This is a genomic window from Pantoea sp. PvP021 (genome assembly GCF_054056055.1).
Map to the genome: position 1 here is coordinate 450,963 of NZ_JBSRXX010000002.1, position 57,671 is coordinate 508,633.

Consider the following 57,671-nt stretch of genomic DNA (forward strand, 5'->3'; position numbering starts at 1 on the left):
TGTAAGCTGGAAGCTCAGACGGCTTGAGGATCAACTTCAATGCCAGCTACTAACGCGAATCGCCGGAAAAGCCGTTCCGACAGAAAAGGGCAGCGTTCTGCTGCAACATGCGGAAAAAATACTCACTGAACACGATCATGCCGTAGCCTATTTTTCGCCTTCGGCGCTGCGTGGCAAGCTGCGAATTGGGGTCACTGAACACATCTCAATGACTGAAATATGCGGGGTGATTTCAACCTTCACTCACCACCATCCAGAGGTGGATATACAACTGGTGGTGGAGCAAAGTCATCTCCTGCGTCAGCATTTTTCTGAAGGAAGTCTGGAGATCATTTTACATCAGGATTTCACGGGCACGGCATCGACGGAAGATAAGGTATTGTGGAGTGAAAATTTATACTGGTACGCAACGCCTGCCTGGCGACATGACTCGGATAAGAGCCTGAAGCTTATTACCTGGGGACCGGATTGCTATTACCGTAACCTGGCTGAGGAGAAACTTCGCCAGGCAAACATTCCATTTGCTGTGATGCTGGAGTGTCCTTCAGTAGCAGGTATGCTTGCGGCGATAAACACGGGGCTGGGTGTGGGAATACTCAATCAATATAGCGTTGATAAAGCGATTTGTAGCGTGCCTGAACTTGAGAAATTGATGCCTCTGCCGTCGGTCGATTGCCTGCTACGCCTGAATAAACACCGCGTTAATCCAGCAAGCGAGGCCTTCTGCGAGATGCTGACCAGGCTGATGCATAAAGATTGAAAGTGAAGTGGCTGCAATTAGTTGATGAAAAGAGGCGTTGTTAATAATGTCCGCTTCCGACCAGGCGGACATTTTCCCCATCTTCAGCTAACAACCTGAAACTGAAGCCTGCACCGTTAAGGTTATTTTAGCGACAGGGAAGTATCATCTGATGTCGTAAACTGGCACTAAGGCTGAACAAGGCTGTTCTGACGGTCAATGTTAAAGCCAAACACACAAAACCCCAGTAAATCTTTTGCCTCATCCTCCACCCGCGTAATCATAACCAAATCGGTGCTACCGCCGGGCAGCTTTACTTCAAACGGAGGGTAAGGAAGACCTTTTGTCCTGAAATCCTGCAACCAAAGCAGCTTCTCAGCTTGAGACGGTATCACTTCAAAAATATGGCGATGGGTAATGTCCTGCATTGGCCAGCCAACCCGCGCTGCAAAGGTATCACTTGCGTCAACAATCATCAGTTCAGGGCTAAGAAAGCAGATAGAGGTGTCAGGCGCAGCAAACATCGATGAAATTTGATGCGCGCGCTGCTCAAGAGACATTCGTGCCACACGACTATGAAATTTACGGCCAGAGCCAGCGGTGAGAAAATTATGTGTTTCTTCAGCCGGGATCGGCCTGCTGAATAAGTAGCCTTGTGCATAAGCGCAGCCGATACCCCGCAACATCTCAGCTTGTTCCTCTGTTTCAACACCCTCAGCAATGACGTCCATATCCAGGCTGCGGCCCAAACCGACTACGCTGGAGATAATTTTCCGGCTATCCTTTTTCTGAAGCATTGAACGAATAAAACTGCCATCAATCTTAATCGTGCTGGCGGGAAGCTGGATAAGCCAGGCAAGGCTTGAACAGCCGGTGCCAAAGTCATCCATAGCAATCATACAACCCATTTCAGACAATGCTTCGAGTTCTGCATGAGCCGTCTCAATATCATCGATCAATGCTGTCTCGGTGATTTCTATCCTGAGCCGCGAAAGGCTGAACTGATAACGTTCAGCCAGTTTTCTTAAAATTTCGGGAAGGTGCTTACCGTTCAGTTGTGAAGGAGAAACGTTTAAAGACAGAAACTGGTGTTCTGGCCAGGTGCTCGCTGTCATGAATCCCTGAGCGGCCAGACTTGTCATCAGCTCATTGAGTAACCCATGATGTTCCATAGCCGGAATGAACTCAGCCGGAGATACGATAAGCCCTTCGGGCAAAATACGCCGTGCCAGCAATTCAAAACCCACTACATGCTGATCCTCAAGTGAGACTATCGGCTGAAAAAAAGGTTTAAACTCGCCCGATTTAATTAGCTGCTGATAAGTTGCACGAGCATCAGCATCTTTCAATTTTTCATTCATTTAAATATCCTGAAACGTATTTCTGTAAGGCATTGATGACCTGAGCGGGAACGGAATAGAAAACCTTTTTTAAAACCCTGTTTTGTTTGCGGCGGGAAATTAATCTTTTGCAAACGTCGTTTTTCCGGAGGCCTTAAATTGTCTACGGTTATTAAGTACGAGATACATAGCTATGATGTCAGTGAGCGGGCAAGTTTCATGAACATAAAATGCCATATTTATTTAACTCACGGGTCTGCATGAGGCTGATGGTATCTGGTATGGTAAACCAGAAACAAATTGAAACCAATTCCATAAAAATATCGCTTAAGTTAAATATTAAACCCTGTTAATGCATTTAATATGATCAGCAGCCAGGCTCTCTTATGCGTTGACGAATTATACTTATGGATATCAATAAGTCATGTCCGGACTTTTGTCTGCAGGCAGAGGTGGCAGCTCAAAGCTAAGCCACTCATTTAATACCTGCGATAGCCGGAAAATATAAACTCACAACCGTATGTCAAAACTCAGCATAACAATTCACTGTGAATCTTCATGGGGGATCGGAGCGTCGGGATTATAAGGCCTGAAATTTTTCAGATATCATAGACCAAAGATAATTTCGCGCCACATGATTTCAAAAAAATAAATTTAGCCCGCTGGCGGTGAGGCTCATCCATCACATCAGCTCCGGTAGTTGTCGCTGGCGAGCTATCTATAGCATCTTGTTACAGTATTAATTCAAACCAGCGACCTTTAACTGAATATCCAGAAGGTTCTGCCGATAACCCTTTCAGGCATATTTTTATGCCTGTATATGCTCACCAGGAGAAATAATGCTGAATTTATTCCGGAAACAGTCCGCCAAAGAGCCGACAACGATGGATATCGCTGAGAAATTTATCGATGAAACGATGGATGTGGATCATAGTGATGCCACGCTGCTGAAATGTATTATGAACCTCAGCCAGAAAGGCTACTGGTATGTTGAGACGACCGATCTTAAAAGTGACGCGCCTGCATTTGTTTCACCTGAAGCACGCCAGCTTATGGGATTGCCTCTGCAGAAGGAGGTCGGGCTCTCTTCGCTGATCCAGATGATCCATGCGGATTTCCGGGAAGCGTTCAAAGGTTTGATAAGTCATACACTCAAACATAGCGGTGATGAAAAGCTGTTACGCTGCCTGATCAAAACTGGCGCAAATACCTTTCAGTGGTTTTGCATCCGTGCATCATACAGTCGTGAATTTACGCCGCCGCGCCTGGTTGCCGTTATAGAGAATACAGAAGAAGAAACGTCACAGTCCCGCAAGTTTGATATTGTCTCCACCCGTTTTGACCTGTCGCGCGAAATGCTTAATGACGGCCTCTGGGATCTGGATATTATTGGCGGAAATCCCCTGAATCCCGACAACGTATTCTGGTGGTCACCGCAGTTCAGGAAGCTGCTGGGTTTTGAAACCATTGAAGAGTTCCCTGATGTGATGGACAGCTGGGCATCACGCCTTCACCCGGATGACAAACAGAATGCGCTCGATGCTTTCGTCAGCCACCTGATGGACTTCAGTGGTAAAACCGGTTTTGATATTGAATATCGTCTTAAACTGCGGAGTGGTGAGTACCGGTGGTTTCAGGCCCGCGGGCAGACTAAACGTGCACCTGATGGTACCCCTTTGCGTGCCGTCGGTGCGCTTATTGATATTCAGGGCCGTAAAGACCGTGGCAGACATGAGGAAAGCGAAGTCAGGCGAAACATTCAGACCGCCGAAACCGCAAAAGAAATTGCCGAACTCGTCTCTGAAAACGGGATTATTGCTGCGCAGATCAAACTCATTTCACTGAACGCCAGTATCGAAGCCGCGAGAGCAGGTGTACATGGCCGTGGGTTTTCTGTCATCGCCAGTGCTATCCGGGGATTAGCAGAAAGAACTGCAGATATCACCGGGCACATTTCTCGTCTTCAGATGCGAATAAGTAATTCTGCTAGCGGCATAGAAAAATCGCCTGAACAATAAACATCACACATTGATGAACACTTACCACAGGTAAATACAGGGATGTACAGCCTGTCTTTGATTTACTGTAACCAGAACATCAGTTCAGTTCGCAGTTTCAACCTATGAAAATTCTTCCGGAGCGAGTACACATTTCCGTATGCAAACTGGCTCTGGGAGTTACTCACCACCTCATTGCAGAGAGTATGGCCTTGTCATCTTTTATCAGCCTGGACTTTAAGAAATCATGTGTCTGATCGAGGTTTGTTATGGGCGTTGAGTCAGATTAAAGTCATTAGGAAATGCCAGCCTGCTGGTGGCTGAGGCTCTGTGTATGTTTTATAAAAATTTTCAATAAGGACTGAAAGCTTATCTGAGCTGGCTTTGTGCAGATCTGTCCCGCATCACGTTTGATAATCATCTCGCCTGAATATTACCTGCTGCTCTTCAGCCTTTGTCATAAAACCATGATCAGCGTCTGGCACTTAGCCGCCAGAAGATCATCTGGCGGCATCAGTCACTTTAGAAACCAGGTGTGCGGGTTTGTTTACTGTCCATCAGTTTAATACGGGCATTTGTCCATGATGGGTCATTCATCTCCAGGGATGTGCCTGATAATTTCAGTACCGGCTGCTCAGGATCCGGGCCGCATGCCATGGTTGCCATTTTTCCGGGCGCTTTACACCAAACCATTGGTGTATAAGGTGCATTTGACTGGACACCATATTTTTCAACGGCGGCTTTGGCCATGGCATTTTTATTCTCAGTGGAGTATGGGAGCTCGTAAGAAATCTGAGACACAGCCAGCGCATGTTTCGGATCTGCAGGAACACGGCCTTCAAAATGTACAAGCAGTTTGACGCCGTTTTTTTCGTAAGCAATATACTGTGGCTGCTTATCTCCTGTTACCACATTTAGAGCCGGGTATTTATCAACGTCTAACGATGATGCTGGCACATGAAAGTGCTCAGTCATGGCTTTTACGGCTTCATCATAATCCATACCGGTTTTTACCCCGGCAACATCAAAGGTGATTACATCGGCAGCCCGCAGGTTAGCAGCCTGGGCCTGGGATATAGCCATCATTGACATTAAAAACAGAGAAGCACGGCGCATAAACATATCAAATCCTTTTTTTGAAAAGTGAGTAGCCCGCAAGCTTTCTCAACTGTGGTTCACATCCGGAAGTGCATAACGATAGCAATATGGTGATGAATAACAATCATTTTTCTGCCAATGTCAGCTCCTGGCACTGAGCAGGCAGCGTTGCGCACAAGGCAACGTTCACTATACGTTCACCACCTCACCAGCCGGCGCCTTAACGGTGGCAAAATCAACCTGTTAGCTGTCCGTTTTTACCGCAAATATCATTTCCCTGTCATTTATGTTCTTTACGCTGTCAGCTTTCTCTCATGGATTTAATATTATGAAAATAAAAACGATTTCTTTGGTTATCAGTTGTGCGCTCTCGTTTTCTGGTCTTGCGGCGCAACCTCAGGCTGAGCACTATATCGTCAGTTTTCCGGAAGGTACGCGCGTGAGCTACAGCGGCGCGTTCGCCAGTGCGTTTCCGGATGGTTTGCCGGTGGGAATCGGCTCCGGTTTGCTGTTTACCGGTAAGCAGGGGGATGCGCTCACCTTCGCGACCGTCACCGATCGTGGGCCGAATGCCGACTCACCCGATGTGGGCAAACATGAGTCAAAAATTTTCGTCACGCCAGACTTCGCTCCGCTGCTGATGAATATTCAGGTGCAGAACGGCAAAGCAGAAGCCACGGATGCCAGACCGCTGCATGACGACAAGGGCAATATCAACGGATTGCCGCTACAGGATGGTGTCATCGGCTCAACCAATGAAGTCGCGTTAAGCGACACACTGAAAGTGCTGAAGGGCGATAACCGTGGTCTGGATACGGAAGGCATTACGCCGGACGGGAAGGGCGGGTACTGGTTGTGCGACGAATATGGCCCGTTTCTGATTAACGTTGATCAACGCGGCAAGATTCTGGCGATTCACGGGCCGCAGGCTATTGAAGGGGAAAAATCCATTGCGGGCGGACTGCCTAATATTCTTAAGTGGCGTCAGCCTAATCGTGGTTTTGAAGGGCTTACCCGTATGCCGGACGGGCGCATCATCGCCGCGGTGCAGAGTACGCTGGATATCAACGGTAAAAGTAAAAAGCAGGCGCGCTTTACCCGCCTGGTGAGCTTCGATCCGGCGACCGGGAAAACCGCGATGTATGGATACCCTATCGACAGCGAGGCTTATAGTAAAAACAGCGACGCCAAAATTGGCGATATCGTGGCGCTCGATAATCAGCATATCCTCTTAATTGAACAAGGTAGCGATAAAAACGACGTGATGCGCAACCTTATCTATAAGGTGGACCTCAGTGCGGCTACCGATCTTGCCGCATTCGACAAGCCTGGTGAGTATCCGGAGTCGGATGACGAGAAAGCGCTGGCGCAGCGAGGCATTATGCTCGCAGCAAAAACGCTGGTGGTCGATTTACGTCAACTCGGCTGGCAGCAGGAGAAGGCCGAAGGACTGGCGCTGATCGACAGTAAAACGCTGGCGGTCGCCAATGACAATGACTTCGGCGTGAAAACGGTCATGCAAAATCCGGTGGAAGGTAAGAAGCGCAAGGATTATCGGCTGAACGAAAAGGGGGAACTTACTGTAGAGGGTAAGCCGGTTGCAACGACGATCGGCGTGAAGCCGCTGAAGAAACCGGAGTCGGACAGCGAGTTGTGGATCGTAACGATGCCGGAACCGCTGAAATAAACGTTCCCCTTGCCCTGGGCTGTCTCCTTAATTTCCTGACTTTCTGTAAAAGAGCAGGATAAAGCCCGGACATACCCGCGAAATATCGGTCTGCGCCGTTTTGTTATAGCGGCCGGCAGCAGACCGATATTCGTTTAAGCAGTTAAACAGCTTTCCACCGCGTTGCGGCATTAAGCGTCACTGGCGAACGTTAAACGTCAGCCTAGCGTTTATTTTTTATTTTCAATGCGATAACCGCTTCCTTCTGCATCCGAGCGCTTTCGATATCGGGCAACCCGGTCAACTACGGCTCAAGTCGCCAGGTTGCAGGGCGTGATTATAACATTGTGTAATAATATGTTATCTGCCTCTTCAACAGATACTCACCACCGTGTAAGTTCTGGGGTCTTATACGCTTGTTGTCCCCATAATCCGCTGAGGAGAAAGAGAGTGAAAGCAACCGCAATGGCCGCTACAAGTCTGTTAATGCTGATGAGCAGTGTTCACGCTGAAGGTCTTACGACGTCGGCAGAGGGTAAAAACCTCACCGTCAGCTTCGGCCAGCCCACCATCAAACAGGTGCTGCACTACCGAAAAATGTATGACAAAAAGCCGTTTCCGGATGCGGAGATTTATTATTACGACAACGGTACCTATAAAATCATTTCTCAGGGCGAAAACCACTACGGCGTTTACGTTATGCAGGGCAAGTTTGATGATGAAACTTTCACCGTGCGTTTTATCTCTCTGCCTTCTGCTGACTGGGGCAATAAAACCGCTTTTCATCAGTTAACCTTTGTCAGGGGGGACGGGCAGAACGTCTTTATTCAGAATGCCATTGTGGACACGGGTGAAGCCATTGCGCAGCAGAACGGCACCTATACTCAGGAAAAAAACACCGTAACCAACCCGGTTTCAACCAGCTGGGAAAACAAATAATTGTCGGGTGGCAGCGGGTCTGCCACTCTGATCCAAACCCGGTACCTGCCACGTTCCTCGCGCAGGATCGTATTAAGTTTTGGCTGGCGCACACCTTCACACATTTATTTTTTTACTCAGAAAATGCATAGCCGCAATTAAATGCCTTATATTTCATAGCCTGATGTACATTTGCCTTGCAGCGCCCACGCCAGCAGTGTGAGTGCGCTGCAACATGCAGTACCGGTAATTTGCCTGTGAAGGGTAACTCCTGCTTTTTTTGATACTGCCAACACTCATTTTGTCAGGTCCTGAGGCGTAAATATGGACAGAGTTTCACCCCTGCTGGATGTGCAGGATGTCGCTTTTTCAGTCGGGGATCGTCAGCTACTGAAACCGGTCTCCCTGCAGTTATATCAGGGTGATTGCGTCTTGCTGACCGGTCCATCCGGAAGCGGAAAAAGTACCTTCCTCAAAATCCTTGCTTCGCTGATTACCCCCACCTCCGGGCAACTTTTCTTCAGGAACAGTGATATCACCACGCTGAGAGCAGAGGCCTATCGACAGCAGGTGTCGTACTGTTTTCAGACGCCGCAACTGTTTGGTCAGACGGTATATGACAACCTGGCGCTGCCATGGCAGATTCGCCGTCAGAAACCTCAGCGGGGCAAACTTGTTGCTGCGCTGGAAAGCGTAAATCTCTCTCCGGATATGCTGAATAAACCTGTTGAACAACTTTCAGGCGGAGAAAAGCAGCGTGTCGGACTACTGCGCAATCTGCAGTTTATGCCTGAGGTACTGTTACTGGATGAAGTCACCAGCGCACTTGATGAAGAGAACAGACTATCAGTACTTTCACTGATTAACCGGATCTCAGCTGAAGAAAAGGTAGCCGTGGTGCGGATTAGCCATGACGTTAACGATATTCAGCAGGCTGAGCAGGTGCTTCGCCTTGAGCCGCCAGAAAAGGAGAATAAGCGTGAATCAGCATAATATCAGTGACACCTCGCTGTTGCTGTCACTGACGCTGGTGGCTATAGCGCTGCTTATCAGCCAGAAAGAAAAGCTCGGCATGAGCAAAGATATTCTCTGGAGTGTATTCCGGGCGATAATTCAGCTGGTGATTGTCGGCTTTGTATTAAAGTCGATATTCGATGTTAATAACAGCTTGCTGACGGTATTGATGGTGCTGTTTATCTGCGTTAATGCCGCGATCAACGCCGGTAAACGCGGTCGAAATATTGATAACGCCTTTACGATATCGTTTGTCGCTATTTTTAGTGGCACCGTCATCACGCTTACGATTCTGGTGCTGAGCGGGGCGATAGCGTTTGTTCCGATGCAGGTCATCCCCATCACGGGCATGATCGCCGGTAATGCCATGGTCGCAGTAGGGCTCTGTTACTGCAACCTGAACAAGCGCTTCAGCGACAACCAGCAGAAAATTATGGAGATGCTGAGCCTTGGCGCATCGGTGAAGCTGGCATCTGGCCGCATCATTGCCGACAGCATTCGTACAGCCATGATGCCGACGGTGGACGCTGCCAAAACTGTCGGACTGGTCAGCCTGCCAGGGATGATGTCCGGACTGATTTTTGCCGGAATAGATCCGCTCAAGGCGATTAAGTATCAGATTATGGTCACGTTTATGCTGATAGGGACCGCCAGTCTGTCAACGATCATTGCTGTCTATTTATCCTATCGTCGTTTTTATAATGCCAGGGCGCAGCTAAAAATATCGGATAGATCGCTGGATTAGTGAAACTGATTTGCGGATCTGAATGTTATAGCTGGTGAGGAAAGTAAGTCTGTTATCAGACGCGCTCGGTTGCTTGCGAGCGCTTAACTGACAGCTGAGTGCTCAGGGGATGCTGCAAAAAACTCCCCGCTGATCTGAAGTATCCCGGCAGGGTTCGTGCTTTGATTATTCATCTGAATGCCTGATACACAACTGGCTTTGGTGTTTAATTCTGCCTGTTCTGATAAAGGTCCCAGCGGTTGCCGTACAGATCTTCAAAAACCACCACGGTTCCGTACTCCTCTTCACGAGGCTCCTGGGAGAATGTAACGCCTTTCGATTTCATGGCTTTATAGTCTCGCCAGAAGTCATCCGTCTGTAGAAAAAGGAATACTCTTCCGCCGCACTGATTGCCGATAAAACCTTCCTGTCTGTCATCTGAAGCGCGAGCCAGAAGAAGATTGCAATCGCTTTCAGGGTCAGGTGTAACTACAACCCAGCGTTTACCTGGCTGCGGTGTATCCTCAACAAGGGTAAAACCCAGCTTTTCGGTGTAATACTCAATTGCCCGATCATAGTCATCAACCACGATGGCCACATATCCCATACATCGCTTCTGCGTTCTCATTTCTGCTCCGTCATGTTTCAGGCCTGGTTGCCTTGAAACATTGTTTTAACACAAACGAGTATCCCTGGTTTAAGTGAATTGATTCAGTCATCACAGTATTCAGCCGTTGCAATAAAGATACATCAGCTGACATCAGCCTATAATTTTTATAAATTCATGGCGCGGGTATAAAAAAAAGTTTGAGGGATTTACTCATACACACTCGATATTCTGCAATCCGTTCCGGTGCTAGGCTAAATCTCTTTTACCGTGACGTTCTTTATTGCGCTGTTTCCTGGACAGGTACTGGGCGTAGAGCTGGCGGCGATCTTCGCATTGTTCACCAGCCAGTCATGGAACATGACCTTTAGCTTCTATCAATCGTTACGCACCGTATCTGCGGATTTGGTGGAGGTTTCCCGCAGTTTCCATCTGACAGCATGGCAATGTTTCTGGAAACTGGACGTGCCTTTTGCCGTTCCGGGGCTGATCTGGAACATGATGATGTCAATGTCTGGTGGCTGGTTCTTTTTCGTGGCCTCCGAAGCGATCACCGTGGGCAATAACGCTTATACGCTGCCCGGCGTAGGCGGCTATCTGGCTCAGGCTATCATGCATAAAGATATTCACGCCATAGGCTGGGTATTGCTCACGATGGTGATTATGATTCTGGCATAATTTTTTCCTACAATGATCAGACTGAAATCTTCAGCCTGGAAGATATCGAGTTCTGAGTTTTAACAAAAGAATGACGGCTGTTGTATAAAGAAATCATGCTGTTTATGTGTGGGCCTGAAGGTACTCAGGCCCCGAGCTGCGTAATGACGTTTACTCTTTGATTTTAGCGTTAACAATGCTCATGCCTGCCGCATTGCTTCGTTTAGTCACGCGAACCGTTCCGCCGGCAAAATAATTGCCCACGGGTTCACAGACCTTTATCCGTCTTTGCAGGTCCGGGTCGTTAACCTCAACACCCGAACAGTCGTGACGCCCGCCGCCCGAAAACTCGCTATAAGCGGTATACTTGCTGAGGGTGCCCGGAAGAAGCCAGATAACCGTGGTCAGCAGCATATAGCTAAAAAAGGCCATCAGCAGAACGGACCCTGCGAAAAGTTTGATGTTATTCATTATGCCGTTGACAGCCTCACCTTTACCCCATTTTTTAATAATAAAAAAAAGAGCCAGTCCCAGCGGCAGGACGGCACACCATAATGCGTCGAGCACAGGTTGAGTCAGAAAGGTATTACGGTCAATTTCATTGCGCCACACAAAAAAAGTAAATAAGCAGCCAAGCACTCCGGTAATTAACAGCGCGAAACGGCGGGTTGAATAGGTATTCATTGGCAGCTCTCTCCCTGAGTCTTAAGTATTTGGCGCTGATAAGCGGCAGTTCCCTGAACCGGTTAGTTCTCATGGTAAACCAAACGTCAGGCGAAATTATCGTATGTTCGAAGGTTATCACGTCGGTCTTTCTTAAGACAAAAAGCATGAGCTTTATGATGGTCAAAATGGGCGATTGTTTGTATGCCCGACGCTCTGTTTATGGTCAACTAGCCGGTAAGTAATTTATTAATATTCCATCTTACACCCCCAGAAAACGAATCGTTGTTCCTGCATTGTCATGTTATGGTTAAAACTCTTCAACAACATGAGGATAGCAACATGATTGTCAGAACATGGCACGGATGCGTACCGGTCAGGCACGCCGAAGGTTTTGCAACTCACTTGCAGAAGACTGGTGTTGAACATTCAGAAGCGACGCCAGGGAATCTGGGAGCCTATGTACGCAGAGAAACGCAGGGCGAATGGGAACATTTCTTCCTTGCGACGTACTGGGAAGATTTAGAAGCCATCAAAGCCTTTGCAGGCGACCAGTATAAGATTGCCGTTACCTATCCGGATGATGAACAATATGAGTTGTTATCAGATCCCTACGTTTTTCAACATCAGGTCCAGACTGTAATCCCATTATAAGTATTTGCCTGCCGCCGCCAGAAGGCGGCCAATCTCTCACCTGTGTTAGTCCGCTGACTCAGCATTAAATTTTACCAGGCGAAAAGCATGACTTTTAACACAAGGTTTAGATAAAGCCTTTTAATTGTAGATTGATCGATCTACAATCAATCGTCAGCACAAGAGAACCTTATGAAAGCATCAGCAGGCAGACCCAGAGAATTCGATCCAGAGACCTTCCTCAACACCGCACTTGAATGCTTCTGGCAGACGGGATATCAGGCAACATCTATGGCTGACCTAATGAAAGCATCGGGTCTGGCAAGTGCCAGCATCTATAAACTTTATCCCGATAAGCGCGCTATCTACCTGGCTGCTTTGCAGAGATACATGGATGAAGGCATTTCAAGGACAGTGAAACGAAATGCAGAAATGTCGCCAGAAGCTGCCTTGCGAGAAACGCTCGAATTTGTGGCTCAGTTATCATCTGCTCCTGCCGGAGAGAAAGGGTGCTTTACTATTGCGGCAGCCAGCGAGCTTTTACCCGGAGACGAAGAGGTTAAAGGCAAAGTTTCCTTTAAATTTAACCGTTTAATTAACGAGTTAGAGAATATCTTAAAAAGAGGCCAGGATCAGCGGGTATTTCGCCAGGATGAAGATGCGCGAGTAATGGCTCACAGCATTTTCATGATGATGGAAGGTATGCGGATATATGGAAAACTCCAGCCAGAGATTGGAGATCTGAGAAAAAGTAATGACTTCATTGTCAGAACGATACTTTCAGACAACCATGACGTAACCGGCAATAGTGCGGTTAAGGCATCCGCATGATTGAAGTGGGCACAATTGTTCGGCGAAAAAAAAGAAGAAGAATAATGGTGGTAATTGAATATTCAGATGGCATGGCATTGTGCGGCTGGGTCGATAAAGGACGTTTTTTCAAAAGAAGTTTTCCAATGTCTGAATTAAAAATAGGCGTGCCTTATTCAAATTTCTGGTCACTCACCTAAATCACTGCACCTTTAAAGACATCGGGTTCAAATAAATATAATTAGCATAACCGGCTGCCCTTAATTCGCCGTGCTTTTGTGAGTCAACAGACTCAGAATAGTTATCACTCAGCGATCACCGGACATCATCTTTGCCCGGTAATCGGCTGATTTACATCGATGCTACAACCTCAGCTTATTTTTGAGACTGCTGATTTTGCTCAGCCTCTTTCTGTTTTTTCTTCGCCATATGATGACCGACTGCGCAGCCCGCTGCGGCACCGGCCACACCATGATGAGCAACATGACCTGCGACGCCGCCTACTGCGGCTCCCTTAAGACAGCCCTGGGCATTAGCCTGTAAATTCACCGACAAAAACAGTCCGGTAGCAATAACGATAACTGATAATTTTTTCATCACTTAATATCCTGATAGTTAGTTATAGTTGCAGGTTGAACCCGACAGAGCATAGCCGCACTCTGGGGTGTTTCGCTGGCCGGGATACAGGAATCACGACATTAGTTACCTGTCGTTACGCTTTCCAGAGGGAATGTAAGTATTTAATGCCATACCCGTGAGTCAGATACTTTCCGGCTCGTTAAGCGGCAGCCAGAGATCAGCATTGAGAAGATAAAACGGGGAGAGTGTAAACCGGAGGTTAGTCGATGAAGATAAAACAGCGCCTCCACCGGGAAGCGCTGCTGCAGATCAGAAGGACATTGTCAGCCCGGCATAATAAGCGCGTCCCGGTTCGTTATAGGTCGATGCGCCATCAGCCTCGCGATATAGCTGTTTATCCAGCAGGTTATTAATCCCGGCATTGGCACGCAGATTTTTGGTGATGTCATAATTAAAATTGACCCCAAATACTGAATAAGCACCAACTTCGCGATTCGACATTGAATTGTTTTCTGTGCGGGATTCCGCATACTGGCGTGGTTTCTGACGGCCATACATCGTCCAGTTCAGATTAGTGGAGAAATCCTGCGTCACCTGCCAGTCCAGCATTGTATTGATCGTGTATTCAGGAATAATCGACAGCGGATTGCCGGTCTTTTTATCCTTCGACTCGATCATATAAGTTGCGTTAGTCCGCCACTCCAGCTCTTCACTGACCAGCGGGATAGTGAAATTGCCTTCCAGACCTTCCACTACCGCTTTGCCGCCGTTACTCCATTGCAGGATATTGTTACCATTAGAGGCGTAACCCAGCACCTCCGTCCCGGAGACGATTTTGTTTTTATAGTCATTGCGGAACCAGGTGATACCCGCAATATAGCCATCCTGGCTGAACTCAATACCCAGCTCTTTATTAACGCTGACTTCAGGATCGAGATTTTCATTACCCAGCAGATAACAACTGCCACGGGTAACGTTGATCGGACAGCCATTTCCCCGCGTCGCCAGTAAATAGCCTTCGCTGGACTGATAAAGGTTAGGGGCTTTAAACGCACGGGCGATACCCGCTTTCAGGGTAAAACTTTCTCCCAGAGCCTGAGAAATATTGAGCGACGGACTCCAGTTCGCACCAAAGGTGTCGTGATAATCAAAACGCAGACCGGGGATCACTTCAGTGCTATCGGTCGCAGCAATATTATCTTCAAAATAGAGTGAGCTCAGCGTTGCGCTGTTTTTACTGTTGCGGCTGCCCGCATCACCACTGACACCGTCGATGGATACGCCAGGCGCACTGGTGCCGTTCATTGAATTTGGATCGTTCAGCTCATCACGGTTCCACTCGGCTCCCAGCGTAACGGTCTGTTCACGCAGCAGTTCCAGCGGGAAGCTGACTTCGCCTCCTGCCCGGTAACTTTCAAAGCGACTGGTTGAGAACGTGTTGCTGTTGATCCGGCCTTCACCCGCACCCGCCGTGCCTTCATTCAGGCGGGTGTTATTGGTCTTTTCATAGTTAAAGGTGAGCTTAGATTGTCCCCAGTCCCAGATGCCATTATGCGCAAGGCCCCAGGTCTGACGATACAGACGGTTGGTTTCTGAACCATCGAGAGATTCGATCAAGGCATTACCGGCACCGTTGCTGTACTGGGTATCCCCGGTGTAAATGTTGCCCTGACGGCTGTATCCGTAGCTGAAATCCAGCACCTGTAATCGCGTGATCTTCCACGACAGCACGCTGTTGATGTCTTTATTGCGAACGCCTTCGCGACCGGCGGCGCCGGAGCCATTGTGCGACTGGTTAATGTCGAAAGCATCGCTGTCGGTTTTGTTGATGTTGCCATAGAGCCGCATGGTCAGAGCATCGCCCGCCAGCGGACCACTCAGGTTAAAGTTAGCGCGGCGGGTTGCGCCTTCTTTATCATCTTCCGGCTGGTTAGTGTAGAGCGACAGCGATCCGCTCCAGTCATTGGTCGGGCGTTTGGTAATGATATTAACCACGCCACCGGCCGCGCCGGAACCGTAACGCGCTGCCGCCGGTCCACGAATCACTTCAATCCGTTCAACCATTTCTGGTGGTACCCAGTTTGAGTCACCGCGGGAATCGCGCTCGCCGCGCCAGCTATAACGCACCGAATTGCGCGAGGTGGTCGGCACACCATCGATCAGAATCAGCGTATTTTCCGGCCCCATGCCGCGAATATCGATCTGACGATTGTTACCGCGTACGCCGTTGGCGCTGTTGCCGGTAAGGTTAACGCCTGGCATTTTACGGATAATGTCGGAAAGGTCGTTGACCGGCGGGTTTTTCTCAATGTCCTGCGAGGTGATCACCGAAACGCCAGGCTGCTGTTTCAGCTCCTGTTCAGCAGTGACAAGCATCGTCTCATCATCAGCCAGCTTTTCTGTCTCTTCCTGATTAGCGCCGTTAGCAGAGGTACTCAATAAACCGGCCAGCAGTAGCGCAACAGGGCGCTGATGGACACGCATGGTTACATTCACTTAGAAAATCTCCCTGAAGTATTAAGGCATGTAAGCAAATGCGTATGATAATGATAATAGTTATCATTGTATATCGCGGTAAGCCACCTTTACATTCCATAACAATGGGCTATTTATTCCCCATAACCGTGACCAGAAGGGAGAAGTGACGTTAGTTTTACTTGTTGGTCATCACCCGAAAACTTCCTCAGATTTCATCAGAACGCGTCTTTGTGACTCCAGACTTATTAGGTCTGGAGTCATAGATAAACAATGGATAGAATGGCCCGCTCTTCATGTCTAACAGGTATAAATGTGACCCCAGATCTGACACAGATCCCTGCGCGTTCAGCCCACGTAGGCCGCCATGTACTGATCTGGCTGGAGCAGGTTAAAAAGGCTTCACTCAGCGAGCTGGATAATTTTGGCGATGAAGGCACGGTGGAGCAGGTGATGAAGGTCTGGGTAAAACTCTCGCTGCTGATCAGCCGGCGTCGTCCTGAGATCGCCATCTCCTCATTGCTGAAACATGTCCTGCCGAACATCGGTTCGCAGCCACTCAAAACGCTGAACCGCTTACGCCTTAACCGGCTATATAACATTCTGATCGCCGACGGTAAAAAAGAGGAGGCGCGGCGGGTGTTCGCGCTGACCAAACAATTTCTTGCCTGGGCCGAGATGCAGGGCTATCTCGATCATTCACCCATAGCTTCAATGAAAAAGCGTGATGTCGCGGGTCGCGCTACGCCGCCGCGCAGTCGGCAACTTACCGATTCAGAAATCTGGGTGTTCTGGCACGGGCTGGATAACTGGGCGCTTTCGGAACAGGCGCGCTGGGCGCTGCGTTTATGCCTGGTCAGCGCCCGGCGGCCGGATGAAATTGTGCAGGCGCAGAAAGCGGAGTTCGATCTGCAATTAGGATTGTGGATGCAGGGTACGCGCAATAAGTCGCAGCGGGAGCATGTGCTGCCCATTTCACCGCTGATGCGTCAGTGCATCGAAGCGTTGCTGCGCGCCGCCGACCCGGCTTCACCCTGGCTGGTGCCCGCGCCACGCGATCCGCAACAGCCGCTGTCAAAAGGCGCGTTGAATCAGGCACTTCGCCGGATGATCCGCGCTCCCCGTGGGCTGGGACTGGAGGCGTTTACCCCGCGCGATCTGCGCAGAACTGCGCGTTCAAAACTCTCAGCGCTCGACACGCCTAATGACGTCGCCCGAAAAATCATGAACCATGCGCTGGAAGGAATCGATCGGGTCTATGACACCCATGACTATCTGAGCCAGATGCGCAGCGCCATGACTATCTTTTCGGACGCGGTTGAGCAGATTATTGAATGCGAAAGCTACCATCTCCTGCGTCATCGCTATGATGGCGAAACCCTCACGCTGGACGATCTCTCGCTCATGGCGATGTCACGTTAACGCTTATATCGGCAACTGTCAGAAGTGGTAGCGCAGCCAGGCAAAATAGACGTTACCGTTGTTATGGGTGCCGGGAATATAGGTCATCTGGAAATCGAGATCGCCATAGCCGACAGAGGCCAGCGGCAGTATCGCTGGCACCGGAATATAATCCCAGTTGTGCCGTGCGGTAAAGCCCGCCGTGTAACCCGCACCCCAGTGAAAATTCTGGTCGGCCAGCGGACGCCAGGTTGCCACCCAGCCATAGCCACCAAAGGGTTCCCATTTATTAAAGGAGTCCTTAAACGCCATTAAGTAGATGCCGTTCCAGTTCCCTTTTTCATCGTAGCGGGAGATACCTCCGCCCGCGCCCCAGGGTCTTTCATTATATTTATTGATGTGTTCACGATCGTAAGTGGCACGGTTGTGCCAGGTAATCGCGGGCAGATAAAAGTCGTAACCTTCAGGCTGCTGCCAGGTTGTGGCGACTTTATCACTGAAATTATCCCAGCCCGCACTCACGGTCTCCACAAGTGTGGCGGAGTGGGCTGAAAAAACACTGAAAACGGTGGTCGTTATCAGCGCTTTAAGCATTGAAATTTTGCGCACGTACGAATTCCTGCAATATCTGGTGTTAAATAAGGTGATATAAAAATTAAGGCAGATATTGTGGCATCAGGAGTGACAACTACAGTTCAATGAACGGCCATTACAGGATTTTATCTTTATCAAAAATGATGCAGCAGCCCTGCTTCTCTGACAAGTCAGCGGGCGCGCTGACCCCATAAACGCCTCCTTGCCTTTATTACCCTCCAGCCGCCTTTCACGCGCAGACAATTTCCTGAAAAAATTCGTATTGTTTGCTAACAAAATCTTGCAATGATAATCGCAATGCGTATATTTCTCATTTGTTTTAGAAGTTCATCACACCCGCGCGCAGGCGCTCAGGGAAAGGTTTCTGGTTCCTCAAACCATAAGCAGGGCAGCGATGTCCGCAGGAAGCATGGTCGTGACAGTGGCAGCATAAAAACATAAAGATAATTGAGGAATTAATGAACGCTTTCGATCTTCAACACCCCGGGGCGACGGGCACCTCTGCTCTGCAACGTCCATTCCGCTTCTCCTTGCTGGCTGCCATCGTCGCCTCGTTTCTGGCGCATAACGCTGCTCATGCAGCAGAGACCGGCGCACCCGCTGCCAGCGATAACCAGACTATGACGGTCAGCGCGTCAGCCGATGATGCCGTAGCCGCTTCGCCCGCCACCGATTACAGCGTACCGGTTACCCGTGCGGGCACTAAAATGCTGGGCACCGTGCGTGATGTCCCGCAGTCAGTCAGCATTGTCAGTAAACAGCGTATGGCCGATCAGCAACTCCAGTCACTGAATGATGTGCTCGCAAATACCACCGGTATTCGCGGTATCAGTGGTGATATGGATCGCACCAACTACTATGCTCGCGGCTTTATGATCGACAACTACATGGTCGATGGTATCCCTACTGCCTTTGCCGCTCGCTGGAACCTGGGTGATGCGCAGACCGATATGGCAATGTATGAGCGCGTTGAAGTGGTGCGCGGAGCGACCGGTCTGTTAACCGGACCGGGTAATCCATCAGCCGCCATCAATATGGTGCGCAAACACGCCGACAGCAAAGAGTTCGGCGGCACTGTCTCCGCCAGTTACGGCAGCTGGAATAAGCAGCGTTATGTGGCCGATATCTCGGCTCCGCTCAGTGACTCCGGCAATGTTCGTGGCCGGCTGATCGCGGGATGGCAGGATAACAACAGCTTCATAGAGCGCTATGGCGCCAAAAAACAGTTCATCTATGGCGTGGTTGACGCTGACCTGACCGACTCTGCCACGCTTTCGGTCGGCTATGAATTCAGCCAGGTCAATACGGATTCCACCATGTGGGGTGGCGCACCGCGCTGGTACACAGACGGCACGCAGATACATACCCGACGCGGCTACAACACCGCACCTGACTGGGCCTACAACGATAAAGAGAACCGTAAAGTCTTTGTGAACCTGAAACAGGACTTCGACAACGGCTGGAACATCACACTGAACGGCGCGCACAACGAGATGCGCCTCGACAGTAAGCAGATCTATCTTGATGGCTATTTCGATCGTAACACCGGGGCGGGCGTCTCTTCCTATGCCAACTATCCGGTGGTAGGCGGGACTGGTTACAACACCGGTAAACGCAAAGTGGATGCCGTTGATGCCTTCGCCAGCGGTCCTTATGAACTGCTGGGTCGTCAGCATGAGCTGATGGTCGGCGTCAATTACACCCGCCAGGATAACAAGTACTTCAGTACCTTTGAGAATATCTCATCGGAGTCGCTGGGCAACTACAACGAGTTTAACGGTCAGTATCCGGAATCAGCCTGGACGCCGCGTCTGCCAGCCAGCGATACCCAACTGGTTCGCCAGAAATCGACTTATATGGCGACCCGTCTGTCGCTCGCCGATCCGCTGCACCTGATTATCGGTGCCCGTTACACCAACTGGAACCGTGAAACGCCTGGTGGTGAAATGGAAGAAAATAACACCACCCCTTACGGCGGATTGATTTATGACTTCGCTGAAAACTGGTCGGCTTACGCCAGCTATACCTCGGTGTTCCAGCCACAGGACTATCGCGATGCCAGCGGCGCTTTCCTGTCGCCCGTTATCGGCAAAAACTACGAGGCAGGCCTGAAATCTGACTGGATGGATAGTCGCTTCACCACCTCGATTTCGGTGTTCCGCACCGAGCTGAATAATGTCGGTGAAGCAACCACTCAGACGGTTCAGGGGTCAGGTGATGTCGCGTACATTGGCCGTAAAGGCGTGGTGAGTCGTGGCGTGGAGTTTGAAGTCAACGGCGCATTAACCGACAACTGGCAGATGACCCTGGGCGGCACGCGCTACATTGCGGAAAACCGCGATGGCAGCACCTTTAACCCGCAACTGCCGCAGACTAGCTTTAACCTGTTCAGCAGCTACCGCCTGCCGACGCTGCAGCAGCTGACGCTGGGTGGCGGCGTGAACTGGCAGACACATATCTGGAATGATGTCGGTGGCCCGGAAGGCAATGGCACCTGGCGTGCCCGTCAGGGCAGCTATGCGCTGGTTGATCTCTTCGCCCGTTATCAGGTGAACAAAAATTTGTCGCTGCAGGGCAACCTCAATAACCTGTTCGACAAAGAGTATGACACTAACGTGGCCAGCTCCGTAGTCTACGGCGAACCGCGTAATTTCTCAGTGACCGCCAGCTACACTTTCTGATTTGTGTCGTTGTAAAGCCTGTGAAAAACGCCTCACTTGAGGCGTTTTTCATCACCTCCTGAATCTGCACTCAGGTAAAACGCAGTGCCAGGTTAAAACCTTCTGCCGACTCCACCACAATCGCCTCGGGCTGCTCCTGAAAGGCAATTTCACCCTTCACCAGCGCGCGTTTCACCAGGGCGAGATCCTCCGTCTCAAAACCCAGCGCGACCATCCGGGCGCTGCCATCATAGTCTTCCGGCAGCGGGCCAAATCGCTGCTGCGCATAGTCTGCCGAAGCAAAACGAACCGTGGCAGCACTCGCGCGCAGGACAAAGGCGCCTTCGGGACAGGCGAGCACTTTAGCGGCCCCAAACAGGCGGCTATAGACCAGCGCTGAAAGCGCCGGATCCTGCGCGACAATCACAAACTCACTGATATTACGCACGCCATTGGGGTGACGCTGCCATGCCGGCTGCCATACCGCTTCGGGCGTCAGATGCTGGCAAAAAAAGCTGCGGCCATTGGGTACCAGCGAAGGGCGAATCCGTACGGTCCTAAAGTGCGCTTCACTCACCGAACCGTCGGGCAGGGTAACCGGACGATGAAAAGCCGCTGGCGGATCGCCATCCAGATCCTGCCGTTGCAGATGCTGAAACTCACTCTCTGCATCGCTGCTTTTCCACACCAGACCGCTCAATCCCAGCGGCGATTGCCAGAGATCGGCGCGCTGGCTCCCTTTGCCCGTCTCATAGCCCAGCAGTTCCAGGTAGTTCTCACCAAAAATAGCCAGGTGATTACTCGATCCCAGCGAGTGATGACCCCGTTCAGTGAGCTGAAAGCCGAGCCTTCGGAAGCGCGCGCTGGCGCTGTCGAGCTGGTCGGCCACGTTAATCACAGCATGATCAAGAATCGGTTGTGGAACCTGAACTGACATAGCAGCACTCCTTTTTTTCGTCATTGCGCCGCCACAATCTGCAACGCGCGCGGCACCAGCTGCGTGAAGTAGTCCACCGCCGGGCCAATCAACGCTTCATCAGGATCGAAGGCGGCGTGATGCAGACCAAATTCGCTGGCACTGCCGATGCTGACAAACGCCCCCGGCACCTGCTGCAGATAGAAGGCAAAATCTTCTCCGCCCATCTGCGGCGACTCAGCGTGCTCCGCGAGATAGCCACTCTGTTGGGCAACGTCCAGCGCAACATCCACCCAGCCTGGCGTGTTAATCAGGGCCGGCGGTCCTTCAGTCCACTCCAGTTCGGCGGTCGCACCAAACCCGGCGGCAATACCCTGAATCAGGGATCGCATGCGGTGCGGGATCTGCGCCCGGATTTCGCCGTTGTGGGTGCGTACGGTGCCCTCCAGTTCAACGCTTTGCGGCAGCACATTCCAGGTATTACCGGCGGTAAAGCGCGTCACGCTCAGCACCACCGTTTCCAGCGAGCTGAACACCCGGCTCGGCAGGGTCTGCAGAGCCGTTACGATATGGCTGGCTATTACAATCGAATCGATGCCCTCCTGCGGTCGCGCGGCATGGGCGCCTTTGCCCTCAATGCGGATAACAAAGCGGTCTACGTTGGCATAAAACGCACCTGCCCGGCTACGCAGCGTGCCCAGCGGCAGGTCGGGCGCGTTGTGCAGGCCGAATATCGCCTGAACGCCATCCAGCGCACCGGCATCAATCAGCTGACGTGCGCCATTAAAGGTCTCTTCAGCGGGCTGAAACAGAATCCGTACCCGGCCTGGCAGCGTGTCTTCCTGCTGTTTCAGCTGCAACGCCACGCCGAGCATCACGGCGCTGTGAACGTCGTGACCACAGGCGTGCATCACGCCCGGCTGCTGTGATCGCCACGGGCGTTCGGTGGTTTCTTCAATCGGTAACGCATCGATATCCGCGCGCAGGGCGATCAGAGGTTCGCCATGACCGATTTCAGCCACGACGCCGGTTTTCAGCCCCAGCGGCAACAGCCGGATCCCGGCCTGCTCCAGCCAGCGGGTAATACGTTCCGTGGTGGCAAATTCATGATTCGAAAGTTCAGGATGCTGATGCAGTTCGCGACGCCACTGCACCAGTTGGTCGGTTAAAGGCAAAGTCATGATTATCCCTGTTGTTCCGGCAGAAAAGGTTCGCCCAGCGTCAGCATCAGGCGATTAGCCCAGGCAAAAAAGGCGGTTGATTGAATCAGATCGAGCAGGGCGAGCGTATCCAGACCCTGTTCACGCAGTGCAGAGAGCTGCGACTGTGTCGGCTGGGCAGGGGTCAGCGACAGTGCTGCTGAGAATGCGATGATCGCCTGCCAGCGCGCGGCGTGTCCGTGAGATAACACCGCGCCGGGTGCAACATTCAGCAGCTTCTGTACCGCTTCATCCTGCTTTGAGAGCTGGCTGGCTTTACGCGCATGGACTGAGGCGCAGTAAATGCAGCCGTTGACCTTACTTACCACGGTGGCAGCCAGTTCGCGCTCGGCGCGTGGCAGCCCTCCTGCGGTATAAAAAATGCCTTTATCGGTCAGGGTGCGCTGCTCCAGCAACGGCAGATTGCGCGCCAGCAGGCGAAAATAGTCGGAGTCGGTGTGACCGAATTTTGCCAGTGTCGCCTGCTCTTCCTCGCTGAATTCCGTCAGCGGTTTTGCCGGCAGCCAGGGCTCCCAGCCGAGTTCCTGTTGCGTAAACGCGGTCAGGGCAGTTTTGCCGCTGGCGGTATGTAAGGCCTCGTGCCAGTGACCGGCGACTACCGGGGCAACCTCACCCGACGCCTCATCGCCCTGTAAGCTGCGCAGACCCGCCAGCAACCGGCTCTGAAAACTGACAAATGCCACCAGCTGTGCCAGTGTGACAATGCCGCGCAGGCTCCAACCCGCCTGTTTCAAAGCCTCCAGATGCGCGGGAGCAGCAGTAACCGGCTCAAAGGTCAGGCGATGGGCAAAAGCCTGTGCCGCGTTGATCCGAACACTCCCGGCCAGACTCTCCTGTGGCTGGTAGTGCGCCTGCAGGCCGGGTTGTGCATGCCAGCCGGCAACCTGAGCGGCCAGCAGACGGCGCTCCGCCAGCGGAAAATCTTCATCACCCTGGCTAAACAACAGGGTGTAGCTACCCTGAGCATGTTGTGTGGCGGCGTGACGTGTCTGGCGCGCATGGGCCAGTTCGGAATCGGGATCGATATCTGCCAGTGTGGCAATCAAATCGTCAGGTTGATTCATGAAATTCTCCTGTGAGGTTCGCCAGCGGCACGAAGCGTGGGCGCAAGATGTTGGGCAATCAGTTCAATCGAGCGCAGCGTGTCGGCATGCGAAGGCTCAACCGAATGCACCTGAAATGAGATGTCGGTGACGCGCGCCAGTGCGCTGTCCTGCGCCAGCGAGTGCTGCACCTGATCGATGCCGCCAACATGGGCATCAAACTGCGCCAGCAGGTCATCAAAGCGTTCACCGCGTAATTCGCCACGATACTGCGCAGCCTGCTGACGAATTCCCGGTTCAGCTACCTGACGGGCATAGCGGTCAGAATCGGCCACGAATGCGGTACGGGAGGCGAGGATGCGCGGCGTGGTTCCCGCAGGAAGTGCCGCAAGATAGGCATCGATCAGCGGATTCTGCAATGCATCCAGCGGCAGCTCAGACTGGCCCGCCGGGCGCGGCTGGGTGCGGGACAGCATCAGGCCATGGCCGCCCTGAGCGGCACGGATTGCGCCCTCAACCGAGAAGGTGGCGATCCACACCCGTCCGGCAAGTTGCGGCGCGGCGGGATAGAGATGATTATCAGGATGCCCCAGTGAATCCCCGCGCCAGGCGCTGAGCAGCGTATGCAGATGGTCGGCAAAAGCGGCACCGCGCTCGGCAAAGGTCAGACCAAACGGCAAAAACGAATCCGGCGTGCCACCGGAGCCCAGCCCGATCTCCAGCCGCCCATCTGCCAGCAGATCCAGTACTGCGGCATCTTCAGCCACCCGCAGCGCATTTTCCATCGGCAGGGTGATGATGGCGGTGCCGAGCCGGATGGTGCGGGTCTGCGCGGCGACATGCGCCAGGAAGAGCAGCGGCGACGGCAGACCCCCCTCATCCTGATGAAAATGGTGCTGAGCAATCCACGCATTATCAAATCCGCAGCGTTCGGCATGCTGGATCTGTTCGGTGGCCAGCTGATAGCGCTGTTTCGCCGGCACCTTATCCAGCAGTCGGGTAAAAAATCCGAGACGTCGGCTCATGCTGACTCCTTGTGGGTTAAGGGAATAAGCGGAGGAATGGCAGCCATTAATTCCCGGGTATAAGGATGCTGTGGTGCACTGAAAATCGTGACAACGTCACCTTGCTCTGCGACTTCGCCCGCTTTTAACACCGTGACGCTGTCGGCAATCTGCCGCACCGTCGCCAGGTCGTGCGTGATAAACAGATAGGTCAGACCCAGTTCGGCCTGGAGCTGCTGCAACAGGTCGAGGATTTGCGCCTGCACCGTGACGTCCAGCGCCGAGGTCGCCTCATCCAGTACCAGAATCTCCGGCTTGCAGATCAGTGCCCGGGCAAGAGCCACACGCTGCCGCTGACCGCCGGAAAGTTCGTGAGGATGACGTGACAGAAGAGAGAGCGGCAGCGCCACCCGCGTGGTCATCGCTTCTACGCGCTCACGGCGCTGACTGCGGCTCAGCCGCTCAAAATTACGCAGTGGCTCTTCGATAATTGCATACAGCGTCTGACGCGGATCGAGCGAGGCAAACGGGTTCTGATAGACAAACTGGATCTTCCGCCGCAGCTGACGCAGCGCCTCGCCGCGTAATCCGTTGACCACGATGCCATCCAGCGTCACCTCGCCGCTGTCTGCGGTTTCAAAACCCATAACGATGCGCGCCAGCGTGGTTTTGCCTGAGCCGGATTCGCCTACCAGTGCATGCGTAGTGCCGCGCGCCACCTGAAAGCTGACCTGGTTCAGCGCCTGCAAACGCTGCTGTTTGCCCAGCGAAAAGCTTTTCATCACGCCGGTTGCCCGGATGGCGGGGGCAGAAAAACGGGCGGTTGCAGATTTAACTCTGGCGGGTCGCTGTGGTGCCGCATCATTCAGTAACTGACGGGTATAAGGATGAGCAGGCGCGCTGATAACCTGTTCAGTGCGGCCCGATTCCTGAATCTCGCCGTGACGAAACACGATAATACGATCTGCGCGTTGCGCCGCCAGCGCCAGGTCGTGGGTGACAAACAGCACGGCGGTGCGGGATTCCTGCCGCAGGTTGTCCAGCAGATCGAGAATGCGCTTTTGCACCGTGACATCCAGCGCGCTGGTCGGCTCATCCGCAATAATGATCTCCGGCTGCAGGGCGAGAGCAATGGCGATCAATACCCGCTGCTTCATGCCACCCGACAGCTGATGCGGATACTGCTTAACCCGCTGTTCCGGATGGCTAAGGCCGACGCGATTCAGCAGGTCAACCACCCGCTGCTGGCGCTGCGCTGACGGTAATTTCAGGTGCAGTCGCAGGATCTCTTCCACCTGTTCGCCGACCGTTTTCACCGGATTCAGGGAATTACCGGGATCCTGCGGTACCAGACTGATGCGCGCACCGCGCAGGGTATCGAAACGCTTTTGCGACCACTGACTGATATCCACGCCGTTGAGCAGGATTTCGCCCCCTTCGCGGCGGCCATTTTCCGCCATCAGACCCATTATCGCCTGTGCGGTGGTGGTTTTACCGGAGCCGGACTCCCCGACCAGCGCCACCATCTCACCGGGCTGCAGCTCGAAGCTGACGTTATGTACCACCGGCTGCCAACGGTTGCCGCTGCGATAGCTTAGCGTGAGATTGTTGACCACGAGTAACGGCTGAGCGCTCATCGGCGTCCTCCTGAAAGTTGCTGGCTGATGCGGTTGGCTGCGAGCACCACAGCGACCACCACCACACCAGGAAAAGTGGTCAGCCACCAGGCGGTAGCCAGATAATTACGCCCTTCAGCGATTAACAGACCCCATTCCGGCACCGGCGGCGGGGTGCCGTAGCCGAGGAAACTCAGAGTCGACAGCGCCAGAATCGCCTGACCAAATTGCAGGGCGGCATAGGCGATCACCGGCGTCAGCGCATTGGGAAGAATGTGACGCCACAACACGCTGAAAAAGCGGCCGCCGCTGCCGTAAGCCGCTTCGACATACTCACTGTGACGGATGCGCACCACTTCGGCGCGTGCCAGTCGGGCGAAGCTGGCGATGGAGGCAATGCCCACTGCTAATGCGGCATTCAGGGTGCCGAAACCGAGTAAAATCAGCACGCTCAGAGAGAGCAGCAGCGCCGGAATCGCCAGCAGGACATCCACTGCGCGCATCACAATTGATTCAGTTTTGCCACCGATAGCGCCTGCCACCAGACCCAGCGCGGTACCTGCCAGCAGTCCGATCGCCACCGCCATGACGGCGGCGGAGAGCGAATGGGACGCGCCGTAAACGATGCGGGCAAAAAGATCGCGGCCGAGCTGATCGGTGCCGAGCCAGTGTCCGGCCTGCGGAGCGAGTCGCTGTGCACCCGCAATTCCTTCAATCGGGCTGGCCTGGGTAAAGAGGGCCGGGAACAGGGCTGCCAGTACGGCCAGCAGCATGACTGAAACGGCGAGCCACAGGCCCGGCGAGAACTGTAAAGTGCGCCTCTTTGCCGCCACGGGTTGCCGCGCAGCAGCGTAATCAACCAGACTCATGTTGCACCTCGTAACAGCTGTAAGCGCGGGTCAAAGAGCGGCATCAGCAGATCCACCAGCAGGTTGATCACCACAAAACCCAGCGCGGAGATCATCACCACCGCCTGCAATACCGCCACATCCTGATTGTTCACCGCCTGCTGCGTCAGCTGTCCCAGACCGCCCAGGCCAAACACCGTTTCGGTAATCAGCGCACCGGCAATCAGTTCTCCCAGCAGCAGTCCCGCCACGGTGAGCACCGGCAGCATGGCGTTGCGCAGGATGTGCCGCCACAGCACATAGTGCTCGCTGGCTCCTTTGGCGCGCGCCACCGCCACAAAAGGCCGGGTTGAAACCTCATCGATGCTGCGCAACAGAATCTGAGCCAGCGGCGCTGAGATCGGAACGGCGACCGTAATAATGGGCAGAATCAGTCCCTGCCACGGTGAGGGATTGATTACCGGGATCCAGCGCAGCTGGAATGAGAAGAGCTGAATCAGGGCTATGCCGAGCCAGAAGGTCGGCACTGAGATAAACAGCGCGGGCAGTGACTGCAGCAGATTACGCAGGCCGCGCAGGGCAGGCAGCCGCGACAGTGTCGCCAGCACGAATGCCAGCAGTGTCGCCAGCAAAAAGCCGCACAGGGCCAGTCGCAGCGTGCCAGGCAGATTGCTGGTCAGCAGTTCACTGACCGGCACGCCCGCCTGCACCGAATAGCCGAAGTCGCCGTGCAGTATCGCCACCAGCGTGTGCAGATATTGCTGCCACAGCGGGCTGTCCGCGCCATAGGCCTGACGCATCTCAGCAATCTGCTGCGGACTCAGGCCGAGATCCGGATTCTGAAACTTGATCAGGACCGCATCGCCTGGCAGCACCTGTAGCAGCACAAACGACAGGGTAAACGCGGCCCACAGGACCAATACACCCAGGCCAGCACGTTGCAGCAGATAATGACGCATCCTCACCTCCGGTTACTGTTTTTCCAGCCAGGCGCCATAGAGTGCCGGACGGCCTACCGCTTCAAAACTGACCCCTTTCAGCCAGGGCGCACCGGCATAGACCTGCGGCTCTTCGAAGATCGGAATCACATAGGCCTGGTCCAGCAGATAACGCTGAACGTCACCGGTCAGCTGTAAACGTTTTGCCGGGTCAACTTCAGCGGAGATGGCGACCAGAAGCTGGTTCAGCTTGTCATCGCGGAAGTTTTTCACTTTATCGCTGGAGCCGCCTTTCTGCAGCAGGTTGTCGCGGTTAGCCGGGTAGAAGCTGCTTTTGATCACGTCGGGATCGGCGCGGCCGACTTCGGTGACGTTCAACGGGGTCTTAAGGGGGTCGAGATTATCCAGCGTTTTGCTGCCGGCATCGCCCGCTTTAACGCTGAGGGCGACGCCCGCCTGGCGCCACTGCTGCGCCACCAGTTGCAGCACCTCTTTGTTTTGCGGCTGCGGCAGTGATTCATAGACGGTTAGCGCCAGTCGCTGGCCAGCTTTTTCACGGATGCCATCGGCACCCGGTTGCCAGCCCGCCTGGTCCAGCAATGCCTTCGCTTTTGCCAGATCAAAAGTGAGTTTGTCCGCCAGATTGACGTAGCCGGCGGCGGTGGTCGCCACGACCGAGGTTGCCTGCGGATAGTTCGGCGAGAAGAGCGTCTCAACCACCTGTTTGGCATTGGTGGCGTGCAGCAGCGCCTGACGCACCCGGATATCGCTGACCAGCGGATTATCCGGACGGAAGCTGAGGCTGTCGTTTACGCCACGGGTCGGCGCGGCATAAACCGGGACGTTCTGATCTTTAGCCTGCTTCTCGTCGTAGGCCTGCACCTGACGGATCAGGCCTGCCTGGCCCGCCAGCAGTGCACCGATGCGCACGCTGTCTTCCGGCGTCACGATCACTTTTATCGCATCCAGATTGGCCGGACCTTGCTGCTGAATGTTTTTCGGTCCCCACTGATAATCTTTACGCGCTACCAGATCCACCTCCCGACCGAGCTTCTCATCACTAACTACAAACGGGCCGGAGCCGATAATGTGACGGGCATCGCCCAGCTGATCGAAACTTCGCGCCAGGGTACTCAGTGAGACCAGGCCAGAGCCAATGGTGGCGGTGCCCTGCAAAAATCCGGGTGAGGGCTTTTTAAAATAGAATTTCACCGTCAGCGGGTCGATCACCTCGCTGCGTTCATAGTTATTAATCACTTCCGATACCGGCAGGCGCAGCGCTTTATTTCCCAGCCCGTAGGTATCAAAGTTTTTCGCCACCGCGTTCGCATCTAATGGTGTGCCATCGGAAAAAGTCACGCCAGGCCGTAATTTAAAGGTGTATTCGGTTTTGTCGGCGTTGGTAGTCCAGCTTTCTGCAATCCAGGGTTCAACCTGCAGCGTTTCGGGATTCTGCCAGGTTAATTTATCGGTAATCTGATTGAGAATGCCGCCATTAGGGTAAAAGCCGCCGGCAGGCGGATAGAGGTTGGTATGTGCCTGCTGTTCAAGATAAATCAGCGTACCGCCTTTGACCGGTGCAGCCACCGCGTTAAAGGTCAGCGTCCCGGCAAGTAAAGTAAAAACCAGCGTTTGTGCGCGTGGTTTAAGGGGAAATAACGTCTTCATGGTGAATTCCTTTGTTATCAATTGCCTCAGCAGGCGGAATCATCATCGAATGACGCAACACACAGATAAAGTAACGATTTGGTCAAAGCTTATCTGAAAAAAATAAATGCGGGATTGGGTGGTTGATATTAGTCTGAATGGGATGACCTAAGATAAACGTTCAAAGTGTAAATCGGCATCCATTGCCAGAGCAGGGAGCCCATGAATAGAGTGTAAGATGAGGCAGTGTTGAAACACTGGACATGCCAGAAAACGCTGAAGTTTTCCGTTGCATAAGCACTGCCCCGTTTAGCTAAAATCGTACTTAAGTTATCGATAGACTTTTAAGGAGATCCTGCAATGCATATTCAGATAAGTCCTTTTTGGCTAAACGTAATCCGGGTGGCTTCATTCAGATCAATGTTTTTTAAAGCCTCAGGTTCTACCCAGATAATCTCCTGAAACTCTTCATTGAAGGTTATTGTTCGGTTTGCGCTCAGACAATCAAAGATAAGATAGATCATATAAATTTCTTCAGTCATTCCATCAGAATAGGTTTTGATTCTGACATCATCCCGAAACGTCCAGGGTGTGATATTTGTTATCTTGAGCGCCTCGCCTAATTCTTCCCTGATTTCCCGCTTTAATGCTTCTTCGATTGTTTCACCTGGCTCCATTCCGCCGCCTGGCAAAGCCCACTGTCCAGGAAAAACACCCCTGTCAGATGCCATTTTACATAGCAAATATTTACCCTCATTTTGAATGACCGGGCACACAATGACTCTCTGTCGCATTACTTCTCCTTATTGATGTTAAAAATTCCAGATCTGAAATGGGCGGTTCAGAAGGCCGATAGTTGTTTTGTCATTTTTCTGGTCATACTTACCGCTCAACAGCTTAGCGAGACAATGCTTCTGACACCGATGTCACAAAAGTGGCATTCCTGTTATAAAAACCAGGAAGCACTCTTAAGAATCCTCAAATCAGAAAGATTATAACCATGGGCATTGTAAGGGTATGGTGCGGCGATCACGCTTTAATGATGCCGTAATCGGATTCTTTATGGTTAGCAGTGCGGGCAAGTACTATATCGCACTGCTAAATATATTCGATTATTCCGTGCACAATTTCCGCTGGTCTGCTCGTAGAAAAGCGCTGACCAGAACCAGCCACAGCAGACCGCAGATCAGGTTCACCACACTGAAGCCGCCGGTGCCGTAACTAAAATAGGCGGTTTTGGCTGCTTCAATGCCCAGCGCAATAATCAGAATACTCACCATGCCGAGCATCGCTGCCACGCTGCCTTTTCCGGCGCTGCTGGAAAAAAGCGTCATGCGATAAAGTCCGGCACTGACCAGCCCGGCACCGAAGCCGTAGAGGCTAATTCCGGCAGTCAGCCACAGATAGCTTTGCGGATTTAGCACGGTAGCGGTTACTGCGATTGCCAGCCCGCAGACCACCGGCCAGGCACCGAGCCGTAACGGCTGTTCAATGGGCAGACGGCTGGATAAGCGTCCCAGCGTCAGGTTGCCCGCAATCATGGCGGCGAAGACCGGCAGCTGTAATAACGCATAGTCGATGCGGCTGAGTCCCGCATCGTGAATTAAAATCACCGGCGACAATGCGACCCATGCGATGCAGGGCACAGTGACCAGTCCGATGGCCAGCGAGCCACGCATCACCTGACGATCCTTCAGCAATGCCGCGTAACCGCTGATAATCGATCGCAGCGACAGCGGTTTCTGCCGGTCGCCTGCGGTTTCGGGCATCGCATACCACAGACCCGCCAGCGCCAGCGCCGCGACAGCGCCAATCAGCCAGAACAGGGTGCGCCATTCACCTACGGTAAGAAAAGCCGCGCCCGCCAGCGGACCGGCCAGCGGGGCCAGCAGGGCGACGTTGGCCATCAGCGCCATCATTTTGATGCTGAGCGATTCCGTAAACGCCTCCTGCACCGCCGCGTAGCCTACCGCGCCAATAAAACAGAGGCTGACGCCCTGCAGAAAACGCAGCAGGACGAACTGCTCAATGCTTTGCACCCAGTGCGTCGCCACACACGAGAGCATAAAAAAGGCCACGCCGCTAAGTAGCACTGGACGCCGCCCGATACGGTCAGAGAGGGGGCCAAGCAGCCATTGCAGCATAATGCCACCGGCCAGATAGGCGGTGAGCGAAGTAGAGACCCACTCCGGCCCGACCTTAAATTCCTGAGTCACCAGCAGCATGCCGGGCTGGATCATGTCGTGAGCGATATAGGTGGCGAACTCAAACAACACCAGCGACAGCGGAAAAATCAGATGTCGTCGGGTCAGTTGCGCGATCGGTTCGAAAGAAACCATTACAAATACCTGCGATAAAGCCATTAAAAAAGCGGCCACCAGGGTGACCGCATAATTTCAGCGTGACGGTGTAACGCTTATCGCCAGCGGGCGATCGGGTTATTCAGCGTTCCGGCGAACTTGAGGTTCTCAGCGGGATCGGCGAGGTTTATCATCTGCTGGTTATTCGCCAGCTGCAGGCGGTTCAGACAGGAGCGGGTAAACTCCGGCGCGAACATGTCATAGCGCGCGAACTTAGTGGCATGCTCCGGGTGCGCCTGCTGGTAATCCTTCACGCACTGCGCCACCGCCTGCCAGAACTCTTCCTCCGGCAGCGTTCCTGACTGATGCAGAATCGCGCTGATAAAGCGGAAGATGCAGTCAAACACATCGGTGAAGATCGAGAGCAGCTTCAGGTTCTCCGGCACATCCACCGCCAGACGCTGCACGCCTTCCGGCAGCACCGCATCCGGATTCATCACGGCGATCTCTTCGCCGATATCCTTCATGTATGCACTGACCGGCACGTTGTTCTCCAGCAGCATGATGAGGTTTTCACCGTGCGGCATAAACACCAGGTCATGCTGATAGAAGCAGTGCAGCAGCGGGCTGAGATAGCAGGTCAGGTAGCGTTCTATCCACTGCTTCGCGGGCAAACCAGAATCCGCTATCAGCGCTGGCAGCAGTGCCTGCTGATGGTGATCGACGTGCAGGAAAGAGGCCATGGTCATCAGACGCTGGCCGGGTTGCAGGCTGGCCGCAGGATTATCCCGCCACAGCGCTGCGAACATCTTTTTATAGGCGGAGTCGCCTTTGATCGCCTGCTCATAGTAGCGGTTGTGATAGCCGACCGCCGCGACTTCGCGCAGGATGCGGAAATCACAGCGATTCAGCCACGCATCGCCAGCAACCAGTTGTTCCAGCCAGCCGTTTATCGCGGGCGTTGTCGCCATATAGTAGGGCGACAGTCCGCGCATAAAGCCCATGTTCAGCACCGACAGGGCGGTTTTCACGTAGCGCTTCGTGGGCTGGCTGCGGTTAAAGAAGGTGCGGATCGACTGCTGCGCCTGGTAAGCATCGTCTCCGGTGCCGAGATAAACAATATCGTGACTGGCGATGTCCGCCGCAAACACGGTCAGCAGCTTGTTCTGCCACTGCCACGGATGCACCGGCATCAGGATATACTCCTCAACCGCCAGCCCTTTATTCACCAGCTGCGCAGTAAACTGCTCCAGGGTGGTGTCGCCCAGTTCATCACGCATCAACTGCTCATAGCTCAGCTCGCTGAGGCTGGAGAAATGGGCGTTGCGGCGATGAACCGCGACCCAGATGAGGTGAACGGGCGCGGCGGCCTCGGGCGCATACGCCAGATAATCATGGGCATCGAAGCCAATACGCCCGTTGTTGGCAACAAAGCAGGGATGGCCTTCGGTCATCGCCGCTTCCACCGTCTGGAAATCGGCTGAGACCAGCGCCTGGCTGTCAGGATTATTCTTCTGCAGCTTATAAACGCTGCTGCACAGCGTGCTGCTGATCTCTTCCATGTAGGTCGCCAGCAGCGCCTGTGTAATACCGATCTCCCCGTTAAACTCCACGATAAACTTCAGCGCATCCAGCGGCAGATCACGACCGTTCTCCTGCTTGCGCAGTGAGCCGGCATCGATTTCCCAGTGATCCAGCGCCAGCCGCGACGCCCGGAAATGGTAGCTCGCTTCACCGCCTGGCACCGCAAGCTGATAGCTGCCGTCGCCCGACTCCTGTGGCGTAATGATTTTCTCATGCGCGAACTCGGCAATCGCTTTACGGATCAGCATGCGGTTTGCCTGCGCCCAGTGGTCGCCCGTCAGATGTGTACCGTTCATCAGCGAAGAGGGGGTGTTCATAGTCTGCGACTCCTGCAGTAACGCGTGTTGATAATCTTCCCGCTGGCAAAAGGCCAGCCAGGCGGTTTTATGACCCATGTCGATGGTGTGCTGATAGCGGAACCCGGCACGCTTATTCAGCACGTGAATCTTCTCATTGCGCACATCTGGCTCTACCACCACGCGGCGCACCTCGGGGCGGCTGAACATGTAGTCCATCACCAGCGTGAAGACCTGCCAGCTGAAGGCTCTGATCGGCTGGCTGGCGGGGGCAATCAGAATATGCATGCCGTAATCATCGGGTGCGGCAGGATAAAATTTGCCGACCTCATCGTCGCTGGCGCGATAGCACTCAATCAGGCAGACCGGCTGGTCGTTGCAGCAACCAATCAGCGCAGCATGGGGATCGGCTGCAGTCAGCGTCTGATAGAACTCAGCGACCTGATTCAGGCTCTGCTGCTGCATGCCCCAGAAGCGGGCGTAATCGCGGGTGACCCAGCTATGAATCAGCGGCGCATCGCTGGCGAGCATGGGCCTCAGGGTGAACTGGCCTGCGGGGCGGGCGGCGCTGAACAGTGTTTGTGAACTCATCTCAGTGCTCCGATTTAGCCGGGAAGGTCTGGAAGGCAATCTGACGCTCGATCGGGTAGACCTCGCGTCCGGTCAGTTCGCGCAGCAGCACCGAGTTGCGGTAGCAGGCCATGCCGAGATCCGGCGTAACAAAGCCATGGGTGTGCAGTTCGGCGTTCTGCACGAAGATCTGATTGTGATAATCGATGCTGTAGTTGCGCTGCACGTCGTAGCGGCCTTTGTCATCCCAGCGCAGGCGGGCGTTGATGCCCTCTAAAAACATCGGTGGCTGGTAGTGATAGCCGGTCGCCATCACCAGTCCTTCGGTGCGACGGGTGAAGGTGCAATCCTGCTCCTCCTGATGCAGCGTCAGCTCGAACTCTCCCTGTGGCCGCCAGCGCATAGCGGTCAGCGCCGAGTGAGTAAACAGGTTAACGTTCAGATCGCCGTCGAGCTGTTTGACATACATCAGGTCATAAATGTCGTTAATCAGGCTGCTGTTGATGCCTTTGTAGAGATTCTTGTGGCGCGCATTCAGTTCGTCCCGGGTGCTGGCGGGCAGCGCGTGGAAATAGTCGACCCACTCCGGCGAGGTCATCTCCAGCGTGAGCTTGGTGTACTCCAACGGATAGAAGCGCGGCGCGCGGGTGATCCAGTTGAGCTGATAGCCAAAGCGGTCGATATCGGTCAGCAGGTCGTAGTAGATTTCTGCCGCGCTCTGGCCGCTGCCCAGCACGGTGATGGAACGCTTCTGCTGCAGTTCCGCTTTGTTGACCAGATAGTGGCTTGAGTGCGTCAGGCGCTGGCGGTGCGGCTGGCTGCACTCCGGCATCCAGGCTTTAGGCCCGGTGCCGAGGATCAGATGTCGTGCCAGATAGTTCTGTTTCTGACCATTCCGGGTGTCGGTCACCTGGAGTTGATAGACGCCAGCCGCCTCATCGTAGCTGACATACTCAACGTGGCTGTTCCAGCGCAGATTAGAGAGCCGTGAACTGGCCCACTGGCAGTACTGATTATACTCTTTGCGCATCAGGAAGAAGTCTTCACGGATATAAAAAGAGTATAATTTCCCCTTTCCCTTCATGTAGTTAAGCAGGCTGTAAGGGCTGGTCGGATCGGCGAGTGTCACCAGATCGGCCATAAACGGCGTCTGCAGATGGGCATTTTCCAGCATCATGCCGGTGTGCCAGTCAAAGCCCGGGTTCTCATCCAGGAAAAGACCGTTCAGTCCCTCAACCGGCTCACTCAGACAGGCCAGACTCAGGTTGAAAGGGCCGATACCGATACCAATAAAATCGTAAACGGAATTATTCATTTCAGAGCTCTCACTGTTTCGCCGCGTTCAGCGCAGACGCACGTACCTGCTCGCGGCCATAGTGCGCGATCAGGCTCAGCACATCTTCGATGTCGGCGATGGTCGTGGTGGGATTTAACAGGGTGAATTTCAGGTACTGACGCCCATCGACTTTGGTTCCTGCAATCACTGCGTTGCCGGAGCGGAAGAGCGCTTTACGGATAGCGGCGTTGATTTCGTCGATCTGTGCGTCGCTGGCGTTTTTGCCGGGCACGTAGCGGAAAATCTGAGTCGTCAGCTCAGGCGCGTGCAGCACTTCGATAGCAGGATGCGCAGTTAACCGCTCATGAGCCGCCTGTGTCAGCTCTATCAGCGTATCGAAAGCGTCACCCAGCGCCGCCGGACCCATCACGCGCAGGGTCAGCCACATTTTCAACGCATCAAATCGGCGGGTGGTCTGAATGCTTTTGTTGACCAGATTCGGTGTGCCTTCCTGCTGGGCACTGAGCGGATTCAGGTAATCTGCATGGTGCGTGACATGCTTCAGGTTGTGGCTGTCCCGCACAAAGAACGCACCGCAGCTGACGGTCTGGAAGAAAGATTTGTGATAATCGACGGTGACGGAATCAGCCCGTTCAATGCCATTCAGGCGTGAGCGATGATTCTCTGAGACCAGCAGCCCACAGCCGTAAGCGGCGTCAACGTGCATCCACAAACCATAATTGTCACAGAGACGGGCAATCTCCGGCAGCGGATCGATGCTGCCAAAGTCCGTGGTGCCGCTGGTGGCAACCACAGCAATCGGGATCAGCCCTTCACTGCGACATTTCTCGATCTCCTGCGCCAGGCACGCTGCGTCCATACGGTAGTGGGCGTCGTGATCAACGGCGATAACTGCGTCATAGCCCAGCCCTAAAATCGCCATCGATTTCTGGATGCTGAAGTGGCTGAGTTTCGAGGTAAACACCCGCCATTTCGACGCGGTCTCAGGCAGGCCGCGATGTTTAATCAGATGCCCCGGATGATGTGCCGCGCACCAGCTATCACGCGCCAGCAGCATTGCCATCAGGTTGGATTGGGTGCCACCGCTGGTGAAGATCCCATCAGATCCGGCAGGCAGGCCGATGCGGCCAAGCGTCCAGTCGATCACCTTCTGCTCAATCAGCGTACCGCCTGCGCTCTGATCCCAGGTGTCGACCGAGCTATTCACCGCCGCCATAATCTGCTCAGCCATCAGAGAGGGCAGTACGACCGGGCAGTTCAGGTGCGCCAGATATTTAGGGTGGTGAAACCAGACGGCGTCACGCAGATAGAGCTGACTCAGCTCTGTCAGAGCGTCATCGTTGTTACCCAGCGGACGATCGAGATCGACCTCACTGAATTCCGCCGCCAGTTCATGGGGCAGGATACCGCTGAAAGGCTTCTCAACGCCGGTAACGGTACGGGTCATCAGCGCCAGCACCTCCTGAGTCTGCTGCGACCAGGCCGCCAGTTGCTGATCGTTAAAAATAGCCGTTTCGGCACCGCTGGCATTGGATGCTGGCGCGAGATCCTGTGCCGCCTGAGTGGATGAGCGTAAAAGCATGTTCAGTTCCTGTGCGTTAATACCAGTGACCCTGCCGACGTAAGGTCAGCAGCGTTGGATGTCCGCTCAACAACTCCAGTAAACATAAAACTAACTAACCAGATAAAAACCCTGACCATTAAATGGATTAGTGTTTTCACCTTAAAAAGAGTAAATACCGCATATTATTTGTGGATTTGGCAGCGTTAAACGCTTTGTTATATGCGGATGAGAGTGTAAATGTTAATCATTATCATTCAAATGTTTTGTTGTTAAATTTTATTTATTAGTATGTCTAATGTTGAAAATGTGATGTTGATCACTTTTCTGGATCGGAATAGTCCTTTTTTTACTAGGTTTAGCGCCAGCAATTCATTCAGAACTCATCTGCGTGTGTTCCATGTTGGAAACATTAGCTTTGTGGGTTAGAATGTTTCCAACATGGAAAGTTTGAGAGAAAAATGCATATCATCTCAAGAGGGCCGTTCAGGGAAGCGGCAATAATTTATCCAAATCATGCCTCCGCACTGGATGCGGCTTATCTGGTCCTAAGGGACGAAAACTTTGCCACGCCAGATGCGCTGAAAATTCGCTTTCAGAGCCTTGACCGCATGAAGTACCGGGAAAAGTGGTGGGTAATCGATGTGGGCGGAAACAGCCTGAGAATCATGTTTTATGCTGACTTTGATCGCGGCAAAATTTTTATCAAACACATCGTGACGCATGCGGAATATGACAAGCTGGTGAAGAAGTACCGGGAGAGTAAAGAATGATTACCGAAGCAATCCAGGCGACCAATGACCTGGTCAGAATTGTTCCCTTTCTGGGAGGCAGTACCGATAAAAGGGACTACGAGCAGGCGCTGGAACTGGTTGAATATCTGGTTGAGCACCAGCCGGACAGCCCGTTAGTAGAGATACTGTCTGATAAAGTCGCCCGATACGAAAACAGCGCCCCTGAGTTCGCTGCGTTTAACGCGCGTACTGATGCTATTCCGCGCGGAGTAGCACTTTTGCGAGTCATCATGGATCAGCACGGCCTGACTCAATCCTCTTTTGCGGATGAAATAGGGCAGCGCTCTTATGTCAGTCGTATCCTGCGTGGTGATCGTCCTTTGACGGATAAACATAAAGCCCGACTGGCAGCGCGTTTTAACCTGCCGTTTGAAGCATTCGCTGAATAACTTAGCCTGAACTTATATGAGTGCGGTTTTTTTTCTGGAAACTGAATGATGAAGGTATTCCGCAAACAACCAGAAAGCGCTCATTGCCCTTTCTGGTTGCCATTAAGCGTTACTATTACCCTGCATTCGTTTCTACAGGCACCTTCTTTTTAGCCGTAAAGTTATAAATCACTAACAAGCCAAAAATGCCGGTGATAATCATAGTAATGGTTCCCTTATCCATAAAGTGAGCCATATTACCCAGCAGGATGCCGGTGACGCCGAAGTCGGTATCCGAGAAGGTGGTGTTGGTCAGCCCTATCTGTCCGAGTACCGGCAGCAGGGCGACAGGCAGGAAGGTAATTAACAGGCCATGAGCAAAGGCACCGCAAATCGCACCACGCTTGCCGCCGGTCGCATTACCAAACACGCCAGCCGTAGCGCCACAGAAGAAGTGAGGAACCACACCCGGCAGAATCAATACCCAATGCAGCTGACCGAGAACAAACAGCCCCACCAGGCCACCGACAAAGCTGGAGATAAAGCCAACCAGCACCGCATTCGGGGCGTAGGGGAAAACAATCGGGCAATCCAGCGCCGGTCTGGCTTCCGGAACCAGTTTTTCTGAAAAGCCGGTAAAGGCAGGGACAATTTCAGCCAGGATTAAGCGCACACCCTGCAGAATGATAAAGACACCCGCCGCAAAGGTAATAGCCTGGATAAAGGAGTAAACCAGGTAGTTCTGACCATTGCTGAAATTAGCCTCTACATAGTCTTTACCGGCAGACACCGACAGGATTAAGTAGATAATCATCATCGTCAGAGATATCGAGATGGTACTGTCACGCAAAAAACTGAGGTTTTTTGGCATGTTCATCTCTTCGGTGGATTTAGATCCTTTGCCTACCAAAGAGCCGATCCAGCCTGATAAGACATAGCCAATTGTCCCGGTATGCGCCAGCGCGACATGGTCGCCACCAATGATCTTACGCATATAGGGCTGGGCGATCGCCGGGAAGGTGGCCATCAGAATGCCCAACAGCAGTGACCCGGTGTAAATAAGATGAATACCTTCAAAACCAGCAACCGATAAAATAATCGCGATCATACAGGCCATATAAAACGTCACATGCCCTGAGAGGTAGATATATTTCAGTCGGGTGAAGCGGGCGACAACGATGTTGGCGACCATGCCGAAGGCCATGATCATCGTGGTAGGCGCACCATATTTTGCCAGAGCGATAGAGACCATCGCTTCGTTATTAGGAATGATGCCCTGAACATCAAACGCATGTTTGAAAATGTCGCCCAGTGGCGTCAGTGAACCGACCAGAACGGTTGCGCCGCCTGCCAGTACCAGGAAGCCCAGAATAGTTTTTACCGTGCCCTTGATAACATCAGGAAACGGCTTCTTCTGCGCAATCAGTCCGAAAAATGCCACCAGTCCGACTAATATAGAGGGCACTTTCAGCACGTCGACGACGAACTGCAAAAGATTTTGAGTAAACATATTAACCTCGAGGGTAAGGTGTTTATCTAATTATTAGCGTCACTTTTTCTCAAAATACTCACGTATTTTCTGCTCCACTTCTTTCAGGTCAATGATGTTATTAATGATGATGACCTTCTGTTCAGGAAGGTTTGCGCTATAAGCAATGTCTTTGGCCATAACAAAAACATCTGCCACATCGGGGGTGACAGAGCCGAGATCCGAATGTTCCACTTCAGCTTCAACACCGATCGTTTTAAGCACTTTCTTGATGTTCATTTCCATCATGAAGCTGCTGCCTAAACCTGAACCACACACCGCCATAATTTTCATATCAAACCTCATTAACTAATGATTAAAAGTCGCGTTTCAACGGGCAGACTAAACGCCTGATAAAATCGTCATGAGCGCTTCTTTGCTGCTCGCATTGAATATCTGCGCCATGATCTCTTCATCGGACAGCACTTCCGCCAGCTGGGAGATCATTTCGATATGGCTATTACTGTCCGGTGCGGCAAACATGAAAATAGCCTTCACCGGATCGTTTTCTTCGGAGTCAAATTTCACTGCTGTACCCAGCAGCACAATCGACAACCCCAGTTTGTGTGCGCCTTGTTCCGGGCGTGCGTGGGGCATGGCAATCTGGGGCGCGATGACAAAAAAGGGGCCGATCTCCTCTTTTTGCTGAATAATCGCATCAATATAATCCTGCGATATTGCGCCCTCACTGAGCAGAGGACGTCCCGCAATAACTAACGCTTCCTGCCAGTCAGTCACGCTTTCGACGTACTGGATTTTCTCGTTATTTAACCACTTAGCCAGGTGTGACATCGTCTTACTCCTCCTGTTTAAATGCGCAATAAAATTTAACTAAACGCATAAACCGTGTGGCGTTTGCCTGCTCCCGGTTACGCATAACCCATCTCATATAAAATTTTCTCAACCGGAACAGGGCCTGTTATGCATTCCGATTTTTCATAAATTCCTGAGTATGTACAGTCAGTTTCCCTCAAAACCCCCGTTATCACTTTTTTAGATAAACTTTCTGTCAGCAGAGCGAGACAAAAATCGAATGTAGTAAAAGGAGGTAACATCCTTAAAAGTCATGATTTTCATGTAGTTATTAAAAAAATATTTTCTCATTGTTCAGATGGGGTTATATTTCACAACGGTCATCACATCTGTACATGTTAAAGGTGTCTAGTCATCCTGATGATGTCCTTCGACGTGTACGGACACAACATGTAAAGTTAAAATATTGCTTATCAGGCTTAACATCAGTGCCAATTTGATAAGTTGATCACATATTCAGCTAGCGGAAGTGGTACTCATCCGGCAATGTCAGGCAGAACTGTACTGACACGGATTAGAGGGAGTCTGTCCTTCACTCAAACGGGAAGAAAGCCAATGGTTGATGGCATTACTGAAAAACAAAAAGAGGTTGTTGATTACATCCTCAATAAAATTAAGGATGATGGCCTTCGACCCGGAGAGAAACTGGATACCGAAATATCAATTGCCAAAAGTATCGGCATTACTCGCGCAACGGTGCGTGAAGCCACACGCATTCTGGTGGAGCAGCAGAGAATTTACCGGGTTAAAGGGTCGGGTATTTTTGTCGGTTCCACGGAGATGAGTAGCCAGGCGAACCGATATCATGTGCTTTCACCTTTTGATTATCAGGCGCAAAGAAATGGTCATAAAGGTGTAAGAAAAATCATATCGGTCAGCATAATCAAGGTTCCTTCTGCTGATATCGCTCAGGCGCTGCGTATTAAAAACAGCGATCAGATCTATAAAATTTTACGCCTGATGTGTTTCGATGACATCCCGGTAGCTCTGGAACATATTCACCTGCCGGTTAATATGTTTAGCAGCATGGAGTTCAGCAAGCTGGAACTATCAAAATATGCCTACATTGAAGAAGTTACCGGTAAGAAAGTGCAGCTAAGGGACCAGCATTTAACGGCCGTCAATCTTACGGATACACAGTCGCTTACTCTGCTTAATTTAGCAGAAGGGGATGCTGTCATTCAGCTTAATGAAACTGTTTATCTCGACGACGGCGTTCCATGTGAAGTGAATGTGGCGCTTATCAACACCCGATTTTTCCCGTTGAAACAAAATTCGCAACGGCCTTAGAAAAATACGCTTTGGACACCTGTTTTTACGGATATCAACGCTATTACTTTGCGCAGACATCGACAGGCAAGCGATCCTGAATCAGCTGACTCCGGGATGGAGTTTGCGCTTTGGCATGTAAGCAAGTGTGCCAGGCAGCATGCTTTAATCAGCCGCTCTCGGTACCATCAGACAAAATGATCTTTCATCTAAAAATAAAGTTGTTCAATATCATTATGATTTTAATGTACATGAGTAATTACTTGATGGCTTAACTTGTTTTTTCGCTAAAAAACCCAAAGAAATGCCATCACTTGATTGATATCAAAAACCCTTCCAATACTCTCTTGCTAAAAAGATATAACAGATGATTATTACACTGTCTGATAATAAAAGGGAGTTTGTAATGACTATTCCAGTTTATCTATGGCTTATGGATGATAGTGGTAAAACCATAAAAGGAAGCGTTGATGTAAAAGGCAGACAGGGAAGTATAGAAGTGAGCGAACTAATGCACTCTATTGAACAACCCACAGATACTTTAACCGGAAAAATCACTGCAAAATGCTTACATAGTTCATTCTCATTTATGAAAGAAATTGACAGTTCTTCTCCCTGGCTTTACAAAGCCCTGTGTACAGGGAAGACATTAAAGTCAGCAGTATTTAAATTCTATAGAATAAATAATAACGGACAGGAGGAGGAGTATTTTAGAACCAGCCTTGAGAACATTAAGGTTACAGAAGTAGATTCCCTGATGATGGGTGTTAAAAAACACCAGTGGGCCAGGCACAATCATGCTGAGTTTATTGATTTTTCCTATAAAAAAATTACAGGGCATTATCTGGACGGCAATGTCATTTATTCTGATTCATGGAACGAGAGGAATGGATAATGGCATGGGAATATGATGTCACAACACACACCTTCAGCCGCAATGGTGAAACATACACCGCAGATTACGCCGGGGCGACAGGTTATAAGAATTATTTTTCTCAGGAGTGCGTAAGCAGCAAAGGCCCACTACCCAGGGGCAGTTATACCATTGGTTCTCCGCATAATTCAGTTCATACCGGAAAATATACTCTCGACCTCACACCCGCTCTGAGCAATGCCATGTGTGGCCGCTCTACGTTTCGCATTCATGGAGCAAGCAAGAAGCATCCACTGGATTCATCTGAAGGTTGTATAATCGCTTCACTCAGTGTACGAAAAAGCATATGGGCAAGTGGTGACAGGGAGTTAAATGTTAAATGAAATCACTTCTTATCATTACAATATTTTCTCCTGCTGTGATGGCTACTCAGATGACTGGCTTCGGCGCCAGTTATTATGATGACAAATCATCCGTCACTTATCACGACACACGCAAAGACTTAGTTCCCGAAGTAATCATTGGTGACAGGCTTTTTGCAATGGAGTTTAGCCGCCTTGAAGACATTGCAAAACAGACCGGAGCTGTGGTTAACCAGGATAATCAGGCATCGTGGCTCTGCCTCACATCCAGAAATGTAAACTTCTGGTTTATTTCGGATAATGAGATGGGGCAGGGAGACTTAACGACGATAGCCATTGCGAGCGAGGGAAGGAAAAAAGAGTGTTCTGAATATAAAGGGTATTTGAATGTCTCTGTTACAGGTATCCCTTTACTCAACGCATCTTCAGACACTCTGTTCTCGACGTTCTCCAGTAAGCCAGAAGAGAAAATTAACCAATATTGCAATGATTCACGTCGATACGGAGAATTTACTCAGTTGAATTGCCTTCAATATTATCGTGAAAACAGCACAATCAAGGGCGTAATGATCAGCCAGGTTACGGCCAGTTAACAATATTCCGGAGGCTACATGCTGTGTAGCCTCTGACTTGTACGAATGCTTACAAGACTTATTTGCCAGCCTCATTTTTCTGCCCCGTTAAGAGTCGACTCAGTAATGCTCAATCCCTGATGAATGAAATTCCTGCAGTCGTGGCTAACAGCTGTCATCTCTCCATACGTAAGACGATTTTCTGCAAACCTTTGCCAGTTCGCCGATTTTACTCACCTGAATATCAGGCAACAAATAGCGTTATACGCAAAATATCTGCCTGATTACCTGTTTCAGAGCCCGTTTTCCCTCTTTCACTTCTCACTGTTCTCCATTATGACGAAATCAATAATGCATAAAACAATATGATGTTTTACCAATGATCGACTGCGCAGCACACTGGTCTGCAACCGGAATAAACAAGGACCAGGTGAATGGCATATCGATTAAGTCTGTTAGATAAAGCGCCCGTGCTGCAGGGTGAATCACCCACCGCGGCGCTGCAGCGCACGCTGCAGATGGCGCAGCGGGCAGAGGAGTGGGGTTATCACCGCTTCTGGCTGGCGGAACATCACAACACCGCGCAGCTGGCCAGTCCTTCACCTGAGGTATTGATTGCCTGGATCATTGCCCAGACACGACATATTCGCGTCGGATCGGGCGGCGTGATGTTGCAGCACTACAGCCCTTATAAAGTGGCAGAGAACTTTAATCTGCTCGCTTCGCTGGCACCGGGCCGTATTGACCTCGGCGTGGGCAAAGCACCGGGCGGACTTCCACTCTCCACCCATGCGCTGCAACAGGGTGTTGATGCCGCTAAAAAAGGAAGCTTTGCCGAACAGCTTCAGCTGCTTGATAGCTGGCTGAAGCCCGGTCAGGCTGATCCTGACGATGAGGGTTTAGCCGCCACGCCACTGCCGCCACGTCCGGCGAACCGTTTTCTGCTGGGTGCCAGTGAAGAGAGCGCCCGGCTGGCCGCGAGTCTGGGCTGGCAGTTTGTCTTTGCCGCTCACCTTAATGGCGACCGCCAGTTGCTGGAGCACGCACTGAGTACTTACTCCCGCCTGAGCCAGGGTCAGCGCGCCCTGGTGGCCGTGCAGGTGGTGGTGGCCGACTCACCCGCCGGGGCTGACCTGCTGGTAGCCAATCTTCGTCACTACCATGTAGCGGTGAAAGATGGCCCCAGCGTCAACGTCGCCAGTCTGGAACAGGCGGAGCGCTATGTGCGTCAGGGTGGATACCGCGATTATCAGATTGAGCCGCGCACGCCGTCACTTCTGAAAGGCACGGCGGCGCAGGTTCATGCCCAGCTGGACGCGCTGCATCATAATTTTGACATTGATGAGTTTGTTATCGACACGCCGATTACTGAGCCGGTTGCACGTCTGCAGTCACTTGAACTGCTGGCCACGCATCATCTGGTCGCAGCCTGAATCCCCGTCAGTGGAGAGTCATCATGAACCCTGAGTCACAACTGATTGAATGGCGACGCGAACTGCACACCTGGCCGGAGCTGTCGGGTCAGGAGTTCGCCACCACCGCGCGACTGCGGGGCTGGTTGCAGGCGGCGGGTATCCGGCTGCTGGACTATCCACTGGAAACTGGCCTGGTGGCAGAAATTGGCAGCGGAGAGACAGTGATCGCGCTGCGCGCCGACATCGATGCGCTGCCGATCCATGAGGCGAGCGGGGTGCGTTTTCACTCCCGCCATCCTGGCGTGATGCACGCCTGCGGTCATGACCTGCACAGCGCGGTGATGCTGGGTGCGGCCTTAAAGCTCAATTCACAAGCCGATCGGTTAGCTGGCCGGGTGCGCATCCTGTTCCAGCCCGCTGAAGAGATAGCGCGCGGTGCGCATCAGTTCATTGAGGCGGGGGTACTGGATGAGGTGCAGGCTATCTTCGGAATGCACAACGAGCCTTCGCTGCCCGTCGGCACCTTTGCCACCCGCAGCGGGGCGTTCTACGCGAATGCTGACAAATTTATTATCCGCGTCACCGGCAAAGGCGCACATGCCGCGTATCCAGAGCAGGGTGTCGACAGCATTGTGACGGCCAGCCAGATTATCCAGGCGTTACAGGGACTCACCAGCCGCAGCTTCAGTGCCCTGGACAGTCTGGTACTGAGCATTACCCGCATCGACGGCGGCAAAAGCTGGAATGTATTACCCGGCGGCGTTGAGTTTGGCGGCACGGCCCGAACCCACGATTTACAGGTGCGCGCCGAACTGGAACAGCGGGTGCGCACGCTGGTTGAGCACTTCGCCGACGCCAATGGCGCGCAGGCAACCCTCAGCTGGCATCCTGGCCCGCCAGTGCTGATCAACGATGCGCACTGGGCGACCTTCAGCAGCGAAGTGGCGCAGCAGGCGGGCTATCGGGTGCAGACCGCCGATCTCCATCTGCTGGGTGAGGATTTTGCCTTCTATCTGCAACAGGTGCCGGGGGCGTTTGTCAGCATCGGCAGCGCCAGTGACTTTGGTCTGCACCATGCCAGCTTTACCCCGGATGAGGCGCTGATTGCGCCCGCCGCCGACTACTTCGCCCGACTGGCTCGCCAGGCGCTGCAACATCTTAACGCGCGATGTCGGGAAGCCATTCTGAACTGAATTCATCTGCAACCCGCTACAGCACGATGGTTCTGACCACCGTCGTCGGGCATCGCTACGACTAAAAAAGAGAGAGCATCATGACCACAAGACAACTTCGGCTGGGTACCATTCTGCATGGCGCATCGGGAAACATGTCTGCCTGGCGCCATCCGGCGGCGCAGGCCGATGCCAGTATTAATCTGGATTACGCCAAAAAAATCGCCCGCAAGGCGGAGCAGGGCAAACTCGATTTTCTGTTTGTCGCCGACGGGTTGTTTATTAACGAAAAGTCGATCCCGCACTTTCTGAATCGCTTTGAGCCGCTGACGCTGCTCTCGGCGCTGGCGGGCGTCACTGAACATCTGGGGCTGGTCGGCACGGTATCGACCTCTTACAGCGAGCCGTTCACCGTGGCGCGTCAGTTTGCCAGCCTTGATCATCTCAGCGGCGGGCGTGCAGGCTGGAACGTGGTGACGTCACCGCTGGAAGGCTCGGCCAAAAACTTCTCGCGTCAGCAGCACCCGGAGCACGCATTGCGTTACCGCATTGCCGATGAGTATCTGCAGGTGGTGAAAGGATTGTGGGATTCGTGGGAGCAGGATGCTTTTGTGCGTGATAAGGCCAGCGGACAATTTTTCGATCCGGCGAAGCTGCACACGCTCGATCATCACGGTGATTTCTTCCAGGTACAGGGGCCGCTGAACATCGCCCGCACGCCGCAGGGTCGTCCGATTGTCTTCCAGGCGGGCGCGTCCGACGACGGTAAAAAACTGGCGGCGCGTCATGCTGACGCCATCTTCACCCATCAGCCGACGCGTGAAGAGGCGCAGGCATTTTACCAGGATGTGAAACAGCAACTGGTGGCGAATGGCCGTCAGCCAGACGATTTGCACATCTTCCAGGGTGTCAGTGTAATTGTTGGCGATGATGCAGAGGACGTGGAGCGCCAGTATCAGACCACGGCGGCGCTGGTGTCGATTACCGATGCGCTTAACTACCTCGGGCGTTTCTTCGACCATCACGACTTCTCACAGTATCCGCTGGATCAGCCGTTCCCGGATATCGGTGACATCGGTCAGAACAGCTTCCGCAGCACCACCGACGAGATCAAACGCAAAGCACAGCAGCATGGGCATACCCTGCGCCAGGCCGCGCTGGAAGCGGCAACACCACGCCCGCTGTTTCACGGCACGCCGGAAGAGGTGGCGGATGGTTTGCAGCTCTGGTTTGAAACCCACGCCACTGACGGCTTCATCATTAACGGCGGCACGCCCGATACCTTTGAACGTTTTGTCGACCGTGTGGTGCCGATTCTGCAGGCTCGCGGCCTGACGCGCCGCGACTATCCGGGCAGCACGCTTCGTGACAGCTTCGCCCTGAAACAACCCGTTAATCAGTTCACCTCACAATAAGAGCACAAGCCATGAACAAAACATCGCGTCTTATCGCCCTGCTTATTCTGGCGGCCAGTAGCCATGCGCTGGCTGAAGATACCAGCGTCTCCTATAACGGCCAGCGCGTCAGCCTTGAAGCTAACAAAGCGCCGATCAATACCGTGAAGAATCCGGAGGCGATCGCGCAACTGCCTGCGGGTCACCATTTTGTGGTGCCGGGTTCTTTTACCGTGGCAGTCGCCGCGCTGAACTCCCCGCCGTTAACGGTGTTTTCCGATGACAATAAAACCCTGCTTGGCAGCGAAGTGGATATTGCCCGGCTGGTGGCTGACAGCCTGGGATTAAAACTCAACGTGGTGCCAGCTTCATGGGAAGACTGGCCGCTGGGCGTGGCCTCGGGCAAGTATGACGCGGCGATCTCCAACATTACCGTGACCAAAGATCGTAAAGAGAAGTTCGACTTCGCCACCTACCGCAAAGATTCACTGGGTTTTTATGTCAAAACCAGCAGCCCGATAAAGTCACTGACCAAAGCAGAAGATATTGCCGGGCTGAGGATCATTGTGGGATCCGGCACCAATCAGGAGGCGATTCTGCTGGCGTGGGATAAAGAGAATCAGGCAAAGGGACTGAAAGCCTTTACGCCGGTATATACCAAAGATGATGCCGCACAGACGCTGGCGCTGCAGGCTGGCCGGGCTGATGCCTACTTTGGTCCCAATGTGATTGGTGCCTGGAAAGCGGCACTGACCGGCAAAACCCGTCTGGTCGGCAGCGTCGATGGCGGCTGGCCCAAAGCGGCGCACATTGCCGTTACCGTGAAGAAAGGCAGCGGTCTGGCGGAACCGATCAGCACCGCGCTGAACGGTGTGATCGGCAACGGTGACTATCAGAAGGTGCTGAACCGCTGGGGTGAAGGTGTTGAGAAGATCGATCGTTCCGAAATCAATCCCGCCGGGCTGGGCGACTAAGGAGCTGACCATGAGTGAATCCACTTTTCGCGAAGTTTCACCCGACGCGCCGGAGTTGCAACCGATCCTGGGCGGCCTGTTTGGCGAATATTCCGCACGCTATGGCGACTATTTTTCCCGTCGTAACGAGCTGGAACAGGAGCTGACCGAATGGTATCTGCCGCCGCAGGGGCTGTTTATCGTGCTGGAGCGTGACGGCGAGATCATCGCGATGGGCGCTTATAAACCCTATGACCCGCAGACCGCCGAGCTGAAGCGCATCTGGACCCGCAGCGATCTGCGTCGTCAGGGGCTGGCGCAGGTGGTGTTACAGGAGCTGGAGCGTCGCGCTTTACAGGCGGGCTATCAGCGGCTGTTTCTCACCACCGGCTTCCGTCAGCCGGAGGCGGTGCGGCTCTATACCGGTCACGGTTATCAGCCACAGTTCGATCTCAGCGGGGATCTGGAGCGTTATGGCCAGCCGCCGCACGACGGACGACTGCGTTTTATCAAAGTGATCAGCGTCTATAACGTCGCCGCGGCGAGTTAAGAGGTGACCATGAGCAAACATCAACATCTGCAGGTGGTGCCGGCACGCTACCCAGCACGCACGGCAGGGGCTATCGTTGCGCTGTTTATTCTGGCAGGCGTGGTGCAGTCAGTGGCCTTTAATCCGCGCTGGGAATGGAGCGTGTTTGCCCGCTGGTTCTTTGACCCGGTGATCCTGCACGGTCTGGGTCAGACGCTGCTGCTGACGCTGCTGGGTACGATATTCAGTCTGTTTCTGGGCGGTCTGCTGGCGCTGGCACGTCTCTCCTCATCGTGGCTGCTGAGCACGCTGGCGTGGGGTTATATCTGGCTGTTCAGATCACTGCCGCTGATTGTGGTACTGATCATTCTTTATAACTTCTCCTATCTCTACGACACCCTGTCTGTCGGCATTCCGTTTACCGGCCTCTCCTGGGGGGCGTATCAGACGATTAACGTGCTGGGGCAGTTTCAGGCAGCCGTTATCGGTCTGACGCTGGTGCAGGCGGCCTACAGCGCGGAAATTATTCGCGGCGGGATACTCGGCGTCGATCACGGTCAGGTGGAAGCCGCGTCCGCGCTGGGTCTCTCCGCCACACGCCGCACCTTCCGCATCATTCTGCCGCAGGCGCTGCGCGCCATTATTCCCACCGCGTTCAACGAGATAATCAGTCTGGCGAAAGGCACATCCGTGGTTTATGTGCTGGCGATGCCGGAGCTTTTCTACACCATCCAGATGATCTACAACCGCAATCAGGAAGTAATCCCACTGCTGATGGTTGGTGCCGCCTGGTATCTGATTATCACCACCGTGTTGTCCGTGATTCAGTACAACGCCGAACGCTGGATGGCCCGCAGCGTCACCCGTGAACCGCAACCGTCGCGCTGGCGACAATGGCGCAACCGCGTCACGCCACTTCATCCGACCGAGGAGATCAGCCATGTCCGAAGCCATTGATTACCGCAACTCACACACTACCGGTGCCATCAGCATCACCGGCGTCAGTAAACGATTTGGTAAACATAAAGCGCTGGATGATGTATCGCTGTCACTGGCACCGGGGTCCGTCACGGTGATCCTCGGGCCGTCCGGCTCCGGTAAATCCACGCTGCTGCGCACCATCAATCATCTGGAACGGGTCGACGAAGGATTTATTCAGATTGATGGCGACTACATCGGCTATCAGCAGCGCGGCAATAAGCTGTATGAACTGAAAGAGAAGGCGATTCTGCGCCAGCGCATCAACGTCGGCTACGTGTTCCAGAACTTCAATCTGTTCCCACACCTCAGCGTGCTGGATAACCTGATTGAAGCGCCGATTGCCCATCGTCAGTTAACGAAACCGGAAGCGATACAGCGTGCAGGCGAACTGCTGGATATTGTGGGCCTGCGGCATAAAGCCGATGCGTGGCCGCGTCACCTGTCGGGCGGGCAGCAACAGCGCATCGCGATTGCGCGTGCGCTGATGCTCAATCCACGGGTCATGTTGTTCGATGAGCCGACCTCGGCGCTGGATCCTGAACTGGTGGGCGAAGTGCTGGATGTAATTAAAAAGCTGGCGCGTTCCGGCACTACGCTGGTGATTGTGACGCATGAGATCGGCTTTGCCCGGGAAGTGGCGGATAACGTGGTCTTTATGGTGGATGGCCGGATTGTGGAACAGGGCAGCACCACCCAGGTGCTCAATAATCCGCGTCATGAGCGCACCCGCCGTTTTCTGGCGCGCGTGTTATGAGGGCATTAACGTTAACGGTTCTGACGCTGCTTCCGGCGCTGGCCTGTTCTGCGGCTGAGAAGCTCGATGTCCTGCAAAACGAGACGCCGATTCATGCCCCGGCCAATCCGCAGGCTATTGCTCAAATTCCGGACAATTACCGCTTTATTGAACCGGGCACCCTGACGGTCGCTACCTCGGCGACCAACTCGCCGCCGCTGTCGCTGCTGGCGTCTGATAACGTCACGCGGATCGGCAGCGATCCCGATATCGCCCGACTCCTTGCTGATAGCCTGGGGCTGAAACTCAGGCTGGTTCCGGCTTCCTGGGAGGACTGGCCGCTGGGCATCAGCGCCGGACGCTATGATGTTGCGATGTTCAATATTGCCGTGACCGAAGAGCGCAAGAAGAAGTTCGATTTTGCAACGTATCGCGCCGACAACCACGCTTTTGCGGTGAAAAGCGACAGTCATATCAGCAAGATTAATAGTCCGGCGGATATTGCCGGTAAGCGGATTATCGTCGCCTCGGGCACCAATCAGGAGCGTATTTTACTGAGCTGGGATGAGCAGAACCGGGCTAAAGGTCTGCCTGCGGTAACGCCGATTTACCTGACTGATGATGCCTCCGCGACGCTGACGCTACTGTCGGGACGGGCAGATGCGATGTTTGGCCCTCACTCGATGGCGGCCTGGAAAGTGGCGTCACGCGGACAGACAAAGCTGGTTGGCAGCGGACCGTTTCGCGCCTGGGTCGCCGTGACCACCAAAAAGGGCAATGGCCTGGCACCCGCGCTGCAGGCTGCGCTGGATGGCACCATCGCAGGCGGGCAGTATCAGCAGGTGCTGGCACGCTGGGGCGAACAGGATGAGGCCATCACTCAGTCCACGGTGAATCCACCCGGCATTGTTTACTGAGTCTGCAGAACCGGCTCGCCTGCTGCGGCCGGTTCTGCGCACTTCAACCTGATGAGCACAGAATTGAACTACACTCTCCAGCGTTAGTGATTTATCCTGCCCGCCTGTTTCCGTAAAATCCTCACTGCGTGGCGGAGTAATTGACCTGGAAGCCCCATGAAAATCAGATTCCTTTCTGCCAATGAGCAAAAGCTGGCGGAGGTGCGCAAAATACTCGAACCTGTCGGGGTCGAAGTTCTGCCCATCGCCCGTCGCATCGAAGAAATTCAGACTGAAAACGAACTCGACCTGGTACGCGACAAACTGACCAAAGCCTTTTCGCTGATTGGGCGACCGCTATTTGTAGAGCATACCGGCCTCTATCTGGATGGCCTCAATGGCCTGCCCGCCGGTCTGACCCGCATCTTCTGGAACCGCCTGGACGCTGAGCGCTTTACCGCGCTGGTGCAGGGGCTCGACAGCCAGGCCGTGACGGCCAAAACGGTGCTGGGCTACTGCGATGGCCGCAAAATGTACCAGTTTTCGGGTGAACTGCGCGGCACTATCGCCGCGAAACCTGCCGGAACGCGTGGCTTTCAGTGGGACTGCGTCTTTATTCCCGAAGGCTATGAGCAGACGTTTGCTGAAATGGGCGAACTCAAGAATGAGATCTCGATGCGGCGCATCGCGCTGGATCGCTTCGCCACCTTTTTAAAAACCTCGCGGGGCATGGCATGAAACCTGAACTCAAACGCGCCTATGATTCCGGCAAACTGATTCTGTTTGCCGGTGCCGGTATTTCGCGCAATTTTGGCCTGCCCGAGTGGCATGAACTGATTGCGCATCTTGCTAATGAGCTGGGTTACGATCCAAAAATCTTTAATACCTATGGCACGCACCTGTCGCTGGCGGAGTATTACAAACAGAAAAAAGGTTCGCTTGGCCCGCTGCGCAGCTGGATGGATCGCGAATGGCATCGCCCCGATATTGATGTCCGCTCTTCTGAAATTCATACCATGATTACCCAGGGTAACTTTTCGCGTATCTACACCACCAATTACGATCGCTGGCTGGAAGCGGCGCATGAAGCGCACGGCGTACCCTATTATAAAGTGGCAAACGCCGCGGACCTGGTTTCTCTCACTGAAGATAAGCGTCACATCATCAAGCTGCACGGTGATTTTGATGATGACACCTCAATCGTGCTCGATGAGAGCAGCTATTTTGAACGCCTCTATTTTGATTCGCCGCTCGACATCAAACTGACTCACGATGTGATGGGCAACTCAGTACTGTTTGTCGGCTACAGCATCAGTGATTTCAATATTCGCCTGCTGTTTTACCGTCTGACCAAGATGTGGGGCCGCACCGGGCTGGCAACCGCCCGGCCAAAATCGTACCTGTTCACTAACCGGAACAACCCGGTGGCCAAAGAGGTGCTGGGGCAGTGGGGGATTGAGGTGATCGTCTCGGAAGAGGACGATCCCCGTAAGGCATTGGCGATGTTTCTTGAAGAGCTGCTGGTGTAGCCGCCGGCCCTCGCGGCGGAGAATGTGTCAGGAAAAATGAAAAAAGCCTGTGCCAGGTTAAGGTTAGCCCGTGCACAACCGATAAACTCTATTCTCTGCTGGCAAAGCAGGATCGGCATGATATACTGTATGCATACACAGTACCTGAGGGCGAGAAGATGGCTGTTGAAACAAAATTTGTAGTAGTCAGAAAGGGTGAAGAGAAGATGACGTTTGCCAATAAGAAAGAGGCCGATGCCTACGACAAAATGCTCGATATGGCCGAAGCCTTCACCGACTGGCTGTTACAGCATCAACCTGCACTGGATGAATCTCAGGCAGAAACGCTGGGCCTGCTGATTGCAGAGCAGAAAGATGCCGTTCAGCATATTCTGCGCACCAGCAAACTGCCAGAAACGGCAGCAGCACCCGTCTCTCAGCCAGAAGCTGTCTCAGACTATAGCGCGGATGAGCCGCAGGAAGAGCCTGCTGCAAAGAAAGTACGCGCCGTTAAAGCCGCGTAATCTCAACAGCGCCGGAAGCGAACCTTCCGGCGTTGCTGTTTCTGAATAGCGGTTTGAGCTGTTCTCCTGCTAAATCCTTTACAGATAGTCTTCCTTCCACTCTTTTACCCTGCATAACGGGCTCTGACGCTCAACAGAACGATTTCACACATTAAGGGCTTTTCGTCCGATAAATCAAAACATTGTGATCAGTGACAAAAGCGTTCAAAGCGGTGTGTTTTTAATCGCTAAATGGCAGTTAATGAACACTGCAGTCCATTAGTCGATTTTTCAGACGACCTTCCTCGCATGACTATCTTCCTCCCATAACGTGAGTTTTCATTCCACTGAGCGTCATACCCCTTTTGCTGCCCGGAACCGCACCCCCGGCTTTAATACTGGTCTCGTCCGGCGGGTATCGCCACATGCAGGATGCCTGGGTGACTGAACTCAACACGGTAGTCACTTTTTAAGTTAATAAGAGGATTTCGATCGCTGTCACGCTTTTTGCCCTGACAGATTGAGGTCACGACTAAAACTGATAGAGTTCCCGAACTGGATTGTTACTGCTTAGGCAGGCAAAACCTGACTTCTGGCCTCTGTCGGATGTCAGGTTTTTTTGTTTCTGGGGTTCCGATGAAAATCGCCAAAATTCTTAATAACAACGTGGTGATGGTTCAGGATGAGCAGGGACGCGAACAGGTCGTGATGGGGCGTGGACTGGCTTTCCAGAAGCGCATCGGTGACAGTCTCAACGCTGCGCACATTGAGAAGGTATTTGCGCTGCAAAGTGATCTGCTGGTACGTCGGCTGGAGGAGTTGTTACACCAGATCCCTCCTGAAGTGATGACCACCTGCGACCGCATTATTGATCTGGCAACACAACGTCTGGGGACATTGCAGGAGAGCTTGTATATCACGTTGACCGACCACTGCTACTTTGCCATCGAAAGGCAGAAAAAAGGTCTGGCAATTAAAAATGTGTTGCTGTGGGATATCAAACGCCTCTACCCCAAAGAGTTCGAACTGGGTCAGGAGGCCAGGGCTATCATTTCCCGTCGTCTGAATGTCGAACTGGCGGAGGATGAAGCCGGATTTATCGCGCTACATCTGGTGACGGCGCAGCTCAATAATGAAATGCCGGAAGTGATGCATGTCACCAGGGTTATGCAGGAGATTCTGCAACTGGTGAAGTATCAACTGCAGCTGGAGTACATCGAATCGTCGCTGAGTTACCAGCGTTTTGTCACTCATCTTAAGTTTTTTGCTCAGCGGATGCTGACGCGTACCGTGGTGGACGATGACGATGTATCGCTGCATACAGCAGTAAAAGATAACTATCCCAAAGCCTGGAAATGTGCGGTGAAAATCGCGCAGCATCTGCAACAAAGCTATCAGCGTGATCTGACCGCAGAAGAGATCATGTTTCTCGCCATTAACATCGAACGGGTGAGAAAAGAGGGGCAATAAGCTCTATAAACCGGATTGTTACTGCTTAACGCAGGCAAAACCTGAGCGCGAACTCTGAAAGGAGGACGTTCTCAGGTTTTTTTCATTTTTGGCTCAGTTAACTGATGTCCGCAGGCATCGGTTGTAAGGAAATCGAGATGGAATATCACACGCTGGCGCAGGATATCCTCAGCCATATTGGTGGCCGGGAGAACATCGTAAGTCTGGTTCATTGTGCCACCCGGTTACGCTTCAAACTGAAAGACAACCATAAAGCCGACGCTGAAGGACTGAAGAAAAATCCGGACGTTATTATGGTCGTTGAAAGCGGCGGGCAGTTTCAGGTGGTGATTGGCAACCACGTTCATGATGTCTGGCAAGCTGTGCGTAGTGAAGCGGGGCTGGCTGATGAGCTTTCTGCAGCAACAGAAGGGGAAAAGACCGGGGGTAGTGTTTTCAATCATCTGATCGACATTGTATCAGGTATTTTTACCCCGTTTATCGGCATTCTCGCCGCCTCCGGGATCCTAAAAGGTTTACTGGCGCTGGCCGTGGTCTGTGGCTGGCTTTCTGTTGAAAGTGGAACGTATAAAATCTGGTTTGCAGCCAGTGATGCCCTGTTTTTCTTCTTTCCTCTGGTGCTGGGCTACACCGCCGGGAAGAAATTTGGCGGCAATCCCTTTATTACCATGGTGATTGGTGGGGCGCTGACCCACCCGACGATGATTGTAGCTTTTAATGCCAGCCAGCAGTCCGGTGAAATGACGGACGCGTTTCTCGGCATCCCTGTAACCTGGTTTAATTACAGTGCGTCGGTTATCCCGATTATTCTCGCTGCATGGGTTAGTTGCTGGCTGGAAAAACAGAGCAGCCGGCGACTTCCCGCCTCCATGAAAAACTTCTTTGCGCCACTGATCTGTCTGAGCGTCACCGTGCCGCTGACCTTCCTGGTGATTGGCCCACTGGCCACGGGCTTAAGTCAGATACTGGCGAACGGTTACCAGTGGATTTATGCGCTGGCACCCTGGCTGGCTGGTGCCGCCCTGGGCGCGTTGTGGCAGGTCTGTGTGATTTTTGGTTTGCACTGGGGACTGGTGCCACTGATGATCAACAATCTTGCCGTACTGGGGCATGACTCAATGCTGCCCATGCTGTTGCCTGCTGTCATGGGCCAGGTTGGCGCGGCGCTGGGGGTGTTTCTGCGCAGTCGGGATGCACGACAGAAGATGCTGGCGGGTTCATCCGTGACCGCAGGAATCTTTGGTATCACTGAACCGGCTGTCTATGGCGTTAATCTGCCGTTGCGCCGTCCCTTTATCTTTGGCTGCGTGGCGGGCGCTATTGGCGGTGCCATTGTCGGCCTCAGCAGCACCCACGTTTATTCATTTGGTTTTGCCAACATCTTTACCATCGCACAGATGATCCCACCTGGCGGTGTGGATTCCACGTTATGGGGCGGTATTGCCGGGACGCTACTCGCGCTGACACTGGGTTGCGGCATGACGCTGGTAGCGGGCATGCCCCGAAACACGGCGCCAGACGCAGCGCTCCCGATTACCCCTGGCGAAGATGACATTCTGTCACCGATGACAGGCACCGTTCTGGGGCTTGGTCAGATTCCCGATCCAACCTTCGCCAGTGGCCTGCTGGGACAGGGTGTGGCCATCATCCCTTCTGATAATAAAGTCATTGCGCCTTTTGCGGGTGAGGTGGCCTCCCTGTTTCAGACCCGACACGCCATAGGACTCCTGAGTCACAGCGGGATTGAGCTGTTGATCCATGTGGGTATCGATACCGTCAGGCTCGACGGCAAACCTTTCACGGCACATGTACAAGTGGGCGACGCGTTCAGGGCCGGCGATCTGCTGCTGGAGTTTGATCGTCAGGCCATTCTTGATGCCGGATATGACCTGGCAACACCGATCATTATCACTAACAGCGATGAGTATCCTGAGGTGATGACTGTGGCAGGGACCGCGGTCACTGCAGGTACGCCTTTACTCAGCGTCACTCGTCAATAAAAGGAGAACAGGATGAAAACTTTCCCGGATTCATTTTTATGGGGCGGTGCTGTTGCCGCTAATCAGGTTGAAGGCGCATGGCGGGAAGAGGGCAAAGGCCTCTCAACCTCCGACGTTCAGCC

54 protein-coding genes and 1 pseudogene (2 of these 55 cut by a window edge) are annotated in these 57,671 nt (G+C 52.9%); 32 read left to right on the top strand and 23 right to left on the bottom strand.

The window, feature by feature from the left end:
* A protein-coding gene (locus ACVKSX_RS11310; RefSeq protein WP_191921689.1) for a LysR family transcriptional regulator crosses the window boundary here: on the top strand, window positions 1-760 show its 3' portion. 104 nt of this gene lie to the left of the window's left edge; only the last 760 of its 864 coding nucleotides appear in the window; its start codon lies beyond the left edge, outside the window; it ends in the stop codon at window positions 758-760.
* Window positions 761-927: 167 nt separating this feature from the next.
* Here the strand turns inward: ACVKSX_RS11310 and ACVKSX_RS11315 are convergent, their stop codons facing one another.
* A complete protein-coding gene (locus ACVKSX_RS11315; protein WP_010247030.1) occupies window positions 928-2,100 on the bottom strand; it encodes an EAL domain-containing protein in 1,173 nt (390 codons plus the stop codon).
* Between the two features lie 818 nt (window positions 2,101-2,918).
* Here ACVKSX_RS11315 and ACVKSX_RS11320 point away from each other — a divergent pair.
* Window positions 2,919-4,097, top strand: coding sequence for a methyl-accepting chemotaxis protein (locus ACVKSX_RS11320; protein ID WP_010247031.1), 1,179 nt, complete (start codon window positions 2,919-2,921; stop codon window positions 4,095-4,097).
* 501 nt (window positions 4,098-4,598) lie between these two features.
* Here ACVKSX_RS11320 and ACVKSX_RS11325 read toward each other — a convergent pair.
* Window positions 4,599-5,198 (bottom strand): hypothetical protein, encoded by a 600-nt coding sequence (locus tag ACVKSX_RS11325; protein ID WP_022624377.1) that lies wholly within the window; start codon window positions 5,196-5,198, stop codon window positions 4,599-4,601.
* 304 nt (window positions 5,199-5,502) lie between these two features.
* Between ACVKSX_RS11325 and ACVKSX_RS11330 the strand changes: the two genes are divergently transcribed.
* The 4 genes from ACVKSX_RS11330 to fetB all read left to right on the top strand — a co-directional run bounded on the left by ACVKSX_RS11330 (window position 5,503) and on the right by fetB (window position 9,517).
* Complete coding sequence (locus ACVKSX_RS11330) at window positions 5,503-6,861, top strand: esterase-like activity of phytase family protein (RefSeq protein WP_354438608.1); 1,359 nt, start codon at window positions 5,503-5,505, stop codon at window positions 6,859-6,861.
* Window positions 6,862-7,290: 429 nt separating this feature from the next.
* The gene (locus ACVKSX_RS11335; RefSeq protein WP_033787078.1) at window positions 7,291-7,779 is read left to right on the top strand and encodes a hypothetical protein; all 489 of its coding nucleotides are present in this window, start codon (window positions 7,291-7,293) and stop codon (window positions 7,777-7,779) included.
* 303 nt (window positions 7,780-8,082) lie between these two features.
* Window positions 8,083-8,751, top strand: coding sequence for an iron efflux ABC transporter ATP-binding subunit FetA (gene fetA, locus ACVKSX_RS11340; protein WP_354438607.1), 669 nt, complete (start codon window positions 8,083-8,085; stop codon window positions 8,749-8,751).
* Window positions 8,738-9,517 (top strand): iron efflux ABC transporter permease subunit FetB, encoded by a 780-nt coding sequence (fetB, locus tag ACVKSX_RS11345; RefSeq protein ID WP_354438606.1) that lies wholly within the window; start codon window positions 8,738-8,740, stop codon window positions 9,515-9,517. The genes fetA and fetB overlap by 14 nt, the downstream gene beginning before the upstream one ends.
* A 205-nt stretch (window positions 9,518-9,722) precedes the next feature.
* Here the strand turns inward: fetB and ACVKSX_RS11350 are convergent, their stop codons facing one another.
* Window positions 9,723-10,124, bottom strand: coding sequence for a VOC family protein (locus ACVKSX_RS11350; RefSeq protein ID WP_033760565.1), 402 nt, complete (start codon window positions 10,122-10,124; stop codon window positions 9,723-9,725).
* Between the two features lie 201 nt (window positions 10,125-10,325).
* On the opposite strand from ACVKSX_RS11350, the pseudogene ACVKSX_RS11355 reads away from it, so the two are divergent.
* Window positions 10,326-10,778: pseudogene (locus ACVKSX_RS11355) on the top strand (ABC transporter permease subunit); the annotation flags it as partial.
* 153 nt (window positions 10,779-10,931) lie between these two features.
* Here ACVKSX_RS11355 and ACVKSX_RS11360 read toward each other — a convergent pair.
* Entirely contained in the window at window positions 10,932-11,444 is a 513-nt protein-coding gene (locus tag ACVKSX_RS11360) for a hypothetical protein (protein WP_010247039.1), read from the bottom strand.
* A gap of 321 nt (window positions 11,445-11,765) precedes the next feature.
* Here ACVKSX_RS11360 and ACVKSX_RS11365 point away from each other — a divergent pair, with 321 nt between their 5' ends.
* The 3 genes from ACVKSX_RS11365 to ACVKSX_RS11375 all read left to right on the top strand — a co-directional run bounded on the left by ACVKSX_RS11365 (window position 11,766) and on the right by ACVKSX_RS11375 (window position 13,066).
* On the top strand, window positions 11,766-12,077 hold the full coding sequence (locus ACVKSX_RS11365) for an antibiotic biosynthesis monooxygenase (protein ID WP_052270719.1): 312 nt from the start codon (window positions 11,766-11,768) through the stop codon (window positions 12,075-12,077).
* Between the two features lie 171 nt (window positions 12,078-12,248).
* The gene (locus ACVKSX_RS11370) at window positions 12,249-12,887 is read left to right on the top strand and encodes a TetR/AcrR family transcriptional regulator (RefSeq protein ID WP_010247041.1); all 639 of its coding nucleotides are present in this window, start codon (window positions 12,249-12,251) and stop codon (window positions 12,885-12,887) included.
* Window positions 12,884-13,066, top strand: coding sequence for a hypothetical protein (locus tag ACVKSX_RS11375; RefSeq protein WP_266093698.1), 183 nt, complete (start codon window positions 12,884-12,886; stop codon window positions 13,064-13,066). The genes ACVKSX_RS11370 and ACVKSX_RS11375 overlap by 4 nt, the downstream gene beginning before the upstream one ends.
* A gap of 175 nt (window positions 13,067-13,241) precedes the next feature.
* Here the strand turns inward: ACVKSX_RS11375 and ACVKSX_RS11380 are convergent, their stop codons facing one another.
* Both ACVKSX_RS11380 and ACVKSX_RS11385 read right to left on the bottom strand, forming a co-directional pair.
* Window positions 13,242-13,463: a hypothetical protein gene (locus tag ACVKSX_RS11380; RefSeq protein ID WP_010247042.1), complete on the bottom strand. Its 222-nt coding sequence runs from the start codon at window positions 13,461-13,463 to the stop codon at window positions 13,242-13,244.
* A 291-nt stretch (window positions 13,464-13,754) separates the two neighbouring features.
* Window positions 13,755-15,929, bottom strand: a complete 2,175-nt coding sequence (locus ACVKSX_RS11385; RefSeq protein ID WP_354438810.1) for a TonB-dependent siderophore receptor — start codon at window positions 15,927-15,929, stop codon at window positions 13,755-13,757.
* A gap of 306 nt (window positions 15,930-16,235) precedes the next feature.
* Between ACVKSX_RS11385 and ACVKSX_RS11390 the strand changes: the two genes are divergently transcribed.
* Window positions 16,236-17,342: a tyrosine-type recombinase/integrase gene (locus tag ACVKSX_RS11390; protein WP_191921685.1), complete on the top strand. Its 1,107-nt coding sequence runs from the start codon at window positions 16,236-16,238 to the stop codon at window positions 17,340-17,342.
* 18 nt (window positions 17,343-17,360) lie between these two features.
* Here ACVKSX_RS11390 and pagP read toward each other — a convergent pair whose 3' ends face one another.
* Complete coding sequence (gene pagP, locus ACVKSX_RS11395) at window positions 17,361-17,930, bottom strand: lipid IV(A) palmitoyltransferase PagP (protein ID WP_033760546.1); 570 nt, start codon at window positions 17,928-17,930, stop codon at window positions 17,361-17,363.
* Between the two features lie 443 nt (window positions 17,931-18,373).
* On the opposite strand from pagP, the gene fhuE reads away from it, so the two are divergent.
* The gene (fhuE, locus tag ACVKSX_RS11400) at window positions 18,374-20,596 is read left to right on the top strand and encodes a ferric-rhodotorulic acid/ferric-coprogen receptor FhuE (RefSeq protein ID WP_354438603.1); all 2,223 of its coding nucleotides are present in this window, start codon (window positions 18,374-18,376) and stop codon (window positions 20,594-20,596) included.
* Between the two features lie 70 nt (window positions 20,597-20,666).
* Here fhuE and ACVKSX_RS11405 read toward each other — a convergent pair whose 3' ends face one another.
* The 13 genes from ACVKSX_RS11405 to ACVKSX_RS11465 form a co-directional block, all read right to left on the bottom strand.
* The gene (locus tag ACVKSX_RS11405; protein WP_354438602.1) at window positions 20,667-21,512 is read right to left on the bottom strand and encodes a VOC family protein; all 846 of its coding nucleotides are present in this window, start codon (window positions 21,510-21,512) and stop codon (window positions 20,667-20,669) included.
* A gap of 20 nt (window positions 21,513-21,532) precedes the next feature.
* The gene (locus tag ACVKSX_RS11410; RefSeq protein ID WP_187501437.1) at window positions 21,533-22,672 is read right to left on the bottom strand and encodes an amidohydrolase; all 1,140 of its coding nucleotides are present in this window, start codon (window positions 22,670-22,672) and stop codon (window positions 21,533-21,535) included.
* Window positions 22,673-22,674: 2 nt separating this feature from the next.
* Window positions 22,675-23,775: an alkylhydroperoxidase domain protein gene (locus ACVKSX_RS11415; RefSeq protein ID WP_052270711.1), complete on the bottom strand. Its 1,101-nt coding sequence runs from the start codon at window positions 23,773-23,775 to the stop codon at window positions 22,675-22,677.
* The gene (locus ACVKSX_RS11420; protein WP_354438600.1) at window positions 23,772-24,779 is read right to left on the bottom strand and encodes a putative FMN-dependent luciferase-like monooxygenase; all 1,008 of its coding nucleotides are present in this window, start codon (window positions 24,777-24,779) and stop codon (window positions 23,772-23,774) included. The genes ACVKSX_RS11415 and ACVKSX_RS11420 overlap by 4 nt, the downstream gene beginning before the upstream one ends.
* Window positions 24,776-26,395 (bottom strand): ABC transporter ATP-binding protein, encoded by a 1,620-nt coding sequence (locus ACVKSX_RS11425; RefSeq protein ID WP_354438598.1) that lies wholly within the window; start codon window positions 26,393-26,395, stop codon window positions 24,776-24,778. The genes ACVKSX_RS11420 and ACVKSX_RS11425 overlap by 4 nt, the downstream gene beginning before the upstream one ends.
* Window positions 26,392-27,243, bottom strand: a complete 852-nt coding sequence (locus ACVKSX_RS11430; protein WP_033768940.1) for an ABC transporter permease — start codon at window positions 27,241-27,243, stop codon at window positions 26,392-26,394. The genes ACVKSX_RS11425 and ACVKSX_RS11430 overlap by 4 nt, the downstream gene beginning before the upstream one ends.
* The gene (locus ACVKSX_RS11435) at window positions 27,240-28,181 is read right to left on the bottom strand and encodes an ABC transporter permease (protein WP_223565937.1); all 942 of its coding nucleotides are present in this window, start codon (window positions 28,179-28,181) and stop codon (window positions 27,240-27,242) included. The genes ACVKSX_RS11430 and ACVKSX_RS11435 overlap by 4 nt, the downstream gene beginning before the upstream one ends.
* A 12-nt stretch (window positions 28,182-28,193) precedes the next feature.
* Window positions 28,194-29,828, bottom strand: coding sequence for a TIGR04028 family ABC transporter substrate-binding protein (locus ACVKSX_RS11440; protein WP_191917403.1), 1,635 nt, complete (start codon window positions 29,826-29,828; stop codon window positions 28,194-28,196).
* A gap of 347 nt (window positions 29,829-30,175) precedes the next feature.
* Window positions 30,176-30,601 (bottom strand): nucleoside triphosphatase NudI, encoded by a 426-nt coding sequence (gene nudI / locus ACVKSX_RS11445; protein ID WP_022624355.1) that lies wholly within the window; start codon window positions 30,599-30,601, stop codon window positions 30,176-30,178.
* A 318-nt stretch (window positions 30,602-30,919) separates the two neighbouring features.
* Window positions 30,920-32,146 (bottom strand): MFS transporter, encoded by a 1,227-nt coding sequence (locus ACVKSX_RS11450; RefSeq protein WP_354438596.1) that lies wholly within the window; start codon window positions 32,144-32,146, stop codon window positions 30,920-30,922.
* 77 nt (window positions 32,147-32,223) lie between these two features.
* A complete protein-coding gene (locus ACVKSX_RS11455) occupies window positions 32,224-34,578 on the bottom strand; it encodes a GNAT family N-acetyltransferase (protein ID WP_354438594.1) in 2,355 nt (784 codons plus the stop codon).
* Between the two features lies 1 nt (window position 34,579).
* Complete coding sequence (locus ACVKSX_RS11460; protein ID WP_354438592.1) at window positions 34,580-35,872, bottom strand: lysine N(6)-hydroxylase/L-ornithine N(5)-oxygenase family protein; 1,293 nt, start codon at window positions 35,870-35,872, stop codon at window positions 34,580-34,582.
* A 10-nt stretch (window positions 35,873-35,882) separates the two neighbouring features.
* Entirely contained in the window at window positions 35,883-37,436 is a 1,554-nt protein-coding gene (locus tag ACVKSX_RS11465; protein WP_033780266.1) for a pyridoxal phosphate-dependent decarboxylase family protein, read from the bottom strand.
* Window positions 37,437-37,876: 440 nt separating this feature from the next.
* Between ACVKSX_RS11465 and ACVKSX_RS11470 the strand changes: the two genes are divergently transcribed.
* Together ACVKSX_RS11470 and ACVKSX_RS11475 are read left to right on the top strand one after the other, a co-directional pair.
* Window positions 37,877-38,188 (top strand): type II toxin-antitoxin system HigB family toxin, encoded by a 312-nt coding sequence (locus tag ACVKSX_RS11470; protein ID WP_010247063.1) that lies wholly within the window; start codon window positions 37,877-37,879, stop codon window positions 38,186-38,188.
* Window positions 38,185-38,598: a helix-turn-helix domain-containing protein gene (locus tag ACVKSX_RS11475; RefSeq protein ID WP_010247064.1), complete on the top strand. Its 414-nt coding sequence runs from the start codon at window positions 38,185-38,187 to the stop codon at window positions 38,596-38,598. Before ACVKSX_RS11470 ends, ACVKSX_RS11475 begins: the two co-directional genes overlap by 4 nt.
* A gap of 115 nt (window positions 38,599-38,713) precedes the next feature.
* Here the strand turns inward: ACVKSX_RS11475 and ACVKSX_RS11480 are convergent, their stop codons facing one another.
* Genes ACVKSX_RS11480 through ACVKSX_RS11490 form a run of 3 tightly spaced genes read right to left on the bottom strand, consistent with a single transcriptional unit; the run spans window position 38,714 to window position 40,897 of the window.
* Window positions 38,714-40,087 (bottom strand): PTS ascorbate transporter subunit IIC, encoded by a 1,374-nt coding sequence (locus tag ACVKSX_RS11480; RefSeq protein WP_010247065.1) that lies wholly within the window; start codon window positions 40,085-40,087, stop codon window positions 38,714-38,716.
* A gap of 39 nt (window positions 40,088-40,126) precedes the next feature.
* Entirely contained in the window at window positions 40,127-40,399 is a 273-nt protein-coding gene (locus ACVKSX_RS11485; protein WP_010247066.1) for a PTS sugar transporter subunit IIB, read from the bottom strand.
* Between the two features lie 48 nt (window positions 40,400-40,447).
* Entirely contained in the window at window positions 40,448-40,897 is a 450-nt protein-coding gene (locus tag ACVKSX_RS11490; protein WP_010247067.1) for a PTS sugar transporter subunit IIA, read from the bottom strand.
* A 576-nt stretch (window positions 40,898-41,473) separates the two neighbouring features.
* Here ACVKSX_RS11490 and ACVKSX_RS11495 point away from each other — a divergent pair.
* The 18 genes from ACVKSX_RS11495 to ACVKSX_RS11580 all read left to right on the top strand — a co-directional run.
* Entirely contained in the window at window positions 41,474-42,208 is a 735-nt protein-coding gene (locus ACVKSX_RS11495) for a GntR family transcriptional regulator (RefSeq protein WP_010247068.1), read from the top strand.
* A gap of 385 nt (window positions 42,209-42,593) precedes the next feature.
* Entirely contained in the window at window positions 42,594-43,082 is a 489-nt protein-coding gene (gene tssD, locus ACVKSX_RS11500; RefSeq protein ID WP_354438589.1) for a type VI secretion system tube protein TssD, read from the top strand.
* Window positions 43,082-43,444, top strand: a complete 363-nt coding sequence (locus tag ACVKSX_RS11505) for a tlde1 domain-containing protein (RefSeq protein WP_346526427.1) — start codon at window positions 43,082-43,084, stop codon at window positions 43,442-43,444. Before tssD ends, ACVKSX_RS11505 begins: the two co-directional genes overlap by 1 nt.
* Window positions 43,441-44,016, top strand: a complete 576-nt coding sequence (locus ACVKSX_RS11510; RefSeq protein WP_354438587.1) for a hypothetical protein — start codon at window positions 43,441-43,443, stop codon at window positions 44,014-44,016. Before ACVKSX_RS11505 ends, ACVKSX_RS11510 begins: the two co-directional genes overlap by 4 nt.
* A 413-nt stretch (window positions 44,017-44,429) precedes the next feature.
* Complete coding sequence (locus ACVKSX_RS11515; protein WP_022624350.1) at window positions 44,430-45,428, top strand: MsnO8 family LLM class oxidoreductase; 999 nt, start codon at window positions 44,430-44,432, stop codon at window positions 45,426-45,428.
* A 23-nt stretch (window positions 45,429-45,451) separates the two neighbouring features.
* Window positions 45,452-46,603, top strand: a complete 1,152-nt coding sequence (locus tag ACVKSX_RS11520; protein ID WP_167423164.1) for an amidohydrolase — start codon at window positions 45,452-45,454, stop codon at window positions 46,601-46,603.
* 80 nt (window positions 46,604-46,683) lie between these two features.
* The gene (locus ACVKSX_RS11525; protein WP_354438585.1) at window positions 46,684-47,997 is read left to right on the top strand and encodes an LLM class flavin-dependent oxidoreductase; all 1,314 of its coding nucleotides are present in this window, start codon (window positions 46,684-46,686) and stop codon (window positions 47,995-47,997) included.
* 11 nt (window positions 47,998-48,008) lie between these two features.
* Window positions 48,009-48,950 carry an ABC transporter substrate-binding protein gene (locus ACVKSX_RS11530; RefSeq protein WP_031590717.1) on the top strand — a complete coding sequence of 314 codons (942 nt, stop codon included), beginning with the start codon at window positions 48,009-48,011 and terminating at the stop codon, window positions 48,948-48,950.
* A 10-nt stretch (window positions 48,951-48,960) separates the two neighbouring features.
* On the top strand, window positions 48,961-49,479 hold the full coding sequence (locus ACVKSX_RS11535) for a GNAT family N-acetyltransferase (RefSeq protein ID WP_354438582.1): 519 nt from the start codon (window positions 48,961-48,963) through the stop codon (window positions 49,477-49,479).
* A gap of 9 nt (window positions 49,480-49,488) precedes the next feature.
* Window positions 49,489-50,415: an amino acid ABC transporter permease gene (locus tag ACVKSX_RS11540; protein WP_010247074.1), complete on the top strand. Its 927-nt coding sequence runs from the start codon at window positions 49,489-49,491 to the stop codon at window positions 50,413-50,415.
* Window positions 50,399-51,193 (top strand): amino acid ABC transporter ATP-binding protein, encoded by a 795-nt coding sequence (locus ACVKSX_RS11545; RefSeq protein ID WP_022624346.1) that lies wholly within the window; start codon window positions 50,399-50,401, stop codon window positions 51,191-51,193. Before ACVKSX_RS11540 ends, ACVKSX_RS11545 begins: the two co-directional genes overlap by 17 nt.
* On the top strand, window positions 51,190-52,089 hold the full coding sequence (locus ACVKSX_RS11550) for an ABC transporter substrate-binding protein (protein ID WP_010670374.1): 900 nt from the start codon (window positions 51,190-51,192) through the stop codon (window positions 52,087-52,089). Before ACVKSX_RS11545 ends, ACVKSX_RS11550 begins: the two co-directional genes overlap by 4 nt.
* 156 nt (window positions 52,090-52,245) lie before the next feature.
* Window positions 52,246-52,806 (top strand): non-canonical purine NTP pyrophosphatase, encoded by a 561-nt coding sequence (locus ACVKSX_RS11555; protein ID WP_010247077.1) that lies wholly within the window; start codon window positions 52,246-52,248, stop codon window positions 52,804-52,806.
* Window positions 52,803-53,597 (top strand): SIR2 family protein, encoded by a 795-nt coding sequence (locus ACVKSX_RS11560; protein WP_010247078.1) that lies wholly within the window; start codon window positions 52,803-52,805, stop codon window positions 53,595-53,597. The genes ACVKSX_RS11555 and ACVKSX_RS11560 overlap by 4 nt, the downstream gene beginning before the upstream one ends.
* A 158-nt stretch (window positions 53,598-53,755) precedes the next feature.
* Window positions 53,756-54,100, top strand: coding sequence for a YebG family protein (locus ACVKSX_RS11565; protein ID WP_354438579.1), 345 nt, complete (start codon window positions 53,756-53,758; stop codon window positions 54,098-54,100).
* A gap of 615 nt (window positions 54,101-54,715) precedes the next feature.
* Window positions 54,716-55,549, top strand: coding sequence for a BglG family transcription antiterminator LicT (licT, locus tag ACVKSX_RS11570; RefSeq protein ID WP_010247080.1), 834 nt, complete (start codon window positions 54,716-54,718; stop codon window positions 55,547-55,549).
* Between the two features lie 137 nt (window positions 55,550-55,686).
* The gene (bglF, locus tag ACVKSX_RS11575) at window positions 55,687-57,549 is read left to right on the top strand and encodes a PTS beta-glucoside transporter subunit IIABC (RefSeq protein ID WP_354438578.1); all 1,863 of its coding nucleotides are present in this window, start codon (window positions 55,687-55,689) and stop codon (window positions 57,547-57,549) included.
* A 12-nt stretch (window positions 57,550-57,561) separates the two neighbouring features.
* A protein-coding gene (locus ACVKSX_RS11580) for a glycoside hydrolase family 1 protein (protein WP_354438576.1) crosses the window boundary here: on the top strand, window positions 57,562-57,671 show its beginning. It continues 1,285 nt past the right edge of the window; only the first 110 of its 1,395 coding nucleotides appear in the window; its start codon is at window positions 57,562-57,564; the stop codon falls past the right edge of the window.

Coding starts and splice junctions, on each gene's coding strand:
- ACVKSX_RS11315 (WP_010247030.1), bottom strand. CDS start 2,100: ATGAATGAAAAATTGAAAGATGCTGATGCTCGTGCAACTTATCAGCAG.
- ACVKSX_RS11320 (WP_010247031.1), top strand. CDS start 2,919: ATGCTGAATTTATTCCGGAAACAGTCCGCCAAAGAGCCGACAACGATG.
- ACVKSX_RS11325 (WP_022624377.1), bottom strand. CDS start 5,198: ATGTTTATGCGCCGTGCTTCTCTGTTTTTAATGTCAATGATGGCTATA.
- ACVKSX_RS11330 (WP_354438608.1), top strand. CDS start 5,503: ATGAAAATAAAAACGATTTCTTTGGTTATCAGTTGTGCGCTCTCGTTT.
- fetA (WP_354438607.1), top strand. CDS start 8,083: ATGGACAGAGTTTCACCCCTGCTGGATGTGCAGGATGTCGCTTTTTCA.
- ACVKSX_RS11350 (WP_033760565.1), bottom strand. CDS start 10,124: ATGAGAACGCAGAAGCGATGTATGGGATATGTGGCCATCGTGGTTGAT.
- ACVKSX_RS11360 (WP_010247039.1), bottom strand. CDS start 11,444: ATGAATACCTATTCAACCCGCCGTTTCGCGCTGTTAATTACCGGAGTG.
- ACVKSX_RS11365 (WP_052270719.1), top strand. CDS start 11,766: ATGATTGTCAGAACATGGCACGGATGCGTACCGGTCAGGCACGCCGAA.
- ACVKSX_RS11370 (WP_010247041.1), top strand. CDS start 12,249: ATGAAAGCATCAGCAGGCAGACCCAGAGAATTCGATCCAGAGACCTTC.
- ACVKSX_RS11375 (WP_266093698.1), top strand. CDS start 12,884: ATGATTGAAGTGGGCACAATTGTTCGGCGAAAAAAAAGAAGAAGAATA.
- ACVKSX_RS11380 (WP_010247042.1), bottom strand. CDS start 13,463: ATGAAAAAATTATCAGTTATCGTTATTGCTACCGGACTGTTTTTGTCG.
- ACVKSX_RS11385 (WP_354438810.1), bottom strand. CDS start 15,929: ATGCGTGTCCATCAGCGCCCTGTTGCGCTACTGCTGGCCGGTTTATTG.
- fhuE (WP_354438603.1), top strand. CDS start 18,374: ATGAACGCTTTCGATCTTCAACACCCCGGGGCGACGGGCACCTCTGCT.
- ACVKSX_RS11405 (WP_354438602.1), bottom strand. CDS start 21,512: ATGTCAGTTCAGGTTCCACAACCGATTCTTGATCATGCTGTGATTAAC.
- ACVKSX_RS11410 (WP_187501437.1), bottom strand. CDS start 22,672: ATGACTTTGCCTTTAACCGACCAACTGGTGCAGTGGCGTCGCGAACTG.
- ACVKSX_RS11415 (WP_052270711.1), bottom strand. CDS start 23,775: ATGAATCAACCTGACGATTTGATTGCCACACTGGCAGATATCGATCCC.
- ACVKSX_RS11420 (WP_354438600.1), bottom strand. CDS start 24,779: ATGAGCCGACGTCTCGGATTTTTTACCCGACTGCTGGATAAGGTGCCG.
- ACVKSX_RS11425 (WP_354438598.1), bottom strand. CDS start 26,395: ATGAGCGCTCAGCCGTTACTCGTGGTCAACAATCTCACGCTAAGCTAT.
- ACVKSX_RS11430 (WP_033768940.1), bottom strand. CDS start 27,243: ATGAGTCTGGTTGATTACGCTGCTGCGCGGCAACCCGTGGCGGCAAAG.
- ACVKSX_RS11435 (WP_223565937.1), bottom strand. CDS start 28,181: ATGCGTCATTATCTGCTGCAACGTGCTGGCCTGGGTGTATTGGTCCTG.
- ACVKSX_RS11440 (WP_191917403.1), bottom strand. CDS start 29,828: ATGAAGACGTTATTTCCCCTTAAACCACGCGCACAAACGCTGGTTTTT.
- nudI (WP_022624355.1), bottom strand. CDS start 30,601: ATGCGACAGAGAGTCATTGTGTGCCCGGTCATTCAAAATGAGGGTAAA.
- ACVKSX_RS11450 (WP_354438596.1), bottom strand. CDS start 32,146: ATGGTTTCTTTCGAACCGATCGCGCAACTGACCCGACGACATCTGATT.
- ACVKSX_RS11455 (WP_354438594.1), bottom strand. CDS start 34,578: ATGAGTTCACAAACACTGTTCAGCGCCGCCCGCCCCGCAGGCCAGTTC.
- ACVKSX_RS11460 (WP_354438592.1), bottom strand. CDS start 35,872: ATGAATAATTCCGTTTACGATTTTATTGGTATCGGTATCGGCCCTTTC.
- ACVKSX_RS11465 (WP_033780266.1), bottom strand. CDS start 37,436: ATGCTTTTACGCTCATCCACTCAGGCGGCACAGGATCTCGCGCCAGCA.
- ACVKSX_RS11470 (WP_010247063.1), top strand. CDS start 37,877: ATGCATATCATCTCAAGAGGGCCGTTCAGGGAAGCGGCAATAATTTAT.
- ACVKSX_RS11475 (WP_010247064.1), top strand. CDS start 38,185: ATGATTACCGAAGCAATCCAGGCGACCAATGACCTGGTCAGAATTGTT.
- ACVKSX_RS11480 (WP_010247065.1), bottom strand. CDS start 40,087: ATGTTTACTCAAAATCTTTTGCAGTTCGTCGTCGACGTGCTGAAAGTG.
- ACVKSX_RS11485 (WP_010247066.1), bottom strand. CDS start 40,399: ATGAAAATTATGGCGGTGTGTGGTTCAGGTTTAGGCAGCAGCTTCATG.
- ACVKSX_RS11490 (WP_010247067.1), bottom strand. CDS start 40,897: ATGTCACACCTGGCTAAGTGGTTAAATAACGAGAAAATCCAGTACGTC.
- ACVKSX_RS11495 (WP_010247068.1), top strand. CDS start 41,474: ATGGTTGATGGCATTACTGAAAAACAAAAAGAGGTTGTTGATTACATC.
- tssD (WP_354438589.1), top strand. CDS start 42,594: ATGACTATTCCAGTTTATCTATGGCTTATGGATGATAGTGGTAAAACC.
- ACVKSX_RS11505 (WP_346526427.1), top strand. CDS start 43,082: ATGGCATGGGAATATGATGTCACAACACACACCTTCAGCCGCAATGGT.
- ACVKSX_RS11510 (WP_354438587.1), top strand. CDS start 43,441: ATGAAATCACTTCTTATCATTACAATATTTTCTCCTGCTGTGATGGCT.
- ACVKSX_RS11515 (WP_022624350.1), top strand. CDS start 44,430: ATGGCATATCGATTAAGTCTGTTAGATAAAGCGCCCGTGCTGCAGGGT.
- ACVKSX_RS11520 (WP_167423164.1), top strand. CDS start 45,452: ATGAACCCTGAGTCACAACTGATTGAATGGCGACGCGAACTGCACACC.
- ACVKSX_RS11525 (WP_354438585.1), top strand. CDS start 46,684: ATGACCACAAGACAACTTCGGCTGGGTACCATTCTGCATGGCGCATCG.
- ACVKSX_RS11530 (WP_031590717.1), top strand. CDS start 48,009: ATGAACAAAACATCGCGTCTTATCGCCCTGCTTATTCTGGCGGCCAGT.
- ACVKSX_RS11535 (WP_354438582.1), top strand. CDS start 48,961: ATGAGTGAATCCACTTTTCGCGAAGTTTCACCCGACGCGCCGGAGTTG.
- ACVKSX_RS11540 (WP_010247074.1), top strand. CDS start 49,489: ATGAGCAAACATCAACATCTGCAGGTGGTGCCGGCACGCTACCCAGCA.
- ACVKSX_RS11545 (WP_022624346.1), top strand. CDS start 50,399: ATGTCCGAAGCCATTGATTACCGCAACTCACACACTACCGGTGCCATC.
- ACVKSX_RS11550 (WP_010670374.1), top strand. CDS start 51,190: ATGAGGGCATTAACGTTAACGGTTCTGACGCTGCTTCCGGCGCTGGCC.
- ACVKSX_RS11555 (WP_010247077.1), top strand. CDS start 52,246: ATGAAAATCAGATTCCTTTCTGCCAATGAGCAAAAGCTGGCGGAGGTG.
- ACVKSX_RS11560 (WP_010247078.1), top strand. CDS start 52,803: ATGAAACCTGAACTCAAACGCGCCTATGATTCCGGCAAACTGATTCTG.
- ACVKSX_RS11565 (WP_354438579.1), top strand. CDS start 53,756: ATGGCTGTTGAAACAAAATTTGTAGTAGTCAGAAAGGGTGAAGAGAAG.
- licT (WP_010247080.1), top strand. CDS start 54,716: ATGAAAATCGCCAAAATTCTTAATAACAACGTGGTGATGGTTCAGGAT.
- bglF (WP_354438578.1), top strand. CDS start 55,687: ATGGAATATCACACGCTGGCGCAGGATATCCTCAGCCATATTGGTGGC.